Below are 57671 nucleotides of genomic sequence, written 5' to 3' on the forward strand. Positions count from 1 at the left end.
TCGTCGACGTGTTCGAGCCAGCGACCACGGAACGTCCCGAAGTACCTGTTGTCGAGGAACCTGCCGTAGAACTGGCAGATCGTCTGATAGGCGTAGCCGTATTGGAAGCCGTAGGACGGGACGAACGGCCCGCCGTCGATCACGGCGCGCACCGCGTCGTAGCGGCTCGGCGCGCCGTGGGCGATCTCGTCGGCGAACCAGTCGTCGTCGTGGGCGAGTTGAGCCTTGAATCGGTCGGCGATCATCCGCCCGAGCCGATCGTCTCGAGATCCGATGGCGGCGCGCACGGTATCCAGTTCGACGACGTAGACGCTCAGGCAGTAACTCATACCGTTGACGGTATCGGCAGCCTCCGACAGATCGCGTTCACCGGGGCGTCACCGCGATGTCGAACGTCGCTCGGGCGGAGGATCTTTCGCCGCGAATCCGGTGCGGACCTCAGTTCCCGTGCTCGACGGGCGCGCCGCGCAGCTCACGCAGATGCGTGGTGATCAGTGTGTTCACCTCGGCGGTGCGCTCCAGTTGCACCAGGTGCCCCGCTCCGGCGACCTCGGTCACCGCACGCAGGTCGGGCACGTTTTCGCGCAGCGTCGTCAGCGGGTCGCGGCCGCTGAAGCCCTCCATATCGGGGTCTTTCGCGCCGTAGAGGAAGTAGGCGGGCACACCAACCCGCGCGTCCGCGTATTCGGCGGTGAGCTCCCAGTTGCGGTCGAGCGCGCGGTACCACTCGAGGCCGCCGGTGAAGCCGGTACGTTCGAAATCAGCAGCCAGCGTGTCGAATTCGTGGTCCGAGAGCCACGACCACGGCAGGGCGGGGGCTTCCGGCAGCACATCCAGATACCCGGTGCCTTCTGCCGGAAACTTCCAGGTATCGAGGTAGTGGTAGTCGGCGCTCAACGAGTAATACACCCGGGTAAGGAATTCCCTTGGGCAAGCGGCCAGTTCGGCATCGGCGACACCCGGTTTCTGAAAGTAGTCCAGGTGCAGGAAATGCCGGGCGGCGGCCTTGGCCCACAGCCGAGACGGTGCGGCGGGTGGGCGCGGCGCGAAGGGGTTGTTCAGCACGATCACGCCATGCACGCGCTCGGGCGCGCGTAAAGCCAACTCCCACACCAACTGGGCCCCGAAATCGATGCCGACGAACACCGCCTTCTCCGCGTCGAGGTCATCGAGCAGGGCGAGCAGGTCACCGATGACCGCGCGATTGGTGTAGGCATCGGCGCTCGCGCGTACTTCGGTGCGACCGTAGCCGCGCAGGTCGGGCGCGAGCGCGTGGAATCCTGCCTCGGCGACGGCGGGTAGCTGGCGATGCCACATGTACCCGGTGTGCGGGAAGCCGTGGCAGAAGATCACCGGCTCCCCCGCGCCCTGCTCGGCGACGTGCATCCGAACCTCGTCGGTGGTCACGAATCGGTGGGTCGACACGGGCGTCTCCTCAAAATCTAGAACGTGTTCTTATTTCAAGGTAATGTCCAGCGACCGTGAGTGGAATAGCCAAGGGATTATCCGGCCGGGTCGCCGTGGTCACCGGCGCCAGCCGCGGCATCGGCAAAGGCATCGCCGTCGAACTCGGCACGGCGGGGGCGACGGTGTACGTCACCGGGCGATCGAACACCGCGGGCCGACTGCCCGGCACCGTGCACGAGACCGCCGAGCAGATCGACGCGGCGGGCGGCACCGGCATTCCCTTCGCGTGCGACCACCGCGACGACGACGCCGTCGCGGGCCTGTTCGAGCGTGTCCGCACCGATCACGGCCGACTCGACGTACTGGTGAACAACGTCTACAACTCACCGGCCTCGGCGCGCTGGCTCGGCAAACCATTCTGGGAGGTGCCGCCGAGCGCGTGGGACGAGAGCTTCGATATCGGCGTCCGATCCCATTACGCGGCGGCCGTTTACGCCGCGCCCCTGCTGATCGAGTCCGGCGGATTGATCGTCAATATCTCCTCCCCCGGCGCGCAGCGCTACACGCACAACGCCGTGTACGGCGTCGCCAAAGCCGCGGTCGACCGGCTCACCGCCGACCTCGCGCACGACCTGACCGCGACCGAGGTGACCGTGGTGTCGATCTGGCCAGGCATCGTGAATACCGAACTACTGCAAATGGTTCCGGCGAACGCCGAGGGCAAGCGTCTGGTCACCCTGCCGGGCGAAGGCACCTTCGACCTCGATGAGGCCGAGACGCCGCGGTTCCCCGGCCGCGCCGTAGTCGCCCTCGCCACCGACGAGGCTCGCCGCGACCGCACCGGACGCGCGTGGCGCGTCGCCGATCTCGCCGAGCACTACGGTTTCACCGATGTGGACGGACGCCTGCCGCGCACCGAATGATCGTCCTCAGGCGAGCTCGAGAAACCGCCGAACAGCGGGCGGCGGATCGGCTCGCCAGAGGAGATACACGTGCGACTCCGGCGCATCGGGAACACCGCGATACACCACCCCCGGATGCGGTGCGCGGTCGCGTGCCAACTCGGGGACACCGCCGATCCCGACATCGGCGGCGATCAATTCGAGCCATTCGTCGAAGTTCGCGCAGAGCACGACGCGACGATTCGGGTCCCTCGGATGCCACGATCCGGCGTCGGTGGTGCCGGTCACGGGGTTCACCACCAAGGGATGGCTGCCGAGATCGGCCCAGCGCAGATCGGCGGCCTCGGCCAGCGGTGAACTCGCGGCCACCGCGATGACCCGCCGCTCGGTCGCGATTCTGCGGGCGCGCAGCTGCCGAGGAAGCCGACCTTCCCTGCGGTACACGGCGACATCGATGACCCGAGATTCCAACGCGGCCAACGGGTCATCGACCCGGTGCAACACCAGCCGCCCGCCCGTCTCCGCGTAGGCACGGCGCGCCGACGCGAACCACGCATCGGGAAGCAGCCAGGAAAAACCCACGTCCAGCGCGGCGCGCGCCCGCAGCTGCGCCACCGCGGCGTCGGCGTCGGCGACGATCCGCATGGCATGCTCGCGCAGCCGCACACCGTCCTCGGTGAGCGCGAAGCGCCGCGAAGTGCGGTCGACCAGGGCCACCTCGACAATGCGTTCCAGTTGTTGGATCGTTCGAGTCAGCGACGGCTGGGTCAGATGCAGCCGGGCGGCGGCGCGCGTGTAATTCGCCTCGTCGCACAGGACGACGTAGGCACGCAGGTGCCGTAGCTCGATGTCCATACGTCGAGCGTATACATACCGCGTAGGACGCATTTCACACGCCATCATCCGAACCGTAACGTCGAAAGACGTGACTCGAACGATCCCCACCATCGCACGGCGACCAACCTCGCGCTCCGAACTCGGCACCGCCCTCGCGGCGGCCTCCGGTCTCGCCGCCGCCATGGGCATCGGACGCTTCGTCTACACGCCGCTGCTGCCGGTGATGGTCGACGCGCACCGGTTCGACGCCGATGCCGGGGCACTCATCGCGACGGCCAATTACGTCGGATACCTGCTCGGCGCGTTGCTCCTGACCTGGCGTCCGGACCTGAACAACCGCACCGTCTTTCGCGTCTCCGCCGGAGCGCTGATCGTCAGCGAAGCCGTCATGATGCTGCCCGGCCCCGCCATACTGCCCGCTGCGGCGCGGCTGGTCGCGGGCGTGGCCAGCGCGGTGATCTTCGTCGGGTGCGCCGCCGTCGCCGCACGACCGGGCAGCCACAAATTCGGCTCGGGCATCGCGTTCGGCGGGGTCGGATTCGGGATCGCGGTCACCGGCTTGCTCGTGCTCGGGTTACGGCCCGTGCTCTCCTGGCAGTCGTTGTGGTTGGTCTCCGGTCTGTGCACGCTGATCCTGGTGATTCCCGCACTGAGTCTCGACATTCGGCCAGGCACACGCGGCGGCACGTCGACCAAACGCACCGGCTACGCGTGGCGGGCCCTGCTGGTCGCGTACTTTCTCGAAGGCGTCGGCTACATCGTCATCGGCACCTTCCTGGTCGCCGCGGTGAGCGAACAACACGGGCCGGTACTCGGCGCCTCGATGTGGGTGATCGTCGGTGCGGTCGCCGCGCCCGCCACCGTGCTGTGGGGAATCCTCACGCGTCGCTGGCGACCCGCCGTAGCACTCCCGATCGCCCTACTCGCGCAATGCGTTTCGGCGATCTTGCCGGTGGTGTCGGGGCATATCGTGCCCACCGCGCTTTCGGCGGCGCTTTTCGGCGCGACCTTCCTGGGAATCGTGATGCTCACCATGCGCATCGGCACCGAACTCACCGACTCGGGTGCCGCAGCGCCGCTCACCGCCGTCTACGGCGCCGGGCAGATTGTCGGGCCGTTGGTGGTGGCACCGGTCATCAGCGACAGTTACCCGGTCGCGTTCGTCATCGCCACGATCGTGCTCGCGGTGGCTACCGTGGCCGCGCTGGCGACGGCACGAAAGATCAGGAGAACTTGATCTCCAAGCCGATCCCGAGGATAGCGATCAACCAGACGACGCCGGTGAAGATGGTGACGCGGTCGAGGTTCTTCTCCACGACGGTCGAGCCGGACAGGCTGGACTGCACACCGCCACCGAAAAGGCTGGAAAGACCCCCACCCTTGGCGCGATGCAGCAGCACCAACAGCACCAGCAGCAGGCTGGTGACGATAAGGAGGATATCCAGGAACATCCGCATGGCCGACAGTGTATGCGCCAGGTGCCCTCGGCAACGAATCAGGTGCCGGTGCACCGCTCGTCAGCGCGGTGTGACCGCCACCAGGTGGGTGATCCGGTCGTCACCGTCACTGAAGCTCAGCACCGCCTGCTCGCGGATGCGGTCCTGGGCGGTGAGCCGGGAATGCTGGTGCATGTGCTCGGCCCAGGAGCGCACCACGAACGCCTCGACGTAGCGATCCAGCGCCCCGACATCGCGGTAGAGCCGCCATTCCATCGCGCCGGTGCGTTGCCTGGACCTGCCGACGAACACCATCGCGGCCAGGAACTCCTGCACCGATTCCTCAGGCACGTCGTAGGTGCGCAACACCAGCACCGGCCCCTCCGTGGGATCGGGCTCCACCACCAATTGCGGCTCCGGCCAGAACGCCGACGGCGACATATCGAGCTTCTCGGCATCGTGGCGAATCGGCAGCCAGATCGTGCTGATCGCGCAACACGCCAGCAGCACCGCCGCGGCCAGTAGCGCGGTCACTGCTCCCGCAGCACCTGCGACCACACCCCACACCAACGAGCCGATCGCCTGCCCACCCATGAACACCAGCAGATACACCGACAAACCCCGCGCGCGCACCCACGCGGGCAACAACAGCTGCATGGTCGAATTCATCGTCGACATCGCCAGCAACCAGGCCAGTCCGGCGAACACCAACAGGATCAGCACCACCGGGAGCACCCGCACCAGCGCGGTACCCGCCGACGCGACGCCGAACAACACCGCCGCCGTCGTGAGGCGCTGGGTCGGTGTGAGCAAGGTACGCATCCGCGACAAACCCGCCGCGCCGAGCACCGCACCCACCCCCAGTGCCGCGAGCATCAGACCGTATCCGGCCGACGAGAGCCCGAGCCGATCGCGCGCGATCACCGGCAACAACGCCCACACCGCGCTCGCCGGTCCGATGAACAGGATCGAACGCAACAGCACCCGCCGAATGCCCGGTGCCGCGCGGATGAAGCGGGTGCCCGCTTGTAACGCCGCCAGCGGTCGCTCGCTGGGCAGCGTGCGGTCGGCCGCGGGCCTGCGCCACACCACGAGCACCGCGACGATCCCGCCGAAGGACACGGCGTTCAACGCGAAAACCAACGTCGGACCCGACAGGGAGACGAGCACGCCCGCGATCGCGGGACCCACCGCGCGACCGATATTGACGTTCATGCTGCCCAGTGCCGCGGCCGACGGAATCTGTTCACGCGGAACGAGTTCCGGTTGGATCGCCTGCCATGCGGGCGCTGTCATCGCCTGACCGCACCCGAGCAGGAACAGCAACGTCAGCAAGACGCCCGGCGTGGTGTTACCGGTGGCCGTCGACACCGCGAGCACCGTCGCGAGCACCGCCATCGTCGACTGGGCGCCGAGCAGCAGCCTGCGTCGGTCCATCAGGTCCGCGAGCACACCGGAGGGAATCGACAGCAACATCACCGGCAAGGTGATCGCGGTCTGCACCAGCGACACCAGCGTCGGCGCGTTCGGCTCGTCGACCAGAATCCACTGGGCTCCGACCGTCTGCATCCACGTGCCCATGTTGGAGACGAGCTGCGCGATCCACAGCGCCCGATAGATCCTGATGCGCATCGGCGCCCACGTGGAGCTGGTGGTGGCAACGGAAGTCACTCACCGAAGCCTAGTCGGGCGTGTGTGACCGCCCGTTCACCGCGACCTCCGCCCGTGCCGTCTCGACGCCGGATCGTCGGCCCGCCAGCAACAACGCCGCGATCAGCAGCGCAGCGCCCGCGAGTCCACTCGGCGTGAGACGCTCGCCGAGCACGACCGCCGCGAGCGCGGTGCCCGTCAACGGTTCAAGCAACGCGAGAACCGCCGCCGTGCCGGGGCCCACCTGCGGGAGACCTCGGAAATACAACGTGTAGGCCACGGCCGTCGGTGCCAGACCCAAGGCGAGCAGCAATGCGACACTGCTCGGCCGCAATTCGAAGACGAGCCCGGTCGAAATCGACGCTGCCAGCGGTGCGAGCAGCAATGCCCCGCCGGTGAATCCGATACCGGTACTCGTCATGGTGTCCAGGCCCGCGACGGGGTTCGCGCTGATCACCGTGACCGTAGCGAACGCCGCGGCCGCGAGCAGAGCCAATGCCGCGCCCCCGAATGTCGCTGCGACACTCGCGTTCCCGGACGGCGTTCCGACCAGCATGGTGAGTCCGGTGAGCGCCAGCCCGATCGTCACCGCCCGATGCCGGTCGAGCGCATGTCTACCGGTGCAGTGTTCGAGCACGGCAACCATCACCGGCGAGGCCCCGATAGTGATCAGAGTCGCCACCCCCAGTGAAGACGCGGCGACAGCGGCGAAGTAACTCGCCTGGAAGATCGCCGCGAGCCCGGCGACCGCGCCGATCCGGCGCCACGCCGATCGGCCGCGCGGCCACGGCTGCCGTGCCGCCGCGCACACCGCGACGAGCAGCAGCCCACCGACCGCCAGACGGAAGGTAGCGACGGCGATCGGCGAGAGCCCGGTGGCTCGACTCAGCAAGGTCCCAAGCAAACCACCTGTGCCCCAAAGCATTCCGGCACCAACGAGGGAGAAAAGGCCACGACGGCCCATGCTGGACAAAGAAATGGACATGAAGAATTCGCGCTCCTGCGACGAGAGGAATGGGTCGCGGACGCGAGGTGCACGGTGATCGAGCACAGCCGAACGAATACCGAAAACCGCGCGCTCACCCCACGGCGGCGCGCGCTACTACACCTCGCTCAGGAGGCGGTCGGCGGAGAGACGATGGGGTTGCGGTGCACGAAGCGATCGTATCCCCGCCCTCCCGCACAAGCGATCCCAGCCTCCGGTCCCCAGCACACTGCCTGAGCCAACCACCAGGACACCCCGTGCCCAACCCCGGCAATTTCCACACTCAGACCCTGGTGATCTCGCAGACGCACACTCCCGCAGCCACGCGGCGAAACCTTTCGAGCAGCCGCGAACCCGAGAACCCAGCCGCCGAAAAACACAGCTAGTATCGCGCCCATGTCGGCTCACTTCTTGCGGTTCGGCCCGATCGTTCTGCTCGCGCTCTCGGCCATCGCCGGGTGCGGATCAGGGCACTCGTCTTCCCACCCCGACAAGGAAACTCCCGTCGGACGCACCTTCGTCTCGACCGAGGTCGACGGCGCGCCCATCCCCGGCGGCGGTCCGTTGACGCTGACCTTCACCGCCGACCGGGTGACCGCCGACGCGGGATGCAACAAGCATTCCGGCATGGTCACCCTCGACGACCACAAGCTTCGGGTGAGCGGACTGGCGAGCACATTGATGGCATGTCCTGGCGACCGCGAGGGCGCCGACGAGTGGCTCAGCGGCCTGCTCAACGCCGACCCCGGATGGCATCTCGATGACGCCCGACTCACCCTCACCGGCAACGACGGCCGCACCGTCGTCACCATGCTCGACAAGAAGGTCGCCCAGCCGGACAGGCCGCTGCGCGGCAGCCCGTGGACGGTCACCGGATTGATCACGCCGGACGCCCAAATCCGTTCCCGCACCATCGATGAGGCGCAACCGACGCTCACGATCGCCGAGGACGGCGCCGTCTCCGGGAAAGCGGGCTGTAATCGTCTCACCGGCAAGGCGGACATGTCGGACAACACCGTCACCTTCCACGTCGCGACCACCAAGATGATGTGTTCACCGGAGGTCATGGAAGTGGAACGTTCGGTGCTGCGAGCACTCGACGGCAAGACCACGGCCACCGTCGACGCGGAAGTCCTCACCCTGCGCAACGACAACGGCAACGGACTCACCCTGCGCGCCAGCTGAGTACCGAGCTGTGCTGTGCCTCGAATCCCCATCCCCGCACCCCCACTTCGGTTCCACGACCTGAGTTCCGCCCACAGCGTTCGCAGCTCTGCACGCCCGCCCACATGTAGCTCAGTGACGCCTTGACGCCTGCGGTCTGTCGATGGCGCAGACACGTTCGACAAGGGCCTCGTGAGCCGGACCTGCCGCCGTAGCGGGTGACGCCCAAGGCTTCGACGAGATCTCGGCGTCGAGGCCAGCACCGAAAAGCCTGTCCCGAAGATTCGGCGGCGCGGCCACACCTGTTTCGCTAATGCGGCTAGCCACGAACGCCGCGAGCCGGACACCGCAGTGCGATGTCCGGCTCGTTCCAGGAGAACCCGTTACGGCAGTGGGCCACCCGCGGCAATAGCCGAGAGGGTGGCGAACTCCTCGCCCTTGAGCGAGGCACCGCCGACCAACGCACCGTCGATATCCGACTGCGCGACCAGTTCACCGACATTCTTCGCGTTCACCGAGCCGCCGTAGAGCACCCGCACACCGGCGGCGACCTCCGGCGAGGCCAACTGCTCCAGCTCCTTACGGATCGCGCCACACACCTCCTGCGCATCCGCCGGAGTGGCGACCTTGCCGGTGCCGATGGCCCACACCGGCTCGTAGGCGATGACGACCTTCGAGATCTGTTCGGCCGTCAGCTTTTTCAGCGAACCACGCAACTGCTCGAGGTTGTACTCGACGTGCGTACCCGCCTCACGGACATTGAGCCCTTCGCCGATGCAGACGATCGGCGTGATCTCGTGCTTCAGCGCCTGCTTGGCCTTGGCGAGCACGGTGGCGTCGTCCTCGTTGTGGTACTGACGCCGCTCGGAGTGCCCGACCACCACGAAGCTACAGCCGAGTTTCGCGAGCATTCCGGCACTGATCTCGCCGGTGTACGCACCGGAATCATGCACCGAAACATCCTGCGCGCCATAGGTAACCAGCAGTTTGTCACCCTCCACGAGCGTCTGCACGCTGCGGATATCGGTGAACGGCGGGATCACCGACACGTCGACCTTGTCGAAGTACTTCTCCGGCAGGGCGAACGCGATCTTCTGCACCAGGGAGATGGCCTCGAGATGATTGAGGTTCAGCTTCCAGTTGCCCGCGATCAGCGGCTTTCGTGCCATCTACGCTACGCACCTTCCAAAACACTGATTCCGGGAAGTTCCTTGCCCTCCAGGTATTCCAGTGACGCGCCGCCACCGGTGGAGATGTGCGAGAAACCGTCGTCGGGCAGACCGAGCGCACGCACCGCCGCGGCCGAATCGCCGCCGCCGACCACGGTGAACGCGCCCTTACCGGTCGCCTTCGCGATCGCCTCGGCCACGCCACGGGTGCCCGCCGAGAACTTCTCGAACTCGAACACCCCCATCGGCCCGTTCCAGAAGATCGTCTCGGCCTCGGTGAGCAGCGCGGCGAACCGTTCGGTGGACGAAGGACCGATGTCGAGGCCGATCGTGCCGTCCGGAATCGCGTTCGCGTCCACCACCGTCGAGGTGGCGTCGGCGGCGAACTTGTCCGCGGCCACGATGTCCCTCGGCAGATGGATGACGTCGGCGTACCGATCGAGCAACTGCTTGCAGGTCTCGATCATCTCCTCCTGCAACAGCGAGGAGCCCACCGAGAACCCTTGCGCGGCAAGGAAGGTGAAGCACATGCCGCCGCCGATCACCAGGGTGTCGACCTTCGGCGCGAGTGCCTCGATCACCGCGAGCTTGTCGGAGACCTTCGACCCGCCGAGTACAACGGCGTAGGGCCGCTTGGTCTCTTCGGTCAACTTGGCCAGCACCTCGATCTCCGCCGCGACCAGCGTGCCCGCGTAATGCGGCAACACCTGCGCCACGTCGTAGACCGACGCCTGCTTGCGATGCACCACGCCGAATCCGTCGGAGACGAACGCGCCGTCGTCGCCGACCAGCTCGACCAACGCGGCGGCGAGCTTGGCCCGCTGCGCGTCGTCCTTGCTGGTCTCGCGCGGATCGAAACGGATGTTCTCCAGCAGCAGCACATCGCCGTCGGTCAGGCCCTCGGACCTGGCCAGGGCATCTTGACCGACCACGTCACCGGCGAGTTGGACATTGCGGCCCAACTGCTCGGCGAGCACGGTGGCCACGGGCGCCAGCGACAGCTTCTGGTCCGGCTCACCCTTCGGGCGTCCGAGGTGCGCGGCGACGACGACCTTGGCGCCCGCCTCGACGAGCGCCTTGATGGTCGGCACCGACGCGGTGATACGACCCGCGTCGGTGATCCGGCCATCGTCGTCGAGCGGAACGTTCAGGTCCGAGCGCACGAGCACGCCGCGGCCCTCGACGCCTTCCTCGAGCAGAGTGGCGAGATTCTTGACTGCCATGGCCTCAGAGCGACTTGCCGACGAGACCGACGAGGTCGGCGAGGCGGTTGGAGTAGCCCCACTCGTTGTCGTACCAGGCGACGACCTTGACCTGGTCGTCGATCACCTTGGTCAGCGGCGCGTCGAAGATCGAGGACGCGGGGTCGGTGACGATGTCGCTGGAGACGATCGGGTCGACGTTGTACTTCAGGATGCCCTTCAGCGGCCCCTCGGCGGCCTCGGAGTACGCGGCGTTGATCTCCTCGACCGACGCCGAGGTGCGCAGGGTCGCGGTGAGGTCGGTGACCGAGCCCGTGGGGATCGGCACGCGCAACGCGTAACCGTCGAGCTTGCCCTGGAGTTCGGGCAGCACGAGTCCGATCGCCTTCGCGGCGCCGGTGCCGGTCGGCACCACGTTCTGCGCGGCACCGCGGGCGCGACGCAGGTCCTTGTGCGGGCCGTCCTGCAGGTTCTGATCCGCGGTGTAGGCGTGGATCGTGGTCATCAGACCGCGCTCGATGCCGAAGCTGTCGTTGAGCACCTTCGCCAGCGGGCCGAGGCAGTTCGTGGTGCACGAGGCGTTGGAGATGATGTTCTGGCTGCCGTCGTACTTGTCGTCGTTGACGCCGAGCACCACGGTGAGGTCCTCGCCCTTGGCGGGCGCGGAGATGATGACCTTCTTGGCACCAGCGGCGAGGTGGCCCTTCGCCTTGGTCGCGTCGGTGAAGATACCGGTGGACTCGACCACCACGTCGACGCCGAGGTCGCCCCACGGCAGCGCGGCGGGACCTTCCTTGATCGCCAGCGCCTTGATCCGCTGGTCCCCGACCACGATGAAGTCGCCGTCGAGCGAGACATCCTGCGGCAGCCGACCCAGGATCGAGTCGTACTTGAGCAGGGTGGCGAGCGTCGCGTTGTCGGTCAGGTCGTTGACGGCGACGATCTCGATGTCGGTGGTGCCCAGCGCCTTCTGCGCCTCCACCGCCCGGAAGAAGTTACGTCCGATACGACCGAAGCCGTTGATGCCTACCCGGACAGTCACGTTATCGCTCCTCAACTTTCAAGCGGATCAGTTGTTTTCTCGGTTCACAGTAGTGCCCCCGATCACCGGCTCCACACATACCTACCCTTGGTGAGCTGGCCATCTGCCCGTGGGACCCGGGTTGTCGCGGTGCGTGTCGGCGAAAACGGGGTGCGTCCGCGACACACCGACAGACAACCATGATCGGACACCACCGCGATAACCGACCGGTACGTTCGTTTCATCGCGCGTGTCACGCTGCGGAAACACCGCAGCGGACGTCGACCACCCGGACGCCCTCCGACCACCCAAAGAGATAAATGCCCGTGTGCCAGACTTCGACACACGGGCAAACAACCCGGCGAATATCAGTACCGCCGGACTGATCTCGAGGATGACGAACCGCCCCGCAGGACGCTCGATGCTCGATGCTCGATGCTCGATGCTCGATACATGCGTACCGATTCAGGCGTCGTCGAGCAGCTCCGCGGTAACCGCGGACTCGGTATCCGGGATACCCAGTTCCTTCGCCCGCCGATCGGCCATCGACAACAAGCGTCGAATCCGCCCCGCCACAGCATCTTTCGTCATCGGCGGATCGGCCAATTGGCCCAACTCCTCCAGCGACGCCTGCCGATGCTGCACCCGGAGCTGGCCCGCCGCGGCGAGATGATCGGGCACCTCGTCGGCGAGAATCTCCAACGCACGCTCCACCCGCGCGGCCGCGGCAACCGCGGCACGCGCCGAGCGACGCAAATTCGCGTCATCGAAATTCGCCAACCGATTGGCTGTCGCGCGGACCTCGCGGCGCAAACGCCGCTCCTCCCACACCATTCGGGTGCCGTGCGCGCCCATCCTGGTCAGCAATGCGCCGATGGCCTCACCATCACGCACCACCACCCGGTCGGTCCCGCGCACCTCACGAGCCTTGGCCGCGATCCCGAGCCGCCGCGCCGCACCGACCAACGCCAGCGCGGCCTCCGGGCCAGGGCAACTCACCTCGAGCGCCGAAGAACGACCCGGTTCGGTCAGCGAGCCGTGCGCGAGAAACGCGCCACGCCATGCCGCCTCGGAATCGGCGACACTGCCGCCGACCACCTGCGCGGGCAACCCGCGCACCGGGCGACCACGGACGTCGAGCAGGCCGGTCTGCCTGGCCAACGCCTCGCCTTCCTTGGACACCCGCACCACGTAACGGGAGGTCTTGCGTAACCCGCCCGCACCGAGCACGTGCACATCGGAGCCGTAACCGTATAGCTCGAAGATCTCCCGACGTAACCTGCGCGCGATGGATCCCATGTCCACCTCGGCTTCGACGATCACCCTCCCTGCCACGATGTGCAGGCCACCGGCGAACCGCAGCAACGCGGAGAGTTCCGCCTTGCGGGAACTCACCTGCGACACCGTCAGTCGGCTCAGCTCATCCTTCACATCGGCTGTCATCGCCACGAGACGCGCTCCTTTCCACCCAACCCGGAACGCACATCCTGACCCATGTGCCGTCCCTCGACTCGAAGCCCTGCCATGTGTGACCGTGGTTGCCGGATCACTTGATCCAGTGCGGCGGCAAGTTTTCCGGGGTGATGCCGGTCCGTTCCCGCTTCGGCGACATCGCAGAAGGTTACTCGCGCGCGCAACTGTTCGGCAGCCCTGGCCACGTGTTCTCTTTCGCGACCTTCCGGCACAGACCCGGAATCGACCAGTACTTCGTCGACCACGAATTCCGGTGCGTGCTGGGACAATACATGGAGGTGCCGCTCGGCGGAGAACCCAGCCGTCTCGCCGGGCTCCGCGGCGAGATTCAGCACCAGGACTTTACGCGCCTCGGTGCGTAACAACGCATCGCGCAAATCCGGCACGAGCACGTGCGGAATCACACTGGTGAACCAGGAACCAGGGCCGAGCACCACCACATCCGCGCGCTCGACGGCCGCGAGTGCGTCCGGCGCGGCGGGCGGATCCGACGGGAGCAACCGCACCCTGCGCACCTTGCCAGGGGTAGTCGCGATCGCCACCTGTCCACGAATGCATCGGCTCACTCGCGGATCCGCCTCCAGCCCCGAGACATCCGCCTCGATGGCCAGCGCGGTCGGCGACATCGGCAGCACGCGCCCGGTGATGCCCAGCAGACGCCCCGCCTCTTCCAGTGCGGCGACCGGGTCACCGAGCACCTCGGTCAATCCGGCCAACACCAGATTGCCGACCGAATGCCCGGCCAACGCGCCGGTGCCGCCGAAACGGTGCTGGACGGTGCGCGTCCACACCCCGTCCTGGTCCTCGGCGAGCGCGGCGAGCGCCATCCGCAGATCGCCCGGCGGCAACATGCCCAGCTCCGCGCGTAGTCGGCCGGAGGAACCGCCGTCGTCGGCGACCGTCACGACCGCGCAGATCCGCCCGGTCAATCGGCGCACCGCGGTCAATGTCGCGTAGAGGCCGTGTCCGCCGCCGAGCGCGACCACATGGGGTTCGGGCGCGGCGTCGGTCATTCGCGCCCCAGATCTCGGTGCACAACCCGTACTACGTCGGCGTGGCCCTCGCCCGCCGCGTCGGCTTCGCGCATCAACTCACCCAGCGCCTCGGCGACCGCGACGCTGCGGTGTCTTCCTCCGGTGCAGCCCACTGCGACCGTCATGTATCGCTTCCCCTCTTGGCGGTAGCCACTCGTCGTCAGGTCGACGAGGTGGTGGCAGGTCCGCAGATAGTCGTCGGCGCCGGGGCGCGAGAGAACGTACTCGCTGACCACCGATTCCTGTCCGGTATGTTCGCGCAACTCCGGGATCCAATGTGGGTTCGGGAGAAAACGCACATCCAACACCATGTCCGCGTCGAGCGGTACTCCGTGCTTGAATCCGAACGATTGCACCGTCAGTTGCAAGGCGGCCGGCGCACCGCCGCCGTATGCCTCCTCCAGCCTGCGGTGCAGCTGGTGGATCGATAATTCGGTGGTATCGATCACCAGGTCGGCGGCAGCGCGCGCGGCCGAAAGGCGCACCCGTTCCGCGGCGATTCCCGCCGAGAGGGTGCCGTCCTCGCTCTCGCTCTGCAACGGATGCCGTCGGCGCGCGAAGCCGTAACGCCGGATCAGCACATCGTCGGAAGCCTCGAGAAAAAGCACCCTGGTCCGCAGGCCCTGCCCGCGCAGTTGCTCGGTGACCACCGAAAGGTCACCGGTGAAGAACCGACTGCGCACATCCATGACCAACGCGAGTCGCCGAATCGGCGGGTCGGCGGACGCACCGAGCTCGACCATTCTCGCGATCAGTTCGGGGGGCAGATTGTCGGCGACGTACCAGCCGAGATCTTCGAGCACCCGCGCGGCCGTTCCTCGACCCGCTCCCGACAAACCGGTCACCATGACCACTTCGACCGGTGCACTCGCTTCCGACCGCCCGCCCCGTTGCGCGTTCGACCGTATGCCACCCGCATTGTTGTTCGATTCGACGCTCGTCATGTCCGGAATCCGTCTCTCGGGTACCTCTCGAATCATCCCGCCACCGGTCCCGGCATCGGGCACCGACACATAACGTACGCGAAAGCGCAGCGTCCGTCGTACCGGCTTGCGATCACCCGTCCGGCCGCAACGCGGCCTGCACCGCCTTCGCCGTGGCCATGCCGATGCCCGGCACCTCGACTATCTCGTCCACGGTGGCCTGTTTCAGCTTGGCCACCGAGCCGAAGTGAGTGACCAGCGCCGTCCGGCGCGTCGCGCCGAGGCCGGGCACCGAATCCAACGCCGACGCCGTCATTCGACGCGAGCGCTTGCTGCGATGGAAGGTGATCGCGAAGCGGTGCGCCTCGTCGCGCACGCGTTGCAGCAGGAACAGCGCCTCGCTGTTGCGGGGCATGATCACCGGGTCGCTCTCGCCCGGCACCCACACCTCCTCCAAACGCTTGGCCAGCCCGATCACGGCCACATCCGTGATGCCGAGCTCATCGAGCACCTCGGCCGCGGCGGCGACCTGTGGGGCGCCACCGTCCACCACGTACAGATTGGGTGGGTACGCGAACTTACGCGGACGGCCGGTGGTCGGGTCGATTCCCGGTTTGACGGTGAGATCCAATGCGGCCGCGTCTATTTCGGCGGCGTCGAGGCCCACAGGGCCGGTGCCGGACTCCCCTGTGTCGAACTCCCCCGCGGTGGGTTCCCCGACGTTGAGCTCCCCGGTGCCGCCCACCGTGTTCGGCTCGGCCGCGGCGGCGAGATCCGCCTGCTCCATGTCCTCGCGGTCGCGCCGCAGTTTGAGGAACCGGCGTCTGGTCACCTCCGCGATGCTGCCGACGTCGTCGGAACGGCCGTCGCCCGCCGCCTCCTTGATCGCGTAATGCCGGTACTCGGACTTGCGCGCCAAGCCGTCCTCGAACACCACCAGCGACGCGACCACGTCGGTGCCCTGCACGTGGCTGATATCGACGCACTCGATCCGCAGCGGCGCGCTGTCGAGTTCCAGTGCGTCTTGAATGTCTTGCAATGCCTGGGATCTGGAGGTCAGGTCGCCGGCGCGCTTGAGCTTGTGCTGCTGCAACGCCTCGGTCGCGTTGCGCTGCACCGTCTCGGCGAGCGCCTTCTTGTCGCCGCGTTGCGGCACCCGCACCTGCACCGCCGACCCGCGCAGCTGCGAAAGCCACTGCTGGATCTGCTCGGCGTCGTCGGGAAGCTGTGGGACGAGTACCTCGCGGGGGACCACGGTCGCGGCCGACATCCCGTCGGTCTCGTCCGCACGCAGCACGGCACTGTGCTCGGCCACCGCCACCTGTTCGCCGTAGAACTGGGTGAGGAACTGCTCGACCAGCGCGGCCTGCGCGCTCTCGGCCTCCACCGTGTCGACGGCGTCACCGGACTTGTCGACCACCCATCCGCGCTGGCCACGCACCCTGCCGTCACGCACGTGGAAGATCTGCACCGCGACCTCGAGTTCGTCGGAGGCGAAGGCGATCACGTCGGCGTCGGTGCCCGTGCCGAGAACCACCGCCTGCTTCTCCAACGCCCTGCGCAGCGCCTGCACGTCGTCGCGCAGGCGGGCCGCGGTCTCGAAATCGAGATCCTCGGCGGCCGATTGCATGCGCCGTTCCAGCTCGCGCACCATGCGGTCGGTACGGCCCGCCAGGAAGTCGCAGAAGTCCTCGACGATGCGCCGGTGCTCGGCGGCGTCCACCCTGCCCACACACGGCGCGGAGCACTTGTCGATGTAGCCGAGCAAGCAGGGCCGCCCGATCTGGCTGTGCCGCTTGAAGACTCCGTTCGAGCAGGTGCGCGCGGGGAAAACCCGAAGCAGCAGGTCGAGGGTCTCCCTGATCGCCCACGCGTGCGCGTACGGCCCGAAGTAGCGCACGCCCTTGCGCCGCGCGCCGCGGTAGACGAACAGGCGCGGGTACTCCTCGTTCAATGTCACCGCGAGCACCGGGTAGGACTTGTCGTCGCGGTATCGAACGTTGAACCGAGGATCGAACTCCTTGATCCAGTTGTATTCCAGTTGGAGCGCTTCGACCTCGGTGGAGACGACCGTCCATTCCACGCTCGCCGCCGTGGTGACCATCTGTCGCGTCCTCGGATGCAGCGAGGCGACGTCGGCGAAGTAGGAGTTCAACCTGCTGCGCAGGCTCTTGGCCTTGCCGACATAGATGACCCGACGATGGGCGTCCCGGAATTTGTACACGCCGGGTTCGACGGGAATGGTGCCCGGTTTCGGGCGATAGGTCGCTGGGTCTGCCACCCATCAAGCCTATCGAGCAGGTCCGACAGCCTCATCGGGGTGATCGGGGCCCGCGAGCACACCCGCCGCGCGCAGCGCGTCGAGCAGACCGGTCGGACGCTGACCGGTCGGTAAGGGGTCGACGAGGGCGAAGCGGCAGCCGAGTGCGGTGGCGCCGCCGTCGGCCTCCGCGCTGTCTCCGACCATCAGTGTCGAGGCGGCATCGGCACCGAGTCGGTCGACGGCGACCCGAAAGATCTTCGGTTCCGGCTTGATCGCGCCCACCTCGAACGACAACACCTGCGCGGCCACGAACTCGTCCCAGCCCCGCGCCGCGAACGCGGGGCGGATATCGAACGGGATATTGCTCACCACACCCACCGGGATACCGCGCGCCGCAAGCTGTTTCAGCGCCGCACCGCAGTCGGGGTACGGCGTCCACTGCATCGGATCGAGCAGTCGCCCATACAGCCCTTCGGCCTGCTCGGTGGTCGGGACACCGGAGCCACGCAGCACCGCGAGCATGGCGATGCGATGCATCCTCGGATCGAGATCCCGGTTCTCCCAGGCGTACCGCTGTTCGGCGTCGAATTCGACGACCTGCTCGACCGGCGCGGTCATCCTGCGCATCAGCTCGACCTTCTCGTGCACCTGCCAGGCTTTGCCGTCGGTACCGGTGATTTCGTCGAACCACGACTGGTCCTCTTCCAGCCGAAACAACGTGCCGGAGAAGTCGAAGAGCACCGCCGAGATCGTCACAGCGCCAGCGTACCGACGACCGCCGTCGCACTCACCCGCCGACGCGGACGCCACCGGATCACGGCGGCGCAACAGGCATTTCGCGCACAATCGCACCGCGTGCGTGCCTGCGTGCTCCCGCTGCCGGGAGCAAAAACCGGCCGGATGTCGGTGATCGGCGATAGTCTCCCCTCATGAGGCGCACGCGGGGAACCGGGGTCGGGATCGCGACGGCACTGGTGCTCATCACCGGGTTGGTCACGGCATGCTCGTCCGAAGAGCAAGGTGCACAAGGCAGCTGCACGACCACACCGAACGGCACGCTGCTCACCGCGGCGCCCGTGTCCCGCGCGGCGGGGGCCACGCAGGACATCAGCACCAACCCGGAGATCGGCTCGGGATACCGCACCGACATGCGGCCGGTGCGCACGCACTCCTACGCCGTGTCGACGGCCAACCCCACCTCCACCGAGGCGGCGTGCGCGGTGCTGCGCGAAGGCGGCACCGCGGCGGACGCGCTCATCGCCGCACAGACGGTGCTCGGTCTGGTGGAACCACAGGCCTCCGGCCTCGGTGGCGGGTCGTTCCTGCTGTACTACGACGCGGCGAGCAAGTCGGTCGACGCCTACGACGGTCGTGAGGTAGCACCGGCGGCGGCCACGGAGAACTACCTGCGGTGGGTCAGCGATACCGACCGCACCGAACCGAAGCCCAGCGCACGCGCCAGCGGTCGCTCCATCGGAGTTCCCGGCGCGTTACGCATGCTGGAGATGGCGCACCGAGACCACGGCAAGACCGGTTGGAACGAATTGTTCACCCCCGCGATCGATCTCGCCGACCGCGGGTTCCCGATCAGCCCGCGCCTTGCCGGTCAGATCGCGGAGTCCGCGAAGGACCTCGCGGTGGATCCGGCGGCCAAGGAATACTTCCTCCTGCCCGACGGCGCGCCGAAGCCGGTGAACACGGTGCTCACCAACCCCGCGATGGTCAAGACGCTGCACGCCATCGCCTCCGACGGCGCCGACGCCCTCTACACCGGCGCGATCGCCGAGGATGTGGTCGACGCGGCCACCGATGCTTCCGGCGGCCGCACCCCGAGCGCGCTCACCACCGGGGATCTCGCCGCGTATCAGCCGAAGAAGCGCACCGCGCTGTGCACCGAGTACCGTGCGAGCGAAATCTGTGGCATGCCGGAGCCGTCGTCCGGCGGCATCACCGTGGCGGCCACACTCGGCATGCTCCGCGCCTTCCCGTTGGACACCATGCGCCCCGACGCCGTGAACGCCGACGGTGGCCGACCCGACGCACAGGCCGTGCACTTGATCGCCGAGGCCGAAAGGCTCGCCTACGCCGACCGCGACAAATACGTGGCCGATCCCGATTTCGTTCCGCTGCCCGGCAATTCGCCGCAAACACTGCTCGACGACGCGTACCTGAAGCAGCGGGCCGCGCTCATCGACCCGAACCACAGCATGGGCAGTGCACAGCCGGGCAACTTCGGCCCCGCGCCGGTCGGTGTCGGCCCGCAGACCCCCGAACACGGCACCAGTCAGATCTCGGTGGTCGACAGTTACGGCAACGCCGCGTCCATGACCACCACGGTGGAGTCGGCGTTCGGCTCGTTCCACATGGCCGACGGCTTCGTCCTGAACAACCAGCTCACCGATTTCGCCGCCGAACCGATCGGCACCGACGGCCAACCGGTGGCCAACCGGGTGCAGCCGGGCAAACGACCGCGCAGTTCGATGAGCCCGACGCTGGTCTTCGACCGCGCGGAAGACGGTACGCGCGGCGAGCTCACCGACGTCCTCGGCTCCCCCGGCGGGTCGGTGATCATCCAGTTCGTCGTGAAAACCCTGGTGAACCTGCTGGATTGGGGGTTGGACCCGCAGCAGGCGGTCTCCGCGGTGGCTTTCGGCGCCGCCAACACCCCGGAAACGGGCATCGGCGGCGAGCATCCCGCGATCGATGCCACCGACAACGGTGACCACGATCCCTTGGTGCGCCGACTACGCGAACTCGGCCACCAGGTCTCGGTGGCCCCGCAAACCAGCGGCCTGAGCGCACTCGTGCGCACCGACGACGGCTGGGTCGGCGGCGCCGATCCGCGCAGAGAGGGCGCGGTGCTCGGCGACACCGAATGAGGCGTGCGGCCCACTCGATCGCGGCGACGCCCAACCCGCGGCGACACCGGGATCGCCGACCGCGTGCGACCTTCGCGCCCGCCTGTCCTCAGCGCAGGCGAAAGGGGCCGCTCGCCCGGGTCTCGTCACGGGCCGGTGCGCTAGACGTGTCATTGCCGCGGAAGCGGGCCGACGGATCTCGTGCGTCAATGGGCTGCGGCCGAACGGGGCGGGAGCGGCGACCGAGCACGGACCGCTCAGCAGTAGTCGGCGGACCGCAAGGCGACACGATCGAATGCCAGCAGGCGTGCGTAAGCCGCAGGTCCAGACCACGAAGAAAGCCCGGCTGGTGCACGCTGCCGAGCAGGGTCGGTCTTGCTCAGTTGCTCGATTCGGTGTACCTAGCACCTAATTCGCGGAACTGCTCCATTGCGTGCGCCGTACGCTCCTTGTCGTTCGAACGCAGAGCCAGCAGGGGAACATATTCGTCGTCGAGCAGTTCCAGGCGCGCCCATGCCTTGCGGTCGGCGAACGAAACCCCTCGGATGTACTCCCAGGGAAAATCGCTGTCGCCCAAGACATTGCGTACCGATACGCCGCTGGGTCCCACCCGAAGCCGGGGCCGGGTGAGCATCAGCACCGCACCCGCGAGGAACGCGCCGAACAGAATCATCGCGACCTGATCGGCGACACGGAAGTGCACACCGGTCGAGCCGGTACGCAACCAGATACCACCCACGGTGAAGATCGCGAACAATACCGTCGCCACGATCCACGAGTTGCGCACCGCACGCTTGGGCCGCACCACCAGGTCCCATGCGGACCCCTCGGCGCCCGCCACCTCCGCCGAGTGGTCGGCACGTCGAAAGATCCGCTCGACAGGCATCGGTTACGCCGACCGCAGGGAACGCAGGGTGAGCGCGGCGTCGAGGGCGGCCGCGGCCGCCTGTTCGCCCTTGTTCTCCGCCGAACCGGGCAACCCGGCCCGATCGAGCGCCTGCTCCTCGTCGTTGGTGGTGAGCACCCCGTTGGTCACCGGGGTGCCGGCGTCCAGCGAAACCCTGGTAAGGCCAGCGGTCACCGCGTCGCAGACGTACTCGAAATGTGGTGTGCCGCCCCGGATAACCACCCCGAGCGCGACCACGGCATCGTGCGTTCGAGCCAGTTCCTGCGCCACCACCGGCAGCTCCATCGCACCCGCGCACCGCACAACGGTCACGTGTGCGACGCCGGATTCGGCAGCCACCTTCTCCGCATTGGCCACCAGCGTGTCGCAGATCCTGGTGTGCCAGCGTGAAGCGACGATGCCGAGCTTGATGTCCTTGGCATCCGCGAGCGCGAAACTCGGAACTCCCGTGCCGCTCATCGTTGTTCGCCCTTCCGCAGAGGTCCTGATGCCGCTTCGCGCACGGTCACCGCGCCGTCTCGCCGAGATCGAACTCGTCGAGCCCGACCAGGTCGTGGCCCATCCGGTCACGCTTGGTCCGCAGATACCGCAGGTTCTCGGCGTTCGCGCGCAACGGCATCGACACGCGTTCGGTGATCCGCAATCCGTAACCGTCGAGGCCGACACGCTTGGCCGGGTTATTGGTGAGCAGGCGCATGGAGCGCACGCCGAGGTCGACCAGGATCTGGGCGCCGGTGCCGTAGTCGCGGGAATCGGCGGGCAAGCCGAGCTGGAGGTTCGCGTCGACGGTGTCGTGTCCGGAATCCTGCAACTGGTAGGCCTGCAACTTGTGCAGCAGTCCGATGCCGCGCCCCTCGTGGCCACGCATGTACAGCACCACGCCGCGCCCTTCGGCCGCGACCATCTCCAGCGCGGCGTCCAACTGCGGGCCGCAATCGCAGCGCAGCGAGCCGAACACGTCGCCGGTCAGGCATTCCGAGTGCACCCGCACCAGGACGTCCTCGCCTTCGGCCAGGTCGCCGCGCACCAGCGCGACGTGCTCGACCTCGTCGTAGATGCTCTGGTAACCGACGGCGATGAACTCACCGTGCGCGGTGGGAATGCGGGCCTCGGCGACCCGAATCACGTGCTTCTCGTGCTTGCGCCGCCACGCGATCATGTCGGCGATCGAGATCATGGCCAGTTCGTGTTCGTCGGCGAAAACACGGAGCTCGTCGGTACGGGCCATGTGGCCCTCGTCCTTCTGGCTGACGATCTCGCAGATCACCCCGGCCGCTCGCAGCCCGGCCATCCTGGACAGGTCGACGGCAGCCTCGGTGTGCCCTGGTCGACGCAGCACACCGCCGTCCTTGGCCCGCAACGGCACGACATGGCCCGGCCGGGTGAAGTCATCGGTCTTGGCGCCGGCGTCGGCGAGCAAACGCATGGTGGTCGCGCGATCGGCACCGGAGATGCCGGTGGTCACGCCCTCGCGGGCATCCACCGAGACGGTGTAAGCCGTGCCGTGCTTGTCCTGATTCATCGCGTACATCGGCGGCAGGCCGAGCCGATCGCAGTCCTCGCCGGTGAGCGGCACACAGATGTAACCGGAGGTGTAGCGGATCATGAAGGCGACCAACTCGGGGGTGGCCTTCTCCGCGGCGAAGATGAGGTCGCCCTCGTTCTCGCGGTCCTCGTCGTCGACGACGACGACGGCCTTACCCGCGGCGATGTCGGCGACTGCGCGCTCGATGCTGTCGAACCTGGTCACGTCTGCTTTGCTCCATCTCGAAATAGGTGCCACTCAACACTACTGTGTCGCGAGCCAGCTGCCGTCGGCGCAGCGTGTCGGCGACATCGCCGACACGCGGCGAGCGGTGTGCTCGGCGCCATTCGGCCGCGGTCGGGCTCAACTTCGCTGTTGCAACCGCTCGACGTATTTGGCGATCACGTCGACCTCGAGGTTCACGGTCGTCCCGACGGTGGCCGAGGCGAGGTTGGTGAGGGTGAGCGTGGTGGGAATGAGGGAGACCTCGAACCAATCCTGGCCCGCCTCGTCACGGCCGAGATCCGACACGGTCAACGAGATCCCGTCGACGGTGATCGAGCCCTTGTGCACCACGTAGCGGGCGATCTCGTCGGGAAGTGAGATTCGCACCACTTCCCAGTTCTCCGAGGGCGTGCGGGCCAGCACGGCGCCGGTGCCGTCGACGTGTCCTTGCACGAGGTGTCCGCCGAGGCGGCTGTTCAGGGCGGCGGCGCGTTCGAGATTGACCCGCGCGCCGGACTCGAGGTCACCGAGGCTGGAATGCGCCAATGTCTCGCCCATCACATCGACGGTGAACGAGTCGCCGTCGACCACGTCGACCACGGTCAGGCAGACCCCGTTGACGGCGATCGAATCGCCGTGACCCGCATCGGAAGTCACCAGTTTGCCGCGGATGGTGAAGCGCGCGGCGTCGGTGAGTCGCTCGGTGGCGACGATCTCGCCCAATTCCTCGACGATGCCTGTGAACATCCGTTGGCTCCCTGTTCGCTTCGTTCCCGTGCTCGGCTCCCGGAGTGCGAAACCGCCGAGACACCGACCGATATTCCCGTCGACCGGTACCGAGTCAGCGTAACGACGCACGGTCGTAGCCTCCCGTTGCCCTCCTGCGGGACTCGGCGACACACTCCGGGCGCGCGGACGAATTCGCCGAGACCGCGTCGCCGACTCGCGGACGCTCGGACCGCCAGCCCGTCCCGAGAAAAAATACAGTGACGCTGTTTCCGACACCAGACAAAATTTCCGACACCAGACAAAATCACGACCGTCCAGTTCTCCCGCGAAAAGCTTTTACGCACCCGCAACATGAATTCACCGAGAACTTGCCGGTAACGAGCCGCCCTCGCCATATTCTCGAGTGACCGGCTCGATTTTCCTCTCCGCACCCGATCTCGTGCGGAACCACACCACACCCACTGCGCCGGCAACCTTGTCCACCAAGGGATTTCGATCCGAGAAGCACACCATTCGAAGGACGGGAAACGACCGTGGTCCACACTCTGTCGTCAGATCGACGCGCCGTACTCGCGCGCGAGGTAATGACATGACCGGTTTGCTCGGCCCGACCCTGGAAATTCGCTGCGCACAGTATGCGCACGATTGTCGTCTGCCCGCGTCGATCGACGCGAGTTCGCGCCACATCATGCTGCATATCGGCACGCTGTGCGGCGCGATCACCATGCCTGTCGAACTCGGGGAGCGGGTGCGTGACCGAGTCGGGTCCGCGCCGATCATCGAACACGCACGCGCACGCCGCTGGACCTTCCTCACCGGACACACCGGCTACGGCACCACGGGATCGTCCCCGCTGTCCCCCGCGGACTCCGCGGCGCTGTTTCGGCTGTACGTGACCACGGCGAGCACCGGAAGCCAGGTCGTGTTGCCCTCACCGGAGGATGAGCACACCGGGTACCGCACATGGGTACAGCCACCGGACACGGGCGCGGTCCGTCCGCCGCTGGCCGCCGTCATCGCGGCGACCCGAGCGGCAGGCGGCCCCGGCACGGGCGAATCTCGCACGCACTGAAGCCTTCTCGCTCCGACGTTCCCGAAGCAACGCCCGGTCGACTACCGCGACCGGGTCGTCGCGATCACTCCGCGCGGTAAGCGGCCGCCTGTCGGCGCAAAGCCTGCACCGTCGCCGCGGGGTCGTCGGTGTTGTACACGGCCGAGCCCGCCACGAAGCAGTCGATACCGGCCTCCGCCGCCGCCTCGATGGTGTCGGCGTTGATGCCGCCGTCGATCTCGACGAGCAGACGCAGTTCACCGGAGTCGACCAGCCTGCGCACCGTGCGCGCCTTGTCCAGCACGCTGGCGATGAACGACTGTCCACCGAAGCCCGGCTCGACGCTCATCACCAGCAGGGTGTCGAAATCGCGCAGGATCTCCAGATACGGCTCGATCGGCGTGTTCGGCTTCACCGAGAGTCCCGCTTTGGCACCCGCGGCGCGAATATCACGGGCCACCGCGACCGGGTCGTCGGTCGCTTCGGCATGGAAGGTGACGTTGTGCGCGCCCGCCTCGGCGTACGGCGGTGCCCAGCGACCGGGGTTCTCGATCATGAGGTGGCAGTCGAGCGGAACATCCGTCGCTTTCAGCAGGCTCTCCACCACCGGAAGACCCAGGGTCAGGTTCGGCACGAAGTGCGCGTCCATCACATCGACGTGCAACCAGTCCGCGCCCGCCACCGCTTTCGCCTCGTCGGCGAGGTGGGCGAAGTCCGCGGAGAGGATAGACGGGGCGATCATCGGGGCAACCGGGCGGGCGTAAGTCGGGTTGGACACAAGGCGGGAGTCTATCCATAGGTTGGAATGTGCCGGGGAAGAGTGGGTAGCCTGCACAGCGTGATCAATATTTCGGCGGAACAGGGGCTCTACAGCACCCCGGTGGAGATTCGGGTGGCGGCGGCGGTGTCGCAGCTGCCGATCGTGCGCGGGCTCGCCGAAACCTTGGTGCTGCTCAGCGATTTCACTCTCGACGAGGTGGCCGACATTCGGCTGGCAGTGGACGAGGTGTGCTCGAATCTCATCGCGGTCGCCGCACCGGACACCAGCTTGCACTGTCGCTTCACCGTCGGCGAGAACGAGTTGTTCGTTCGGGTCAGCGCGATCGCGGGCAAGGCGGGTCTGCCCGACGAGCGCAGTTTCGGCTGGCACGTGCTGCGCACCCTCACCGATGCGGTGGAGGCGAACCAGGATTCGTTCGATTCGACGGCTTCCGGATATCCGACGACGGTCGAGTTCCGTCGGTCCCGGGGGAAAGCGTAGTGACGGACGAAGATACCGTGTTCGACTCCCATCGAGACGACGCCGACAACGGCGGTACCGAGGAAACCAGCGCCACCTCCGGCCCTGACGGGCCGGATCAGACCACCGCGGGCACCGGCACGCCCACCGACGACGCACAAGCCGATGGCGCACGCGCCGAAACCGACCAGGGCGAATCCGCCGACGAGACCGACGAAGAGACAGAAACCCTGGCGGCGGCCAGCACTGTCTCCGGGTACGACGACGTGGGGTTACTGTTCGAGCAGTTGGCCGCCACCGAGGCCGGCAAGCCGCAGCACATCGCGTTGCGCGCCGAACTGATCAACCGGTGCATTCCGCTCGCCGATCACATCGCGCGCAAATTCAGTGGCCGCGGTGAACCTTTCGACGACCTGACCCAGGTCGCCAGGGTGGGGTTGGTGCACGCCGTCGACCGTTTCGATGTCGAACGCGGCTCCAACTTCCTGTCCTTCGCCGTGCCGACCATCATGGGTGAGGTCCGCAGGTACTTCCGCGATAATACGTGGGCGATGCGAGTCCCCCGCCGCGTCAAGGAAACTCACCTGCGCATCGGCGCGGCCATCGATTCGTTGTCACAGTCGTTGGGCCGCTCCCCCACCGCCAAGGAGATCGCCGCAGAGCTCGACGTCGACCCCGACGAGGTAACCCAGGCCGTCATCGCGGGCAATGCCTACCAACCGAGCTCGATCGACGCCGCCGCGCTCGGCCGCGATACCGATGCCTCCCTGCTGGACACACTCGGCGAGGAAGAGTCCCAATTCGACCGGGTGGAAGAGTATGTGGCGATCCGACCGCTCTTGGCCGGCCTGCCCGAGCGCGAACGCCGCATCCTCACCATGCGGTTCTTCGAATCCATGACCCAGACCCAGATCGCCCAGCAGATGGGTATCTCGCAGATGCACGTCTCCCGCATCCTCGCGAAAACCCTTGCGCGCCTGCGCGAACAGTCCAGCCGGGAATAGGCTGCCCCGCAGCGAATCGGCTCAACGGCGCGCCGGTTCCAGGTCTGTCTCACACCACGTGCGTCCCCGCGAAACTCGGCGGCCTAGCTGCCGGCGCGAGTTGCCGCACGCCCCATCGCGCGACGTTGCTGATCAACCGGTTCACGAAATAACTTGGTAAACAATCGGTTCCCCATCAACCACCGTCTTTCCTGACGAGGCGTGCACCCGATCGAACCGCGATAAGGTTCCACTCCCCGCACATCACCCCCCTATGAGGCGCTGACCCCACACCACACCACGCCCCACCACCCCGCGCCATACGCGGTGCTGATTCCTAGCCCCGCATATCACCCCGCACCACCGCTCATAACGCGAACACGACCGGACCCAACCTCACACCAAACACGGCAAACCCGCAGCCCAACGCCCCCGACAACATCTAACTCGGCTTACGCAGCGCAGCGACAAACATCGCATCCGTACCGTGCCGATGCGGCCACAGCTGCACCGACGGCCCCGCACCCAGATCGGCAACGCCGGGTAGCAGCTCGCGCGTGTCCAGCTGCTCGGCACCGGTACGCCGTACCGCGTCCGCGATGACGGCCGCCGTTTCGGGGAGGTGCGGTGAACACGTGGAGTAGACCACCACCCCGCCTGGACGTAGCAGATCCCATGCGGCGGCGAGCAATTGGCGTTGCAACGGCACCAGATCGCCGACGTCGGCGGGAGTGCGGCGCCAGCGCGCCTCGGGACGCCTGCGCAGCGCACCGAGCCCGGTGCACGGTGCGTCGACGAGGATGCGGTCATACCCCGGCTCGAGTCCGCTGCTGCGACCGTCGGCCACATGCACGTCGACGGGGAGGTCGGCGACCGCCTTGCGCACCAGCTCGGCGCGGTGTTCGGCGGGTTCGACAGCGTCGATCCGGAAGCCGTCGATGGCGGCCAACGCACCGAGCAGTGCGGCCTTTCCGCCCGGTCCCGCGCACAGGTCCAGCCAGCGGCCGGTGTCGGGTCCCGACAGTTCAGCTCGCGTCAGCGCGAGCGCGACCAGTTGGCTGCCCTCGTCCTGCACGGCAGCCATACCCTCGCGCACCGGCTCGAGCTTGCCGGGGTCGCCGCCGTCCAGGTACACGGCATACGGCGACCAGCGACCCTCTTCACCACCGGTTACCAGCGCCAGTTCCAGCGCGGTAATGTCGCCGGGGCGGGCGACGAGATGCACCGAGGGGCGTGCGTCGTCGGCCGCGAGTGCGTCGGAAAGTTCGTCCGCGTGCGCTCCCAAAGCATCGGCGAAGGCCTGTGCGATCCACACGGGGTGGGCGTACTCGAAGGCCAACCGTCCCACCGGGTCACGCGGCGCGAGCGCGGCCACCCACTCGTCGGCCGACTTCTCCCCCGCCCGCCGCAGCACAGCGTTGACGAAACCGGCTTTGCCCGTGCCGAATTCGGCGCGCGCCAAGGCTACCGAGGTGTTCACCGCCGCGTGCGCGCCAATTCTGGTGCGCAACAGCTGGTACACGCCGAGCCGCAGCACGTCCAGCAGCGGGCCGTCGATGTTTTCGATCTCCCGTCCCGCGCCATCGGCGATCACCGCGTCGAGCAAACCCCGCGAACGGCACGCGCCGTAGGCGAGTTCGGTGGCCAGTGCCGCGTCTCGACCGGACACTCGCCGTTCCCGAAGCAGTCCTGGCAGCTCGAGATTCGCGTAGGCGTCGCGTTCACGAACGGCACGCAGCACGTCGCGGGCGACTTCCCTCGGCGCATCGATGACAGTGTGCGCGGTCGCCGCGCGTTCCGATCGTCCGGAGGTGTTCTTCTCTTTTCCCCGCGCAGCGTCGGGACGCCGCTTGCCCTGCGACCCACCCCTGTTTCCGGTGCCCCGCTGCGCCGCATTGCCTTTCGGCGGGGAACCGTGATGATCCCGGCTCTTGGGTCCGCCACCGCGCGCCGCATTGCTGGGCGCCGCACTTTTGTCGGACCGATCGGGCCGAGTCCCGCCCGCGGCCGCACGATCGTCCGTACGTGTACGCGGCCGTTGCCGCCCCTCGGACCGCCGACCCTCGCCACGGTTCGCCTCGGGCCGCCGCGCTCCTGCTTGCGAGCCACCCTCCGAACGCACGGCAGGGTTCGTTTCACCACGGTTGCGAGACCCGCCCTGCTTCGAGTCGGCTTCCGACCGGCTCGCACGCGGGCGCTCTTTGCCCTCGCGTCCCTTCTTGGAGCTGCCAGATCCCTGATCCGCCGCGTTCATCGCCCGCCTGCCTGTCGAGGTTCGCGCAGTGTTCGACTCCGCTGCCGTCCTATGTCCTGCCGCGTCTTCACTCGAGCACCGCGTCGGCGCCCAACCTTGCGCCGCGTGCCCAGTCCAGCGCCGGCATCATGCGCTTACCCTGTGGCTGTACCTGATCGAGGCGCACGGCGGTGGTGGCGGTGCCGACGAACACGCCGGATTTGCGTACCTCGATGGCGCGCTCCGGCAAGGTCTCCTCGACCATTTCCACGGGCCCGATCTTCACCCTGGTGCCGTTCACCTCGGTCCATGCGCCCGGCGAGGGAGTTACCGCGCGTACTCGCCGATTGATAGCGAGCGCGGGCAGATCCCAGCGGATGTGTCCGGCCTCGACACCGACCTTGGGCGCGTAGGAAACACCGTCGGTGGATTGCGGAATCGCTTGCAACGTACCGTCTTCCACGCCGTCCATCGTCGCATCGAGCAGCCGCGCACCACTCTCGGCGAGACGCGCGAGCAATACGCCCGCGGTGTCGGTGACCGCGATCGGCTCGGTCACCGTGCCGAACACCGGGCCGGTATCGAGACCTTCCTCGATCTGGAAGGTGCACGCACCGGTGAGCTCGTCGCCCGCGTTGATCGCGGCCTGCACCGGCGCGGCGCCACGCCACGCGGGCAGCAGCGAGAAATGCAGGTTGATCCAGCCGAACTTCGGGATATCCAGCACCGCACGCGGCAACAGCGCGCCGTAGGCGACCACCGGGCAGCAGTCGGGCGCCAGGTCGGTGAGCTGTTCGATGAATTCCGGCTCAGCGGGCCGCCGCGGGGTGAACACCGGGATCCCGTGCTCGTCGGCCACCTTGCCGACCGGCGAGCGCGTCACCTTGCGTCCACGACCCGCGACCGCGTCCGGCCTGGTCACCACACCGACAACCTGGTGACGCTCGGACTCGACGAGTCGCCGCAGCGAGGCCACCGCGGGCTCGGGTGTCCCCGCGAAGATGACCCGCATCAGCGGTTGCGCCCGAACGGACCGGCTTGTCCCGCGCCGTCTACCGCGCGCGAAGCTCGCACCGTCACTCCGGCGACGAACCAGTCGGATTCGCGGATCGTGCGCATGGCGTCCTTTCGTGCGGCAGGGTCGAGTCGGTCGATGAACAGTACTCCGTCCAGGTGGTCGGTCTCGTGCTGCACGCAGCGCGCGAGCAACCCCTCGGCCGCGAATTCGACCGGCGCGCCACGCATGTCGACGCCGGTGGCGCGCACCCGCAACGCGCGACGCGTGTCGTATCGCAGGCCAGGAATCGACAGACAGCCCTCGGGCCCGACCTGCTCTTCGTCGCCGTCCACCTGCCATTCGGGATTGATCAGGTGCCCCTTCGCATCGCCGGTGTCGTAGACGAACACGCGCAGTCCGACACCGATCTGCGGCGCGGCCATCCCCACGCCGCCGTCGTCGTACATGGTGTCGGTCAGGTCGGACACCAGCTGCTGAAGCTCGCGATCGAATGCGGTGACCTCCGCCGCGCGGGCACGCAGAATGGGGTCGCCGAACAGGCGAACAGGCTGAATGGTCACGGCAGGCTCCCGAAGACGGACGTACACGGTCTTCGTATTCTAGAGAGCCGCCAGGATGTCCCCGACCAACCCGTCCTGACCTGGTAGAACTCGAGTGCGGTCCGGGCGGGGTGTCGCCACCTCCGCCCGGCCGCCCGGAACCGACCCCGCTGCGCACTCGGCGCCCATCGCCTCGGTCACCGCGCACTTGCCTAGGTCACCACGGCTCGGCAAGACCGACACCCGCGGGCGTCCCGCGATCGCGCACGGACCCGGATTCTGCGCGTACTCCGACTGGTTCCTCGCGCCGACCCGACTCGCGAAAGCGGCCGAATCGGTGGCGATCAGGAGTGCGCGCCGATGATCACTTCCGGGATTCCGGTTCCGAGATCGACTGTGTGACAGGCGGGTTCGGGGATCGTGGGGTCGAGTAGGTGGCGCAGCAGGCCCCGCACGTAGGGGTCGTAAACCATCTGGAAGTGCCCGGTGAGGTCCTCGGGGCAGCGATCCTGCACGGCGATATTGCGTGCGCCCTCGCCGCGCAAGGCGATGTTGCCGAAGGGTTGGATCATCTCGTCGACGCGGCTGCCCACCGTCACATAGCGCACGCCGGGCACGGTGTCGCCGCCCGCGTTCAGGTCCGTGATCACCGGTGAGCCCTGCGCTTGTTGCACCACCGCCACCGAGGTGACCGCGGCGAACGCCTGCAATGCCCCGGGGATGGACTCCGCGATCGGCACGAGTCCGTACATGTCTCCGCCGTAACTCGGCGACGCCAAGCCGACCCACAGGTCGACATTCCCGGCGCCGCCGAGTTTGTTGACGTAGTAGCGAGTCACCGTGGCGCCCTGCGAGAATCCGACCAGGTCGACCTTCTGCGCGCCGGTCCACGCCAGGACCTGGTCGACGAACTCGCCGACCTGATATGCACTGAGCACCACGTCCTCGGTGCCGAAGCGTTCCGCGCCGGGGCGGCCGCCGTAGTTCAGCGCGAAGACGCAGAATCCGTCGGCGGCGAGGTCTGGCGCGATCGCCGCCCAGTCGGCGTAGGCACTGGAGTCGGTGCCGTGCGCGAGGACCACCGGCCGTGGATGTCGCACACCGGGTACACAGCCGATGTCGTTGGCACCCAACGGGACCGCATCATCGTGCGACCGCAGATAGGTCGACGCGTCTTGCCGAGTCTGCTGCGCGGGCGCGGACGCGGCGGGCATCTCCGGCGGGCGGTAACCCACCGGAACAGCACCGGCCACGCCGGAACTCCACGCGGTGGCGGCGACCGCGCCGACAATCAACGCGGCCTGCCGCCACTGTGAAAAACACCAATTCCGAGCACCATTCCACTGGGCCATAACCCAATCATGCACCCGACCGTGCTGAAACGAGTTCCCGCACCTGGTGATTCACCGTCTACTTCTCGGGTGCGTCCTCGGAAAGGATGCGGTACAGCGACTTTCTGGTCTCGGTGAGCAGCTCGGCGGCACGTTTCGCCTGCTCGGCGGTGCCCGCCGAAGCGACCTGCGTGACCGCGCCCATCAATTGCCCCACCACACCGCGTAGGTCAATCGCCTGGGCGCCGACGTCCTCCTTGACCTCGGCCCACGGGTCGCCCAGTTCGTCACGGTGTTCGGTGACGTACTCGGTCCCCGCGGCGGTGAGCTCGGCGGTCTTGCGACCGGCGACCTTCTCGATCAGGATGAGGCCCTCGTCCTCCAGTTGCGCGAGCGCGGGGTAGATCGAGCCGGGGCTCGGCCGCCAAATGTCGTCGCTGCGTTCCTTGATCTTCTGGATCAGCTGATATCCGTGCATCGGCCCCTCGGTGAGCAGCAGCAGGACGGCGGCACGCACATCGCCGCGTCGCCCACGCCCGCCGCGTCCACGTCCGCGACCGAATTGCGGGCCGAAGCCAGGGCCGAACCCCGGCCCGAAGTCGTGCGGGCGACCGTGACCGTGCCGCCCACCTCGCCGAAATTCGCGCCGAGCGTTGAACTCCTCCTCGCCTGGCTTCTGCCAGCGACCGGGACGTCCGAATCCTCGATTCTCTTGGTATTCCATGTCAGCCTCCTCGGGCTCTCGGGTTCATGTCATGTTATCGACGATATATCGTCAATCTATCGAGCGCAAGGGTTTGCTTCCCCGCACCGCCGATCACGACAGCCCGCCATCGTCCGCACACAGCCTGCTGATCACGAAGAACACCTGCGGTTCATTCGGTCGAATACCCGAATCCGCTGCTCGCCCTGACGGTTTCGCACATCAACACCGAGCGCGAGTAATTCTTCGTCGAGCTCGGACCGGACGACGTGGCGGGCGATGAGCACGAAACCGCCACCGAGACGGCTCGCGTCAGCCGATGTCGACGGGGTCGATCTGTACTCGCAGCGGAGCATCCGAGCGGTGGGTGCTGCGAACCGCCTGGGCGGCGGTGAGGGCGCGAGCCAGGTGTGAGCCGTGGCGGCGGTGCACGCGCAGGAGCATGCGTTCCACCTCGGCGGGTGATTCCTCGGCGGAGAACGGTTTGCGGGCACCCACCGGCAACGGCACCGGGCCCAGGACGTCGACGTCGTCGGGAAGTGTTGCGGCGGAGATCAACTCGGCGATCGATTCGGCGGTACCGTCGACCGCCGCCATGCGCACCGAGGGCGGAAAACCCACCTCGGTGCGTGCGGCGAGCTCGGCTGCGGCGTGACCGACGGGATCCCATCGCACCAGGGCCTGCACCGTGGGGATCGAAGGATCGGCCATGACGATGACCTGCCCGTGCGCACGCACCAGGGCCGCCGCCGACATCCAACGGCGCAATGCGTCCTCGGCGGCACGCAGGTCGGCGCGACCGAGCAGCGCCCAGCCGTCGAGCAGCAGCGCCACCCCGTACCCACCGGGAACCACGGGTTCGGCACCGACGGTCGACACCACCACCTGCGCGCCCGGCGCCACACTGTCGAGAACATCGGAGCCACCGGAGCCACGGATCGGAACACCGGGAAAGGCACGACCGAGTTCTTCGGCCGTGCGCGCCGCGCCGATCACCGTAGCGCGCAACGCACGCGACCCGCAGGCCGAGCAACGAAACGCCGCCTCGGTGATGCCGCACCAACGACAACTCGGACTGCGTGCCTCACCAGAGGAAGACGACTGCGCCCCACGATCTTCCGGCAACGCCAGCGGACCGTGGCAACGCCGACAGCGCGCGGGCGTTCGACACTTCGCACACGCCAGCGACGGCATGTATCCGCGCCGAGGCACCTGCACGAGCACCGGCGCGCCTTCCTTCAACGCCGAACGGGCGGCGGCGAACGCCACGGCGGGAATGCGTACCGCCCGCGCCATCGGGTCACGCTCCAACGCGATATCGCTGTCACCGGGAGCGCTGATCCGCGCAGCGGCCTTGCGTAAGACGTCACGGTCGGCGACAAGGTCGTGTGCCCAACCGGAATCGACCACCGCTTGAATCTCGGCGGTCCGCGCGAAACCCGCCGCCACGAACGCCGCACCGCTCTCGTGCGCGCGCAACATTCCCACCTCACGCGCATGCGGATACGGCGACCTCGGCTCGGCATAGGTGTCGTCACCGTCGTCCCAGATCACAAGCAGACCGAGCCGATCGGCGGGCGCGAACACCGCGCTGCGCGTGCCGACCACCACCCGCGCCGTACCACGCAGCACGGCCAGCCAGCGCCGGTAACGCGCGGCGGGCCCGAGCCCCGCCGACAGCCCTACCGCCGAATCCCCCACCAGCCGTTGACATTCGAGCAGCACACGATCCAAGTCACGCTGATCGGGAACCACCAGCACCGCGCTGCGACCCCGCTCGACCACCGTCGCGGCCAGCTCCGCCAACCGACATGCCCACTGCTCACCCGGCAGCGCCTGCCACGCCGCCCGAGGCCCCCGCCCTTCCCGCAACGCGGTCAAGAACGCCCCGCCGTGCACATACCGCTCCCACGGCGCGGAGTCGACAGCGGAACGCTCCTCGGCCGCGTTCTCGTCACTCGGCCCCGCTCCCGTAGCCGCCCCGATCGTGGACGCCGCACTACGCCGATTCCCGGACTCGCGGCCGGCGGCCTCGAATTCGGCCGCTGCGCCCACGGCTTCCGTCGCATCGCCGAGCCCGGAAGCCCCCCTGCCTTCCGCTGCGGCATCACGGCTCGGCGGTTGTCCTCCTGTCGACCTCGTCGCGTTCGACGGCGCATCGCGACCGGCCGACTCGCCGTCGCGGGCGTGCGAATCGGCCGCGCCGGGATCACTTACCGTCCGTCTCGTGGCAACGTCCTCGGCCGTCGGCCCACCTGTTTCGAGTACGGCGATTTCATCATCCCGCAGCGCTACCCGAGCCGGATCTTCCCCAAGCGCGGTACCGCCGGTCTCCTCCTCCGAGACAGGCTCAGCCTTTCTCGGCACCGAACCAACTGTGGCAGTAGAACTCTCGGCCCGGTCCTGATCCGAGGTAGCGTTCACGGATTCTGTCGACACATGCGGGGCAGCACCGCTGCGACCTGAGTCGAGACGCAAGGTAGGCGACGTGGTCGACCTGCTGATAGTCGAATCGCTCACGGCCGCAGTACTATCCGGTGCACTCGACGGCGATACCGGCGTCTCGTCGGTGACCGCATGGTCCAGCTCGCCGGAATCCTGTTGTGCCGCAGACGGAGCCGCGGATTTCTTCGCACCACCCGTCTCCGTACGCGCGTGGCGGGGCGGGATGGCCAGGCGGAGCACATCAGCGCGGGTGCCCGCGTAGCGCGCGGCCACCAGGGTGGCCAGCTTCAGGATTTCAGGAGTGAGCACCCGCTCGGCGGACACCACACGGTGCAGGGCAACGAGTTTGCCGGTGTGTTCGGTGTGTGCGAGGCGGGCGAGTAGATATCCGTCGACGAGACGACCGGCGAACCGGACCCGCACCCGAACCCCCGGCTGGGCAATAGCATCCAGCTCGGGGGGTACCAGGTAATCGAAGTCGCGATCCAGGTGTGCGGGTGACAGCAGTGGGAGCACCCGCGCGATGGGGTGCTCCACTGCTGTGGGACCTTGCGGCCCACCCGAAGACGAACTGTCGTCCCCGCTCTCGGGGACGTTCGTCGCGGGTTCGTTCACTCCGACCAGGTCGGCACTACACGCCGACGGCGGCGCGCAGCTTGTCCGCGCGGTCGGTGCGCTCCCACGGCAGGTCGACGTCGGTGCGACCGAAGTGGCCGTAGGCGGCGGTCGGCGCGTAGATCGGGCGCAACAGATCCAGATCACGAATGATCGCGCCCGGCCGCAGGTCGAAGACCTCGGCGATGGCGGTCGAGATCTTGGCGGGATCCACCTTCTCGGTCCCGAAGGTCTCCACGAACAGGCCGACCGGCGCGGACTTGCCGATGGCGTAGGCCACCTGGACCTCGACCCGGTCGGCAAGTTCGGCCGCGACAACGTTCTTGGCGACCCAGCGCATCGCGTAGGCGGCCGAGCGGTCGACCTTCGACGGGTCCTTGCCGGAGAACGCGCCGCCGCCGTGGCGGGCCATGCCGCCGTAGGTGTCGACGATGATCTTGCGACCGGTCAGGCCCGCGTCACCCATCGGACCACCGAGCACGAACTTGCCGGTGGGGTTCACCAACAGTCGGATGTTCGAGGTGTCCAGGGAAGGAAGATCGAGGTCGGCGAGGACCGAGTCGACCACCTTCTCCTTGATGTCGGGTGCGAGCAGGTTGTCGAGATCGATATCGGCGGCGTGCTGGGTGGACAGCACCACCGTGTCGAGCCGGACCGCGCGGTCGCCGTCGTATTCGATGGTGACCTGGGTCTTGCCATCCGGACGCAGGTAGGGCAGCACGCCGGACTTGCGGACCTCGGTGAGCCTGCGCGACAGCCGATGCGCCAGCGCGATCGGCAACGGCATGAGCTCGGGGGTATCGGTGTTGGCGTAGCCGAACATCAGGCCCTGGTCGCCGGCACCCTGCTGCTCGATCTCGTCATCGGAGCCGCCGACGCGCGCTTCGTGCGAGGTGTCGACCCCCTGGGCGATGTCCGGCGACTGCGCGCCGATGGCGATGTTCACACCGCAGGAGTTTCCGTCGAATCCCTTTGCGGAGGAGTCGTATCCGATTTCCAGGACCTTCTCCCGCACGATCTTCGGGATGTCGGCGTATGCGGTGGTCGTGACCTCGCCCGCGACATGCACCTGACCGGTGGTGACGAGGGTCTCGACCGCGACCCGGCTGCGCGGGTCTTCCGCGATCAACGCGTCGAGGATGGAGTCGCTGATGGCATCACAGATCTTGTCGGGATGACCCTCGGTCACGGACTCACTGGTGAATAGCCGACTGCTCACAGTATTTCCCTCTCCCTCAACGGGTTACTCGTATCGGCTTGCGACAGTAGCCCCCTGCGACTGTAAAGCCGTGGCGCGGCTGCGCAACCCTTCTTCTCAGACTATTCCAAACCACTGACATCGGTGGCGGTGGCGAGCTGACGCGCGTGGCAGATGTCACCCTCGCGTCACCGGCCCTGTGCCTGCTGGCAATGTCGATTCCACATGTCCCGCAACGAATGTCACCGAACACGTGCCGAGGCCGACGCGATGATCGAACGTTCGACCCGGCTGACGGACCGCGAGGGCAATACCCGCCAACGGCCGACGAACTCAGCGAAGCAACGGCCCGAGCGCGTCGAGAACGCGACTGGCCAGCAGTGCTTTCGAACCGTGATCGAGTGCCTGCTCGGTACCGTCGGCGCCGAGTAACCACCCGTCGTTGGTGTCCACCTCGAACGCCTTGCCGTCGCCGACCGCATTCACGACCAACAGATCGCACCCCTTGCGCGCGAGCTTCGATCGCGCGTGGGTGAGCACGTCGCCCTGCTCGTCACCCGTCTCGGCGGCGAAACCGACGATCACGGTGTCGGAGAGCTGACCTTCGCGTCGCGACTGCACCAATCCGGCGAGGATGTCGTCGGTCTTGGTCAGTTCGATGGTGTCGGGCTCGTTCGCACCCTTCTTGATCTTGGCGGCAGCCACGTTGGTCGGCCGGAAATCGGCCACCGCCGCCGCCATGATCACCGCGTCCGCGCCCACCGAGTGCTTCTCCACAGCCGTCTTCAACTGTTCGGCGGTGGTGATGTGCACCAGGTCGACGGCGGCGGGAGCGGCTATCTCGATCGTGTTGCCCGCGATCAGGGTCACCGTCGCGCCGCGTTGCGCCGCGACACGGGCCAGGGCATATCCCTGCTTGCCCGAGCTGCGGTTACCGAGGAAACGCACCGGATCCAGCGGTTCCCTCGTGCCACCAGCGGTAATGACCACGCGCCGACCCTCGAGGTCGCGCGGGATCGCGTCCTGGCGCTCTTGGAGTAGCGAGGCGAGGCCGAAGATCTCTTCCGGCTCCGGTAGCCGACCGGGGCCGGTATCGGCGCCGGTGAGCCGTCCTGCCGCAGGCTCCATCACGATGGCACCCCGGCTGCGCAGCGTCGCGACATTCGCGACGGTCGCGGGGTGCTCCCACATCTCGGTGTGCATCGCGGGGGCGAACAGGATCGGACATCGGGCCGTCAACAACGTGGCGGTGAGTAGATCATCGGCGCGCCCGCTGGCGGCACGCGCCATGAGGTCGGCGGTGGCCGGGGCGATGACGATGAGGTCCGCCTCCTGGCCGAGCCGAACGTGCGGCACCTCGGGCACGTCCGTGAAAACCCCGCTGTGCACCGGGTTTCCGGACAATGCCTCGAAGGTGGCCGCGCCGACGAAGTTCAGTGCCGACTCGGTGGGGATCACCCTGACCTGATGACCGGTCTCGGTGAAACGCCGCACCAGTGAACAAGCCTTGTAGGCGGCGATCCCGCCACTGACACCGACAACGATCCGTGTGGTCACTGCGCCTCCGTTGGCCGAACCGGCGTTCTTACTCGCCTTCGGTGTGCTCGAGCAGGTCGGAGTGGATCTCGCGCATCGCGACCGAGAGCGGCTTCTCCTGCAGACCGGGCTCGACGAGCGGGCCGACGTATTCGAGGATGCCGTCACCGAGCTGGTTGTAGTAGTCGTTGATCTGCCGCGCACGCTTGGCGGCGTAGATGACCAGCGCGTACTTGGACGACGCACGTTCCAGCAGCTCATCGATCGGGGGGTTGGTCAGGCCGATCGGGGTGTCGTATGCCGGAACGACATTGATGTCCGTACTGCTCACTAGGGGTGCTCCTGCGCGTTTGAGGTCATTGGGGGTCACGAACTCGAATTTGTGCTAACGAACAACGATACCAACTGCTCACAGGCGCCGGTCACCTCGTCGTTCACGATAACGATGTCGAACTCGTCACAGGCCGCCAATTCGGTCCTCGCGGTCTCCAGCCTGCGTTCGATCACTTCCGGCGATTCGGTACCGCGCGAGGTCAACCGCGCGACCAACTCCTCCCAGCTGGGCGGAGCCAGAAAAACCAAGGTCGCCTCGGGGATCGCGCTACGCACGGAGCGCGCGCCGGCGAGGTCCACTTCCAGCAGAACCGGCAAGCCCGCCGCCAGTGCGTCGCGCACCGGACCGGCCGGTGTACCCGAGCGCTGTAACCCGCCGTGGATATCGGCCCATTCGAGCAATTCGTCCGCCGCGATCATGGCGTCGAAGTCCTCGCGGGATACGAATCGGTAGTCGAGTCCGTCGATCTCACCGGGTCGTGGGGACCTGGTGGTCGCCGAGACGCTGAAAACCAGGTGGGGCAATCGTTCGCGGACGCAGCGGACCACGGTGGATTTACCCACGGCCGAGGGGCCGACCAGTACAACCAGTCGACCCTTCCGCGTGTGTTCGACCACCCTCGTTATCAGGAGTCGAAGTCGAACCGGGCGAGCAGCGCTTTGCGCTGCCGATCACCCAGTCCGCGCAGCCGGCGGGTTGGCGCGATCTCCAGCTCGCTCATGATTTCCGCCGCCTTGACCTTGCCCACCTTCGGCAGGGCTTCCAACAGCGCCGACACCTTCATCTTGCCGAGAATCTCATCGGACTCTGCGTCGCTGAGAACCTGCTTCAGGTTGGTGCCGCCACGCTTCAGGCGCTCCTTGAGCTCCGCCCGAGCGCGGCGAGCGGCAGCCGCCTTCTCCAAAGCAGCGGCGCGCTGCTCGTCAGTCAGCTGGGGAAGGGCCACGGTTCCTCCGTCTCGTCGTTCATTGCATTAACTCCTGCCGGTAACCCGACAGTCCAAGCGACCGTACCCACGACGTCCGCCGATTGCGAACCCACCCCCCAGGTCAGCGCATGATTCCGACCGCCGACCGAGCCCGAACCACCGCATGCCACGGTGATACGCCATGCGATTTCGCGATGCCGTGATAACTGGCTCGCAAACCACAAAATGGCCCGTCAACTGCTGTTTTTCGAACTCCAGTGCCATTTGCCTGGAGGTTGCTACACGCCTTGTCGGGCACCTGGCAATCGGACACCCGCGCTACCAGGAACTTTCTCGAAATTATCCGCGTGTCGTGTTGCTTTTCCGCGTGTCGTCGCACCAGCACACCCGAAATCTCGCCTGTGCGGCATCGAGTGCCCCTGTGCCTCCATCAAGCATCCGCCCAGCGAAAACTGCGTGCAGCGGCAGGCTCAGGGCCCAACAATCGCCGGCTGCCGGGCACACACCGGCACACCCGAGTACGGACGCAGCAAACCACCCGAGCACAGCGGGCCGCCGCACACTCCGCGGGCGGTGACCTCCGGCTCGGGTGTCCGTGGCAATGCGTTCGTCAGCGCTGCAGGAACGCGAAGTCGTCGCCCAGCGCCTCCGCCTTGGCACGCAGTGCCGAGATATCGGGGCCCGCGCGCAGCACCTCACGCGAGGCCGCTGGCACCGCGGCCGACAACAGGTGCGTGGGCAGCAGGGCGCGCACGGAGTCCGCTCCGCCGCCTTGCGCACCCACGCCGGGCAGCAGAATCGGACCGTTGAGTTCGACCAGCTCCGGCGCGGCGCTCAGCGTCGAGCCGAGTACCACACCCACCGACCCGAACTCGGCGCCGCGATTGCGCGCGGCGACCTCGTCGACCATCGCCTGCGCGACCGTGCCGCCGTCAACGGCTGCCGCCGCCTGTACCTGCGGCCCTTCGGGATTCGAGGTGGCGGCGAGGACGAACACGCCGCGGCCGTGCTCACGTGCCGCCTCGAAAGCCGGTGCGAGCGAACCGAACCCGAGATAGGGCGATACCGTCACCGCGTCCGAGCCGAGCGGCCCATCGGTGAGCCATGCCCGCGCGTAGGCCGCCATCGTCGACCCGATATCACCGCGCTTGGCATCGGCGAGCACCAACGTGCCCGAGCCACGCAACACCTCGATCGTGCGCTCCAACACCGCGATTCCGCCCGACCCGTACGGCTCGAAGAACGCGACCTGCGGCTTGATCAACGCCACCCGCCCGTCGAAGGCTTCCACACAGATCTCGGCGAAACGCTCCAGACCGTCGACGTCCTCGGTCAACCCCCAGTCCCGCAACAACTGCGGGTGCGGGTCGATACCGACGCACAGCGGGCCCAATCGGGCCATAGCCGCACGCAAACGAACACCGAAGGTGCTCATCGCACCGTCTCCGTCTCACGCCTGCTGCGCCACGCGGCCGAGTGCAATTCTTGCAGCGACCGCACACCGATGCCGCCGTTGATGGCCGCCTCGATGCCCTGCACCGCCGCCGCGGCACCCTGGACGGTGGTGATGCACGGAATGTTGACACCCACCGCGGCACTGCGGATCTCGTAGCCGTCGACCCGAGGACCCGAGTTGCCGTACGGGGTGTTGAACACCATGTCCACCTCGCCGTCACGGATCTGGTCGACGATGGTCGGGCGCGGCGCACCGGAATCGTCGGTGCTCACCGCACCGTCCGGCGCGGAGTGCTTGCGCACCTCCTCGCAGGGAATACCGTTGCGACGCAACATCTCCGCGGTTCCTTCGGTGGCCAGGACCCGGAACCCGAGGTCGTGCAGGCGCTTCACCGGGAACACCATCGCGCGCTTGTCACGGTTGGCGATCGAGACGAACACCGTCCCCTCGGTCGGCAGCGAACCGTAGGCCGCGGCCTGGCTCTTGGCGAAGGCCGTACCGAAATCGGCGTCGATACCCATCACCTCGCCGGTGGACTTCATCTCCGGCGAAAGCAGCGAATCCACGCCGGTGCCATCGGTTTTCCGGAAGCGATGGAACGGAAGCACCGCCTCCTTGACCGCCACCGGCGCCTCCGGCGGCACGTGTCCGCCGTCGCCTTCGCTGGGCAGCAGGCCTTCCTTGCGCAGTTCGGCGATGGTCGCGCCCAACATGACTCGCGAGGCGGCCTTCGCCAACGCAACCGCGGTGGCCTTCGAGACGAACGGCACCGTCCTGCTGGCACGCGGATTGGCCTCCAGCACGTAGAGCACGTCGTCTTTCAGCGCGTACTGCACGTTCAGCAGGCCGCGCACACCGATTCCGTGTGCCAATGCCGCGGTCGAGCGACGGACCGCCTCGATGTCGCTGCGCCCCAGCGTGATCGGCGGCAGCGCGCAGGCGGAGTCACCGGAGTGGATGCCCGCCTCCTCGATGTGCTCCATCACGCCACCCAGGTAGACCTCGTCGCCGTCGCACAGCGCGTCGACGTCGATCTCGATGGCGTCCTCCAGGAACCGGTCCACGAGCACCGGATGCTCGGGGCTCAATTCGGTCGCACGCGAGATGTAGCCCTCGAGCGACTGCTCGTCGTAGACGATCTCCATGCCTCGGCCGCCGAGCACGTAGGACGGGCGCACCAGCACCGGGTATCCGATCCCCGCGGCGATCTTCTTGGCCTGCGCGAACGTGGTCGCGGTGCCGTATTTCGGCGCGGGTAGTCCCGCGGCGACGAGCACGTCGCCGAATTCGCCACGGTCCTCGGCGAGGTCGATGGCGGCGGCGCTGGTGCCGACCACCGGCACCCCCGCGTCGGTGAGTCGCTGTGCCAGACCGAGCGGGGTCTGGCCGCCCAACTGCACGATCACCCCGACGACCGTGCCCGATTCGCGCTCAGCGTGATACACCTCGAGCACGTCCTCGAAGGTGAGCGGTTCGAAGTAGAGCCGGTCGGCAGTGTCGTAATCGGTGGAGACCGTCTCCGGGTTGCAGTTGACCATGACCGTCTCGTATCCGGCCTGGGTCAGGGTCTGTGCCGCGTGCACACACGAATAGTCGAACTCGATGCCCTGGCCGATCCGGTTGGGACCGGAGCCGAGGATGATCACCTTGCCGCGTTCGCGCTGCGGCGCGACCTCGGATTCTGCGCCGGGGTCGAGTTCATAGGTCGAGTAGTGATACGGGGTCTTGGCCTCGAATTCCGCGGCGCAGGTGTCGACGGTCTTGTAGACCGGCCGCACACCGAGCCGGTGACGCAGCGAACGCACGCCGGTCTCGCCCGCCAACTCAGGACGCAACGCGGCGAGCTGACGGTCCGAGAGCCCGTAGTGCTTGGCACGCCGCAGCAGCGGCTCGTCCAGGACTGCGGCGTCGAGCACCTCGGTGCGCAACTCGACGAGTCCGGCTATCTCGGCGACGAACCACGGGTCGATTCCGGAAGCGGCACTGACGCTTTCGAGATCGGCGCCCAGTCGCAGCGCGCGCTCCACCTGGTAGATGCGACCCTCGGTGGGGGTGCGCAGGTCTTCCAGGATCGCCTCGACATCGGTCCAGGCGCCGTCGTCGGTCGTCCAGAAACCGGTGGACTTGGTCTCCAGCGAACGCAGCACCTTGCCGAGTGCCTCGGCGAAATTGCGACCGAGCGACATCGCCTCGCCGACCGACTTCATGGTCGTGGTCAGGGTCGCGTCCGCACCGGGGAACTTCTCGAACGCGAACCTCGGCGCCTTCACCACCACGTAGTCCAGCGTCGGCTCGAAGCACGCCGGGGTTTCCTTGGTGATGTCGTTGACGATTTCGTCGAGGGTGTAGCCGATGGCCAGTTTGGCGGCGATCTTGGCGATCGGGAACCCGGTCGCCTTGGAGGCCAGCGCCGAGGAGCGCGACACCCGAGGGTTCATCTCGATGACGACCAGTCGACCGTCGGACGGATCCACCGCGAACTGGATATTGCAGCCGCCGGTGTCGACGCCCACCTCACGCAGGATGTCGATGCCGAGGTCACGCATCTTCTGGTATTCGCGGTCGGTGAGCGTCATCGCGGGGGCGACGGTGACCGAATCACCGGTGTGCACGCCCATCGGATCGACGTTCTCGATCGAGCAGACGATCACGACGTTGTCGCGGCCGTCGCGCATGAGCTCGAGTTCGAATTCCTTCCACCCGAGGATCGATTCCTCGATCAGCACGTTCGCCGTCGGCGAGGCAGCGAGGCCACCACCGGCGATGCGGTCGAGGTCGGCGTCGTTGTAGGCCATGCCGGAGCCGAGGCCACCCATCGTGAACGACGGGCGTACCACGACGGGGAAACCGAGTTCGGCGACGGTGTCGTGCACCTCGTCCATCGTGTAACACACACGCGAGCGGGCACTTTCGCCGCCGACGCTGGCCACGATGTCCTTGAACTTCTGCCGGTCCTCGCCGCGCTGGATGGCTTCGAAGTCGGCGCCGATGAGCTCGACGCCGTACTTCTCCAGCACCCCGCCCTCGTGCAAGGCGACGGCGGTGTTGAGCGCGGTCTGGCCGCCGAGCGTGGCGAGCACGGCGTCGATCGGGTTGCCTTGCTCCGCTTCGCGGGCCAGCACCTTCTCGACGAACTCCGCCGAAATCGGTTCCACGTAGGTGGAATCGGCGAATTCCGGGTCGGTCATGATCGTCGCGGGGTTGGAGTTCACCAGCGAGACGCGCAAGCCCTCGGCGCGCAATACCCGGCACGCCTGGGTGCCGGAGTAGTCGAATTCGCAGGCCTGGCCGATGACGATCGGCCCGGAGCCGATCACCAGGATGTGGTGCAGATCGTTACGACGTGGCATCGGTGTGAGCTTCCTTCCGCTGCGCGGCGGGGCCGCCTGCCATCAGGTCGGCGAAACGGTCGAAGAGGTAGGCGGCGTCGTGCGGACCCGCGGCGGCCTCGGGGTGGTACTGCACCGAGAACGCGCGGCCGTCCAGCAGGCGCACGCCCTCGACGGTGCCGTCGTTGGCGCAGACGTGGCTGACCTCGGCGGGACCGAACGGCGTGTCGAAGCGCTCGCCGCGCTCCCCCTCCAGCGCGAAGCCGTGGTTCTGCGCGGTGATCGAGATACGACCGGTCTCGTGCTCGATGACCGGAATATTGATGCCGCGGTGGCCGAAGGCCATCTTGTAGGTCTTACGACCGAGCGCACGACCGAGGATCTGATTACCGAAGCAGATGCCGAACAGCGGAATACCCTGGCCGAGAATCGATTTCGTGAGCTCCACCGCACCGTCTTGCGTCGCGGGGTCGCCAGGGCCGTTGGAGAGGAACACCCCGTCCGGCTTCAGCTCGGTGATCTGGTCGAACCCGGTGTTCGACCCGACGACGTGCACCCGGATACCGCGCTGCGCGAACATGCGCGGCGTATTGGTCTTGATCCCGAGGTCGACGGCGACCACCGTGTAGCGATGTTCGCCGATCGGCTCGATGGTGTACATCGAGTCCGTACTCACCTCGTCGGCCAGGTCGGCACCGAGCATGGCTTGCTGGTCGTTGACCCTGCGCAGCAACTCGGCGTCGGCGGCAAGGGCATCGCCGGAAAAGATGCCCGCCTTCATCGAGCCGCGAGTGCGCAAGTGGCGCACCAACGCCCGGGTGTCCACACCCGCGATGCCGACGACGTCCTGCCGGTCGAGCTCCTCGGGCAGGGTCGTGCTCGCGCGCCAGTTGGACGCGCGCCGGGCGGGGTCGCGCACCACATAACCCGCGACCCAGATCTTCTCGGATTCGTCGTCTTCGGTGTTCCAGCCGGTGTTGCCGATCTGCGGGGCCGTGGCCACGACGATCTGCCGGTGGTAACTGGGGTCGGTCAGGGTCTCCTGATACCCGGTCATCGCGGTGCAGAAGACGGCCTCGCCGAGTGTTGCGCCGACGGCGCCGTATGCGCTACCTCGAAAGACACGACCGTCTTCGAGAACAAGTGCCGCCGGCTGGTTCGAATATTGTGAGCTACCTGTCATCCCTCGTCGTCTCCCGTCTGCTCGGACGCGTCTTTCGACCCGTCCGAATCCGTGACCCATGCCGAGTACACGGTCTTGTCGTCGCCGCGGAACCCGGTGTCGACCTCGGTTCCGTTCGGCAGTGTCCATCGAACGACCAGCACCCCACCCGCGGTCATCACCTTGCCCGCATGCCCGCGTTCGGTGCGGATCACCGTCACCGAGGAGCGCGGAATCCACAGCGGCGTCGCACCGGCACGGTCGAGCAGGATTCCCTCGGCGTAGCCGGTCAGTGTCGTGGTGGCGCGAAAACCGAGGTCGCCCACCACGATCCGGTCCTGCCAGCTCGGCGCGAAGGTGCTGCCGAGATAGACGCCGGTGGTGGACGGTAGCTGCTCGACTCCCAGTTCGGCGGGAACCGTCGGCAATTCACCCACCCGGTCGGCTTGACGTCGCTCGCGCGCACGCCAGCTGCGATACATCAGCCACAGGCATGCCAGGAACAGCGCGAGCAGCCCGACCACCCAGAGTGTTCTCTCCACTCAACGACCTCCTCGATCTTGTGCTGCCACGCTCGCGGAGTTACCCGCACGTGCGACAACACTGCCCGCGCGTGCGGTGATCCGGCCCCGCAAGATCGTCGCGGTCACCGCGCCGGGCATGGCCATCGCCTCGAACGGGGAATTGCGCGAAATACTGGCCAGCTCCGACGATCGCACCGTCCAACTCGCCTCGGGGTCGACCAGGGTGAGGGTGGCGGGTTCGCCGACCGCGATCGGCCTGCCGTGCTCGTCTAGTCCGACGATCTCGGCGGGACGCTCGCTCAGCACCTTGGCCACCCCGCGCCAATCCAGCAGCCCGGGCTCGACCATGGTGCGCACGATGATCGACAGCGCCGTCTGCAGGCCGAGCATGCCGGGGCGGGCGACCGCGAATTCGCAGCACTTGTCCTGCTCGGCGTGCGGGGCGTGGTCGGTGGCGACACAGTCGATGATGCCCTCGGCCAACGCGCGTCGCAGCGCTTCGGCGTCGGAGCTCTCGCGCAACGGCGGATTGACCTTGTTCACCGCGTCGTAGGTCGCCAGCCGCGAATCATCCAGCAGCAAGTGGTGCGGTGTGACCTCGGCGGTGATCGAGATTCCCTGGGACTTCGCCCATTTCACCAACTCGACAGTGCCGGCCGTGGAGGCGTGGCAGATGTGCACGCGCGCACCCGCGTCGCGGGCCAACAGTGCGTCCCTGGCCACAATGGATTCCTCGGCGGCGCGCGGCCAGCCGGTGAGGCCGAGCCGCGCGGCGTTCGGACCCTCGTGGGCCACCGCGCCCCGAGTGAGCCTCGGTTCCTCCGCGTGCTGGGCGATCAGGACGCCCAACGTGTTCGCGTACTCCAAGGCGCGACGCATGAGCAGCGGGTCGTCGACGCAGTGTCCGTCGTCGGAGAACATTCGTACCGCACCGACACCGGATGCCATGGTGCCCATCTCGGCGAGTTGCTTACCGGCCAGTCCGACACTGACCGCGCCCACCGGATACACATCGACCAGGCCGACCTCTTGCCCGCGTCGCCACACATGGTCGGTGACGACCACCGAGTCGGCCACCGGATCGGTGTTCGCCATCGCGAACACGGCGGTGTAGCCGCCCAACGCCGCTGCGGCGGAACCGGATTCGATGGTTTCGGTGTCTTCACGACCGGGCTCACGCAGGTGGGTGTGCAGGTCGACGAAACCCGGCAGCAGAATCTGCCCGTTCGCCGGGAGCACCTCGGCCGCATCGGCCGCGAGACCCGTGCCGATCTCGATGATCACACCGTCGCGCGTCAGCACGTCCACCGGCTCGCCCTCGCCGTACGGCCGGGCGCCCTTGATCAGCAATTCACCCATGCCGCATCACCTTTCGCTGTAGTGCGGGTTCGATCGAGTTCACGCGAGCGCCTCCTGCGTGCCGACGAGCAGCCGAAACAGCACCGCCATGCGCATATGCACCCCGTTGGTCACCTGCTGCAGCACCGCCGCCTTCGGCGAATCCGCGACCGAGGACGCGATTTCCATGCCACGCAACATCGGGCCGGGATGCAGCACCACCGCGTGCTCGTCGAGCAAGCCCATCCTGCGTTCGGACAGGCCGTAGCCGATGGCGTACTCGCGGGCCGAAGGAAAATATCCGCCGTTCATTCGCTCGGCCTGCACCCGAAGCATCAATACCGCGTCGGCGCCGACCAATTCGGCGTCCAGCGCGTGTGCGACGCGCGCGGGCCATGCCTCGACACCCACCGGCAGCAGCGTGCGTGGGGCCACCAACACGACCTCGGCACCCAGGGTCGCCAGCAGGAAGACATTCGACCGCGCGACCCTGCTGTGCAGGATGTCGCCGACGACCACGACGCGCTTGCCTTCGATGTCGCCGAGCCGCTGACGCAGCGTCAGCGCGTCGAGCAACGCCTGGGTGGGGTGCTCGTGGGTGCCGTCACCGGCATTGATCACCGCGGGACCGTGGCCCGCGTACCCGGAGGCGGCCACCCCCTTGGCATCCAATTCCGCGAACCAGCGCGCGATCTGATGGGCGGCGCCGGAGGCGGGATGGCGCACGATCAACGCGTCCGCGCCCGCCGCGTGCAGTGTCAGCGCCGTGTCACGTAACGATTCACCCTTGGCTACCGAGGAGCTGCTGGCGCTCACATTGATCACGTCGGCGCTCATCCACTTGCCCGCCACTTCGAACGACACCCTGGTGCGGGTGGAGTTCTCGAAGAACGCGGTCATCACGGTGCGTCCGCGCAGCGTGGGGAGCTTGCGTACCTCGCGACCGAGCAGCGCCTGCTCGAATCGCTGCGCCTCGTCGAGCAATTCGGTCGCGGTCGCGCGATCCAGGTCGGCCACCGAGAGCAGGTGCCTCATTCGGCCACCTCTTGGTGCAAATACACGCCGTCGCGGCCGTCGTGCTCGGCCAGCAGCACCGAGATGTCCTCGCTGCGCGCGGTCGGCACGTTCTTGCCGACGTAATCGGCGCGAATCGGCAGCTCGCGGTGGCCACGATCGACCAGGACCGCCAGTTGCACGGCGCGCGGCCTACCGAGATCGCGCAGACCGTCCAGCGCCGAGCGCACGGTGCGGCCGGAGAACAGCACGTCGTCGACCAGTACGACCAGCGCGTCGTCGATGCCGCCGTCGGGCACCGAGGTGCGTTCCAGCGGGCGGTGTGGGCGACTGCGCAGGTCATCGCGATAGAGCGTGATGTCCAGCGAACCGAGAGCAGGCCGGATCCCACCGAATTCCTCGATCTTGTCGGTGAGCCGCGCGGCCAAGGTGGTACCGCGAGTGGGGATACCGATCAGCACGACCCGCGGTGCGGTCTCGTCGCCGGAATCCAACGCGGTCTTCTCGATGATCTGGTGCGCGATGCGCGCGATGGTGCGACCGACATCGGAGGGGGACAACAGCTCCCGCCCACCGGCCACCCATTCCGGGGCGTGCCGCTGTGATGTCTCCGAGTGCTCCGATTTCTCTGAGCCGGACTTGCCGTCCCGTTCTTCGGGCCCGGACGCGCCGTCCCGTTCTGTGGGCACAGCCACGCCGACCTCCTTCCCCGCCTCACCGGACGGTCCGTTAAAGGATGTCTTACGGGCAGCAGCCTAACAGCGCCCACGACACGGCCTCCACCAGGCATATCCGCACTGTGAGCGGCACCACGCGGCGACGAGGACGGCACCGAGCACCAACGTTGTCACCGCCACTTTCAGCGATCCCGGCTTCTCCTGGACACACGAGCCCGGCGCCGCTGGAACCGTCCCGGCGTGGCGGACTCCCCCGCCGCAGTGCCCCGCCGGGACGAGGCCGCATCGTGAACAACGAAGCGCCACAATCCATTGCGGAGTGGATGTGGTGGTCCGAAGACCACTTCCTCACCACTGCGGACTACTCCCGCCTGCCTGACCAGGCGTTGGCCGAGAACACGCTCAGCGCAACCGAACGGGCGTCGTCGCTCGGTTACTCCGCACCGCGAGCACGCTGCCGAAGTCCGAGGTGGCCGCGCGTCCGACAACCCCGCCGTGGCTACCAGAGCGTCGATGCTGCTAGAGCGTCGATGCTGCGAAATTCGGTCCGCCAGCCGTGCTGTGGAGTCACTCCCCCGAGTCCGGCGCCAATCCGTTCGGCACGCGAGCCGTCGTGGCTTGGCTTGGCTTGGCTGTCGATAATGCTCCGGCGGCTCCGTCCCAGGGACAACAACAACCGAAGCACACCCCGATGACCTCCGACCTCTCGCCGGTCGACTTGCTGATCTGCGACGGGCTGAGCGTCAACGCATCTGCACCGATCGACTCGGCCAGAATGGGCCGCGACAACTCTGAGGAGAACCCCATGACGATCCACCGAATGGACCACGTCGGCATTGTGGTCGAGGACCTCGCGGCTGCCGTCGCGTTCTTCCTCGAACTCGGCCTGGAACTGGAAGGCGAAGCGCAGGTCGGTGGGCCGTGGGCCGACGAATTGCTCGGGTTGGCAGGCGTTCGAGCCGACATCGCCGTCGTACGGACCCCCGACGGCAACGGCCGGGTCGAGCTCTCGACTTTCCGCTCGCCGACGACCACCAGCACCGCACCGAGGGCTGCGGTGAACACGCCGGGAATCCCCCGCCTGACGTTCGTCGCCGACGACATCGAGGACCTCGTCGGCCGCCTCCGACCCCACGGCGCCGAACTCGTTGGCACGGTCGCGCGATACGAGGACATCTACCGGTACTGCTACATCCGTGGACCCGAAGGCATTCTCATCGGACTGGTCGAGGAACTCCGCTGAACGACGCATCCGCCCCACCACACCGCGACGGCCAGGATCGCCGACTACTCGCCGCCTCGGCTGGTGAAGTCGAACGAGCCGCCGTCGATGCCCCAGGAGATGATCCGCTCGGGGTGAATGCGGATCACGGCCCGTTCCTGGGGCGGGAACGGCGGCTCCGCGTCGTCGAGCACCTCGGCCGTGCCGCGCACCTCGATGCCACGAATCACGTAGGGCTCCAAGGAAACCTGTTGGTCGACGACGAAGGACACCCGACTGCCCGCTTCGACGTTGCGGTACTTGCGGCTGGTACGCATCCGCATGCCGCCGATGTCGATCGTGCCGTCGGCGTTCACCCGATAGTTGGTCGGGTTGTTCTGCACCACGCCGTCGGGTGCCACGGTGGCCAGCCGACCGATTCCGGCTTCGGCGAGGAACTGCTGTTCATTGCTGGTGAAGGTCATGGCGCTTCTCCTGGGTGAATTCGATGTCGGATGGTCCCCGGCGATCAGCCGGGAGCATTGGTGGCGCCGCGCGCCCAGATTCAGAACAAGATCAGCGCGACGCACAGTCCGGTGATGGCAACGGTTTGCAGGGGCACCCGGTACTTCAGGATGCTGTCCCACTCGTCCTGTAGCGCACGGGCATTCGCCGGAATAACACCGCTCTGCGCGGCGGCGGTCTGCAGGGAATTGATCGGCTTGGCGATACGAACGTAGAAGGCGACCCAGGTGAGCAGCGCCGCCACCGTGATCCCCGCCGCGACAGCGGCACCGACCTGCCCCGTGACCAGCGCGAGCAGGGCCGTCAAAACGGCGGCGACCACACCGCCCGCACCGAACGCGGGCATACGCTTGTCGGCGTAGAAGTGCCCCCACCCGGCGTTGATGGTCATGGTCGCATCATCGAGCTTGCGGTTCACCGACCGGGTGACCAGTGCACAACACACATCGGTGCCGTAGACGACGGCGTTGGCGAGAACAGCGACAGCGGCAATGATCTGGCCGATGACAGTGAGCATTTCAGACTTCCCTCTCCCATGTTTCTATCGTTGCTAGAAACTAGAGCAAAGTTAACATTCAGTCGCTCGATTGTCTAGCGATGCTAGATTCACTATCGAAGGATCGAGCGCACTGAAACTCATCGCCAACACCACCGGACGTGACGGAAGCCGCCCGGCGAGCGCATGCCGCAACTGTTGCCGATCGCTGACGAGAAACTGGAGGCCGGGGGCGGATTCGTCGCTCGAATTGCCCGGATGCCGTGACAGCGCCTGCCCTTGACGTCGGCTCGCCAGAACAGAGAACGCGCGACACACATAAATCGACTAGTACATATGTTCGATTGCGGGTAGATTCGGACGCATGTCGACACCACTACAGGGTTCGCTGCTCGACGGGTTCGGGGATACCCAGTTCAGCCCGCTGGGGCATGCGCGCCGGACCGTGCTCGATCGCGGGGCCTGGGTTGACGTGCTGCCCGGCTGGTTGTCCGGCGCCGACGCCTTGTTCGACCGCCTGGTCGACGATGTTCCGTGGAAGGCGGAGCGACGGCCCATGTACGACCGAGTAGTGGAGGTGCCTCGACTCACCCGGTTCTACGCCGAACACGAGCCACTCCCCGACCCCGTCCTCGGCGACGCGCGCCGGGAGCTCAGCGACCATTACCGCACCGAACTCGGCGAATCCTTCCGCACCGCGGGGCTCTGCTATTACCGCGACGGCCGCGACAGCGTCGCCTGGCACGGCGACACCATCGGGCCCGGCGCGACACACGACACCATGGTGGCGATCGTGTCCATCGGCGCACCGCGCGCCCTGCTCCTGCGCCCCCGTGGCGGTGGGCCGAGCGTCCGATTCCAGGTCGGCCACGGTGACCTGCTCGTCATGGGCGGCTCCTGCCAACGCACCTGGGAACACGCGATTCCCAAGTCGCGCAAACCTACTGGGCCGCGCATCAGTATTCAGTACCGGCCGCGGGGCGTGCGGTAGACGTCGACTGCTCAGTGCCGCAACAGCTCTACCAATCCGATCGGCTCGAGTCCGGCCAAATAATTGACCGTGGCCAGCAAGCGGCGAGATCGACACAAACCGGCGACACTGCGACCCAACTAGCCCTTGGTTCGTGCTTCAAGGGCCCTACGGATCAAGCCACGCGCCGCTTCCCCGGTCACTGATTGACCGGCGAGCGTATCGAACGCTCGGCCATACAACGCTATTTCACGTGGTTGGGTAATCGTCAGCTCTGCGGCTGTGCCTTCGACCATCACCATACGGTTATCAAACAAAACGAAACTAGTCGACACAATCCGCACTTCTGAATCAAACGGAATGATCCCTATTGTCACCCGTGGCATTCCCGCAAGAGTTGACAACCGGTCGAGTTGACCGATCATCACGTCGTCATTTCCCACGGTTGAATACAACGCTTGCTCGGCAAGCAGAAAACTAAACTTGTGGTCGCGCTGGTACAGAACCCGTTGGCGTTCCATACGAGCGGACACCCCTGCTTCCAGGTCGTTAGCCATCCGGTAAAATTCAATCAGCCGCCGCAGGAACGCTGTCGCGTATTCTGCGGTTTGGAGTAGTCCAGGGATTATCTGTGTTTGGTACGCTCTGAGTAGCTTTGCTTCCGCTTCTAGCTTCACCGATTTCTGTTGCCGACGCTTGTATCCTCCACCGAGGACTTTCCGCCACTCGAGGTACGCGGCATCAATGTTGTGCCGTGTGGCTAACAAGTCTTCTAGCCGGTCTTGTGCCCCGGTGTGCTCGCAATAAGCTCGGATATCCGCATCGGATGGGCTGATCCTGGCATATTCTATTTTCGACACTTTGGTTTCGTGCCAGCCGGATAGCTGGGCAAGCCGTCGCCCGGTGAGACCCGCCGTACGGCGAAGCTCCCGAAGCTGAGCCCCGAGAGCTTCCCGCGCATCATGAATATCGGTCACTGTGCTGAGTACTCCGCGTACGGTGTCGCCAAAACCCAGAGACGTTCCCGCGCACGTTGGCAGTACTCGACTATTCCGGGATCTGTGGTTAAACCGATACCGACCGGGTTACCGTCCGCGTCCCACAGGTTGTACCCGACTTGTTCCCCGTCGAGTAACCACCAATCATCGGACGGTACGTCCCCCACTGAATCCCGAGGCACGTACCGGATGTCTTCCCCCGCGTTGATGTTGTGAACCGTCACCGACAACAACCATCGTTGGTAATCCGAGTGCGGCTCTGTCACGACTCGAACCCTGGATACGACTACGCCCCGGCCCGTGATTTCTCGCATCAGTGCCTGCCACGGCGTATTTGGATCCGGGGGAAATTCTCCGTTAAGGAATTTTTGCAGCCGCTCAGCTTCATTCAGTTCACGGTACGAATCTCGTGTTTCGAGGTGGAACGCTTCCCGCTGGCACTGCCTGAACAGGTTCTCCCAGTGATCAACGGTCCGATACTCCACCGTAGTAAGCCCTTTCCATCCTAGGTACCTCGATTACTGTCTCATCGGGTGCGAGGTCGAGCTGTTCGACCGTCGCCGTGTCAGCGACAGGATTACCCGTCAGCCGGAACGTTCCTCGCCCGGTGTCGGTCAAGGTTGCGCCGATAAACGTATCGGGCTCCGCGAACCCGGTAAGCAGGTGCGGTATTTCCACGGTTCCTGTGGTCGCTGTTACCCAACCCTGGACCAGGTAACTGTCATGGTCGGTGGCGTACAGCGACGGACACCCGTTGGCGTCGGAGCCACCCTTGCCGAGAAAGCGTAATCTCATCGTCCCACCCTTCGTCCGACCGTATGCAGCAGTTTGCAGTGCATGTATTGATGCTCCCTCAACGGCATGAAACACGCCATAGGCCTGTCAGATCTTTGCATACCTGTGCAAACTCATGGACCAGCCGTAAACCGGTTCGTAGCGTCCCTGAGCAAGCCCCCGGTGCTGGTGTCGAGTCCTGGCACCGGGGAGTGAACCAACAGCCGAAAGGGGTGTGTCGTGCACTACGAGGTTCGTGTTCATTGCTGCGGTCCGGCGTGGGTTGTGTTCGTACCCACGTTCGGTTGTTCGAGACTGGTCGATGACACGCAGTACATCGAGGCGACCGCGCGAGAGCTGATACAACGGCAGTCGACGCATGTTCCGGGGTTTGAGCTGTGGCTCACCTCAGGGCGAGTGATCGAGCGGCCGTCAGACGCTAGGACAACCGCCTAAGGCGGCTCGACAAGATCAGGTCTACAACCCGGACTCGTTGACGATCTTCATTTGGTCCGGTGCTCAGACGGCGCCCGCCCGTCAAATTCGGCGCGCGAACCCCGGCGCGTGCTCGGGGCGTATCCCTCGAGCGATGAGGTACGGCGGAATGCCGCGGACGTACGGGATTCGAGCGAACACCCGCACGGTCAGCGGAGCGCGGTCGGCGTTGGCGATATCCAGGCGGCCGGACAGCGCGGGGCCGATCACTCGGGCATGCACCAGTCGCTGGATGCCCTGGGTGACGGCGGTGGGAAAGGTGCGGCGGCGTTGCACGCGGGCTAGGTCGCGGAGCCGTACTCGGCCGGAAAGCAGCGGTGGGGCAAGGGTTCTCGCGGCGGCGACCGCGTCTTGGATCGCGAGGTTGATGCCCACTCCCGCGACCGGCGACATGGCGTGTGCGGCGTCGCCGAGACACAGGAAGCCCTCGCTGTACCAGCGGCGTAGGCGGTCCAGGCGCACATTCAACAACTGAACCTGGTCCCATTCGGTGAGTACGTCGACGCGATCGCGTAACCACGGCACCGCCTCCGCCAGCGGTCGAACGACCTCGGCCACCGGTCCCTGCCGGGCCACGGCGTCACTACCTTTGGCGATGATGCTCGCGCACTGCCAGTAATCGCCACGGTCCAGCAGCACGGCGACCCGACGTGCGGTGGCGACCGGAATGGCACCGGCGGGGTCGATCTCGGTGCGCGGCAGGCGAAACCACCACGCGTCCATCGGGGTCGACCATTCCCGAACCGGCAGGTTCGCCTCGGCGCGCAACACCGAGTTCCTGCCGTCGCAGGCGACGGTCAGCTCGGCGTGGATCTCGCCGCGCTCCCCCTCGGACGTGCGGTACACACACCCACGCACCGCGCCTTCGCCCAGGATCAGACCGACGGCTTCGGTGTTCATCCGCAGCCGAAAGTTCGGTTCCCGCTGCGCGGCTCGGGCCAGCAAATTCAGCAGGTCCCACTGCGGGACCATCGCGATGTACTTGTGTTTGCCAGGCAGATTGCGCAGCGAGACCAGGGTCTGCAACCCGTTGCGGACCGGCAGTTGCACCTGATTCAGTACGCGCGCGGGAAGTTTCGCGAATTCGTCACCGAGGCCGAGTTCGTCGAGGAGGTCCAGGGTGGTGGGATGCACGGTGTCGCCACGGAAATCGCGCAGGAAGTCGCCGTGCTTCTCGAGCACCGTGACCTGAACACCGGCGCGCGCCAGTAACAGTCCGAGCATGATTCCCGCCGGACCGCCACCCGCGATCACACACCCGGTGCGCTCCATCCAACGATCCTACTGCGGGGCCGACATCACGTGCCGCGTACCGACATACGCGTACCCGGACCCCGAACTCGTCAGCGTTCCGACAGCGCGGTCGCTACCGCTGGGGCGAGACGCACAGTCGTCTGCCGAGTCGCGAACACCGTGCCGCCGACGCTCACCGAAGTCCTCCGCCGACAAGCCAGAATTCCCAGCGCAAGTGCACGTGACCACCGCGGGGAACGTTCCACACCGAACGCGCGGGCCTCGACCACGCGCCCGCCAACTCGAGCACGCGGGTTGAATTCGGCGATCGCTGAGTTCTGGTCTCCTCGGATTTCGGTAATCCACCCGACGCCGGACTACTGCGCCAGGAGCTGATCCGCGCGAATCGCCCCGACCCGGCGTCCCGCCCAACCAGCCGGGTCTTCAACTCGACGGTCTCGACCACTCGCAGCTCGCGACCTGGCAGCCGACGCGCCGGATACCGCAGAGCGACAGACTGATTCAGGCGTCGTCGCGACGCAAAGCGAAGAAGTACGGCTGCGACATACCGCGCAGATCCATCAAGCCGAGCAGCGTGCGCTCGTCCGCTCGACGGAAATGATCGATGATCGGCAGGTGGTCGTAGACCATGGCGGCGCTGGTGGCACCACGGAACTCGATGTCGCGCAACCGCGCTGTCGGCTTGCGAGTGCGCAACGCGGGTCCGAACACCGGCAAGCCACGCCGAACCGCACGCAACGCGCCCAGCGGGATACGGTCGGCCAAACCCAACGGCACACGGCGCGGGTCGATCGGGAAAATCTTGCTGCCGGAAGCGAACAGCAACGGGTGCACGGTGTTCACATCGTCGAATTGCTTGCCGTACCAACCGGATGCCGACAGCGTGCCGCCCATCGGGTGCCCGGTGTCCACTTCATAGCCGCGCCAGCGTCCGGTGGTGATCTCCTCGGCGCGCACGGCGGGCAGGCCGTCGAACAGAGCCTCGGCCTCTTCGCGAGTGCGATAACCGGCGAATGGCGCGGCGTTGTCGTTCTCGACCATGTCCGGCTCCTTCTGGGGTGGCGACGGTGCGACCCGCACTCTATCTATCTCTCATCGACGGCGCATACTCGCGGGCCGACCAACGATGACGAGTAGCTCAGAACGGCGTCTCGGGTGCCAACCGCCGCACCTCGGGCACGAAACGGTCCAATTCGCCGGACTCGAACCGCGACATCCCGATGACATGCCAGAACTGTCCCGCCGTATTGCCTTCCGCCTTGTAGCGACCGTCGGGCGCCACCGAAGCCCACCCCTCCGGCAGCCCGAGCAGCTGCGTCCTGATGGCCGGTTCCTCGGCGGGATTCGGGTCGCGACCCGCACCGGGCACGCTCCACAGAATCGTGCTTCCGTCGTCGCTACCACTGGCCAGATGGCCATGCACCGGATCGAACGCCAACGACCACACCCTGCGCGTGTGCCCCTCCAAGGTGTGCAGGTGACGCCCGGAAGCCATGTCCCACAACCGAATCACCAGATCGTCGCCGCCCGTGGCGAGGATCCCGCTGTGCCGGTCGATCGCCGCGGCCCACAACCGTCCGCTGTGCTGGTCGAA

At 66.9% G+C, this 57671-nt stretch carries 53 protein-coding genes and 1 pseudogene (2 of these 54 only partly in view); 9 read left to right on the forward strand and 45 right to left on the reverse strand.

All coding sequences use genetic code 11. The features are described 5' to 3' along the window. Together ABEA50_RS13810 and ABEA50_RS13815 are read right to left on the reverse strand one after the other, a co-directional pair. Window positions 1–329: the 5' portion of a DUF7691 family protein gene (locus ABEA50_RS13810; RefSeq protein ID WP_345495729.1), read on the reverse strand. Its footprint begins 274 nt before the window's first position; 329 of the gene's 603 nt are visible here — the first part of the coding sequence; it begins with the start codon at window positions 327–329; its stop codon lies off the left edge, out of view. 109 nt (window positions 330–438) lie between these two features. Further along, window positions 439–1386: an alpha/beta fold hydrolase gene (locus tag ABEA50_RS13815; protein WP_345496556.1), complete on the reverse strand. Its 948-nt coding sequence runs from the start codon at window positions 1384–1386 to the stop codon at window positions 439–441. A gap of 95 nt (window positions 1387–1481) precedes the next feature. On the opposite strand from ABEA50_RS13815, the gene ABEA50_RS13820 reads away from it, so the two are divergent. Beyond that, window positions 1482–2330 (forward strand): SDR family NAD(P)-dependent oxidoreductase, encoded by an 849-nt coding sequence (locus tag ABEA50_RS13820; RefSeq protein WP_345495730.1) that lies wholly within the window; start codon window positions 1482–1484, stop codon window positions 2328–2330. Between the two features lie 6 nt (window positions 2331–2336). Here the strand turns inward: ABEA50_RS13820 and ABEA50_RS13825 are convergent, their stop codons facing one another. Then, a complete protein-coding gene (locus ABEA50_RS13825) occupies window positions 2337–3164 on the reverse strand; it encodes a LysR family transcriptional regulator (RefSeq protein WP_345495732.1) in 828 nt (275 codons plus the stop codon). 70 nt (window positions 3165–3234) lie between these two features. Between ABEA50_RS13825 and ABEA50_RS13830 the strand changes: the two genes are divergently transcribed. Beyond that, on the forward strand, window positions 3235–4383 hold the full coding sequence (locus ABEA50_RS13830) for a YbfB/YjiJ family MFS transporter (protein ID WP_345495733.1): 1149 nt from the start codon (window positions 3235–3237) through the stop codon (window positions 4381–4383). On the opposite strand, the gene secG is transcribed toward ABEA50_RS13830, so the two are convergent. Genes secG through ABEA50_RS13845 form a run of 3 tightly spaced genes read right to left on the reverse strand, consistent with a single transcriptional unit; the run spans window position 4370 to window position 7217 of the window. Then, on the reverse strand, window positions 4370–4603 hold the full coding sequence (gene secG / locus ABEA50_RS13835) for a preprotein translocase subunit SecG (RefSeq protein WP_345495734.1): 234 nt from the start codon (window positions 4601–4603) through the stop codon (window positions 4370–4372). The two genes, ABEA50_RS13830 and secG, sit on opposite strands and share 14 nt — an antisense overlap. A gap of 60 nt (window positions 4604–4663) precedes the next feature. Continuing rightward, window positions 4664–6253: an MFS transporter gene (locus ABEA50_RS13840; RefSeq protein WP_345495735.1), complete on the reverse strand. Its 1590-nt coding sequence runs from the start codon at window positions 6251–6253 to the stop codon at window positions 4664–4666. 10 nt (window positions 6254–6263) lie between these two features. Next, entirely contained in the window at window positions 6264–7217 is a 954-nt protein-coding gene (locus ABEA50_RS13845) for a DMT family transporter (protein WP_345495736.1), read from the reverse strand. A 396-nt stretch (window positions 7218–7613) separates the two neighbouring features. Here ABEA50_RS13845 and ABEA50_RS13850 point away from each other — a divergent pair, with 396 nt between their 5' ends. Then, window positions 7614–8402 carry an META domain-containing protein gene (locus ABEA50_RS13850; RefSeq protein ID WP_345495737.1) on the forward strand — a complete coding sequence of 263 codons (789 nt, stop codon included), beginning with the start codon at window positions 7614–7616 and terminating at the stop codon, window positions 8400–8402. Between the two features lie 362 nt (window positions 8403–8764). Here ABEA50_RS13850 and tpiA read toward each other — a convergent pair whose 3' ends face one another. The 8 genes from tpiA to ABEA50_RS13890 form a co-directional block, all read right to left on the reverse strand. After that, the gene (gene tpiA / locus ABEA50_RS13855; RefSeq protein WP_345495738.1) at window positions 8765–9550 is read right to left on the reverse strand and encodes a triose-phosphate isomerase; all 786 of its coding nucleotides are present in this window, start codon (window positions 9548–9550) and stop codon (window positions 8765–8767) included. Between the two features lie 5 nt (window positions 9551–9555). Continuing rightward, window positions 9556–10773 carry a phosphoglycerate kinase gene (locus ABEA50_RS13860; RefSeq protein WP_345495739.1) on the reverse strand — a complete coding sequence of 406 codons (1218 nt, stop codon included), beginning with the start codon at window positions 10771–10773 and terminating at the stop codon, window positions 9556–9558. A gap of 4 nt (window positions 10774–10777) precedes the next feature. Further along, window positions 10778–11794, reverse strand: a complete 1017-nt coding sequence (gap, locus tag ABEA50_RS13865) for a type I glyceraldehyde-3-phosphate dehydrogenase (RefSeq protein ID WP_345495740.1) — start codon at window positions 11792–11794, stop codon at window positions 10778–10780. Window positions 11795–12238: 444 nt separating this feature from the next. Further along, the gene (gene whiA, locus ABEA50_RS13870) at window positions 12239–13222 is read right to left on the reverse strand and encodes a DNA-binding protein WhiA (protein ID WP_345495741.1); all 984 of its coding nucleotides are present in this window, start codon (window positions 13220–13222) and stop codon (window positions 12239–12241) included. After that, a complete protein-coding gene (locus tag ABEA50_RS13875; RefSeq protein ID WP_345495742.1) occupies window positions 13213–14259 on the reverse strand; it encodes a gluconeogenesis factor YvcK family protein in 1047 nt (348 codons plus the stop codon). Before ABEA50_RS13875 ends, whiA begins: the two co-directional genes overlap by 10 nt. Beyond that, window positions 14256–15224: an RNase adapter RapZ gene (rapZ, locus tag ABEA50_RS13880; protein ID WP_425577606.1), complete on the reverse strand. Its 969-nt coding sequence runs from the start codon at window positions 15222–15224 to the stop codon at window positions 14256–14258. Before rapZ ends, ABEA50_RS13875 begins: the two co-directional genes overlap by 4 nt. Before the next feature lie 112 nt (window positions 15225–15336). Further along, window positions 15337–17484: an excinuclease ABC subunit UvrC gene (gene uvrC / locus ABEA50_RS13885; RefSeq protein WP_345495743.1), complete on the reverse strand. Its 2148-nt coding sequence runs from the start codon at window positions 17482–17484 to the stop codon at window positions 15337–15339. Window positions 17485–17493: 9 nt separating this feature from the next. After that, entirely contained in the window at window positions 17494–18222 is a 729-nt protein-coding gene (locus tag ABEA50_RS13890) for an HAD family hydrolase (RefSeq protein ID WP_345495744.1), read from the reverse strand. Between the two features lie 173 nt (window positions 18223–18395). On the opposite strand from ABEA50_RS13890, the gene ABEA50_RS13895 reads away from it, so the two are divergent. Then, on the forward strand, window positions 18396–20345 hold the full coding sequence (locus ABEA50_RS13895; RefSeq protein ID WP_345495745.1) for a gamma-glutamyltransferase family protein: 1950 nt from the start codon (window positions 18396–18398) through the stop codon (window positions 20343–20345). 358 nt (window positions 20346–20703) lie between these two features. On the opposite strand, the gene ABEA50_RS13900 is transcribed toward ABEA50_RS13895, so the two are convergent. The 4 genes from ABEA50_RS13900 to ABEA50_RS13915 all read right to left on the reverse strand — a co-directional run bounded on the left by ABEA50_RS13900 (window position 20704) and on the right by ABEA50_RS13915 (window position 23728). Further along, window positions 20704–21210, reverse strand: coding sequence for a PH domain-containing protein (locus ABEA50_RS13900; RefSeq protein ID WP_345495746.1), 507 nt, complete (start codon window positions 21208–21210; stop codon window positions 20704–20706). A gap of 3 nt (window positions 21211–21213) precedes the next feature. After that, window positions 21214–21690, reverse strand: a complete 477-nt coding sequence (ribH, locus tag ABEA50_RS13905) for a 6,7-dimethyl-8-ribityllumazine synthase (protein WP_345495747.1) — start codon at window positions 21688–21690, stop codon at window positions 21214–21216. 46 nt (window positions 21691–21736) lie between these two features. Beyond that, a complete protein-coding gene (locus tag ABEA50_RS13910) occupies window positions 21737–22981 on the reverse strand; it encodes a bifunctional 3,4-dihydroxy-2-butanone-4-phosphate synthase/GTP cyclohydrolase II (protein WP_345495748.1) in 1245 nt (414 codons plus the stop codon). A 138-nt stretch (window positions 22982–23119) separates the two neighbouring features. Beyond that, a complete protein-coding gene (locus tag ABEA50_RS13915; RefSeq protein ID WP_345495749.1) occupies window positions 23120–23728 on the reverse strand; it encodes a riboflavin synthase in 609 nt (202 codons plus the stop codon). Window positions 23729–24299: 571 nt separating this feature from the next. Between ABEA50_RS13915 and ABEA50_RS13920 the strand changes: the two genes are divergently transcribed. After that, the gene (locus ABEA50_RS13920) at window positions 24300–24782 is read left to right on the forward strand and encodes a hypothetical protein (protein ID WP_345495750.1); all 483 of its coding nucleotides are present in this window, start codon (window positions 24300–24302) and stop codon (window positions 24780–24782) included. A gap of 64 nt (window positions 24783–24846) precedes the next feature. Here the strand turns inward: ABEA50_RS13920 and rpe are convergent, their stop codons facing one another. Then, on the reverse strand, window positions 24847–25503 hold the full coding sequence (gene rpe / locus ABEA50_RS13925) for a ribulose-phosphate 3-epimerase (protein WP_345495752.1): 657 nt from the start codon (window positions 25501–25503) through the stop codon (window positions 24847–24849). A gap of 96 nt (window positions 25504–25599) precedes the next feature. On the opposite strand from rpe, the gene ABEA50_RS13930 reads away from it, so the two are divergent. Together ABEA50_RS13930 and ABEA50_RS13935 are read left to right on the forward strand one after the other, a co-directional pair. Continuing rightward, on the forward strand, window positions 25600–26022 hold the full coding sequence (locus tag ABEA50_RS13930; protein ID WP_345495753.1) for an ATP-binding protein: 423 nt from the start codon (window positions 25600–25602) through the stop codon (window positions 26020–26022). Between the two features lie 209 nt (window positions 26023–26231). Then, the gene (locus ABEA50_RS13935) at window positions 26232–27005 is read left to right on the forward strand and encodes a SigB/SigF/SigG family RNA polymerase sigma factor (RefSeq protein ID WP_425577648.1); all 774 of its coding nucleotides are present in this window, start codon (window positions 26232–26234) and stop codon (window positions 27003–27005) included. Window positions 27006–27426: 421 nt separating this feature from the next. Here ABEA50_RS13935 and ABEA50_RS13940 read toward each other — a convergent pair whose 3' ends face one another. The 18 genes from ABEA50_RS13940 to pyrR all read right to left on the reverse strand — a co-directional run bounded on the left by ABEA50_RS13940 (window position 27427) and on the right by pyrR (window position 49268). Further along, entirely contained in the window at window positions 27427–29106 is a 1680-nt protein-coding gene (locus tag ABEA50_RS13940) for an RsmB/NOP family class I SAM-dependent RNA methyltransferase (protein ID WP_345495755.1), read from the reverse strand. A gap of 199 nt (window positions 29107–29305) precedes the next feature. Further along, window positions 29306–30229, reverse strand: coding sequence for a methionyl-tRNA formyltransferase (fmt, locus tag ABEA50_RS13945; protein ID WP_345495756.1), 924 nt, complete (start codon window positions 30227–30229; stop codon window positions 29306–29308). After that, a complete protein-coding gene (gene def, locus ABEA50_RS13950) occupies window positions 30229–30795 on the reverse strand; it encodes a peptide deformylase (RefSeq protein ID WP_345495757.1) in 567 nt (188 codons plus the stop codon). The genes fmt and def overlap by 1 nt, the downstream gene beginning before the upstream one ends. A gap of 323 nt (window positions 30796–31118) precedes the next feature. Next, window positions 31119–32126, reverse strand: a complete 1008-nt coding sequence (locus ABEA50_RS13955; RefSeq protein WP_425577607.1) for an esterase/lipase family protein — start codon at window positions 32124–32126, stop codon at window positions 31119–31121. 58 nt (window positions 32127–32184) lie between these two features. Continuing rightward, window positions 32185–32829 carry a PadR family transcriptional regulator gene (locus ABEA50_RS13960; protein WP_345495758.1) on the reverse strand — a complete coding sequence of 215 codons (645 nt, stop codon included), beginning with the start codon at window positions 32827–32829 and terminating at the stop codon, window positions 32185–32187. 291 nt (window positions 32830–33120) lie between these two features. After that, complete coding sequence (locus tag ABEA50_RS13965; RefSeq protein ID WP_345495759.1) at window positions 33121–35790, reverse strand: primosomal protein N'; 2670 nt, start codon at window positions 35788–35790, stop codon at window positions 33121–33123. Window positions 35791–35884: 94 nt separating this feature from the next. Beyond that, complete coding sequence (gene metK / locus ABEA50_RS13970) at window positions 35885–37087, reverse strand: methionine adenosyltransferase (protein WP_345495761.1); 1203 nt, start codon at window positions 37085–37087, stop codon at window positions 35885–35887. A gap of 312 nt (window positions 37088–37399) precedes the next feature. Beyond that, entirely contained in the window at window positions 37400–38623 is a 1224-nt protein-coding gene (gene coaBC, locus ABEA50_RS13975) for a bifunctional phosphopantothenoylcysteine decarboxylase/phosphopantothenate--cysteine ligase CoaBC (RefSeq protein WP_345495762.1), read from the reverse strand. Between the two features lie 28 nt (window positions 38624–38651). Next, a complete protein-coding gene (gene rpoZ, locus ABEA50_RS13980) occupies window positions 38652–38933 on the reverse strand; it encodes a DNA-directed RNA polymerase subunit omega (protein WP_425577608.1) in 282 nt (93 codons plus the stop codon). Between the two features lie 35 nt (window positions 38934–38968). Next, the gene (gene gmk / locus ABEA50_RS13985) at window positions 38969–39553 is read right to left on the reverse strand and encodes a guanylate kinase (RefSeq protein ID WP_345495763.1); all 585 of its coding nucleotides are present in this window, start codon (window positions 39551–39553) and stop codon (window positions 38969–38971) included. A gap of 8 nt (window positions 39554–39561) precedes the next feature. Further along, window positions 39562–39882: an integration host factor, actinobacterial type gene (gene mihF / locus ABEA50_RS13990; RefSeq protein ID WP_345495764.1), complete on the reverse strand. Its 321-nt coding sequence runs from the start codon at window positions 39880–39882 to the stop codon at window positions 39562–39564. 592 nt (window positions 39883–40474) lie between these two features. Beyond that, the gene (gene pyrF, locus ABEA50_RS13995; RefSeq protein ID WP_345495765.1) at window positions 40475–41299 is read right to left on the reverse strand and encodes an orotidine-5'-phosphate decarboxylase; all 825 of its coding nucleotides are present in this window, start codon (window positions 41297–41299) and stop codon (window positions 40475–40477) included. After that, window positions 41296–44670, reverse strand: a complete 3375-nt coding sequence (carB, locus tag ABEA50_RS14000; RefSeq protein ID WP_345495766.1) for a carbamoyl-phosphate synthase large subunit — start codon at window positions 44668–44670, stop codon at window positions 41296–41298. The genes pyrF and carB overlap by 4 nt, the downstream gene beginning before the upstream one ends. Further along, window positions 44657–45832: a glutamine-hydrolyzing carbamoyl-phosphate synthase small subunit gene (gene carA, locus ABEA50_RS14005; RefSeq protein ID WP_345495767.1), complete on the reverse strand. Its 1176-nt coding sequence runs from the start codon at window positions 45830–45832 to the stop codon at window positions 44657–44659. Before carA ends, carB begins: the two co-directional genes overlap by 14 nt. After that, window positions 45829–46353, reverse strand: a complete 525-nt coding sequence (locus tag ABEA50_RS14010) for a PH-like domain-containing protein (RefSeq protein WP_345495768.1) — start codon at window positions 46351–46353, stop codon at window positions 45829–45831. The genes carA and ABEA50_RS14010 overlap by 4 nt, the downstream gene beginning before the upstream one ends. Then, complete coding sequence (locus ABEA50_RS14015; RefSeq protein ID WP_345495770.1) at window positions 46354–47694, reverse strand: dihydroorotase; 1341 nt, start codon at window positions 47692–47694, stop codon at window positions 46354–46356. It abuts the gene before it with no gap. 39 nt (window positions 47695–47733) lie between these two features. Continuing rightward, a complete protein-coding gene (locus ABEA50_RS14020) occupies window positions 47734–48708 on the reverse strand; it encodes an aspartate carbamoyltransferase catalytic subunit (RefSeq protein ID WP_345495771.1) in 975 nt (324 codons plus the stop codon). After that, on the reverse strand, window positions 48705–49268 hold the full coding sequence (gene pyrR, locus ABEA50_RS14025) for a bifunctional pyr operon transcriptional regulator/uracil phosphoribosyltransferase PyrR (RefSeq protein WP_345496560.1): 564 nt from the start codon (window positions 49266–49268) through the stop codon (window positions 48705–48707). Before pyrR ends, ABEA50_RS14020 begins: the two co-directional genes overlap by 4 nt. Before the next feature lie 901 nt (window positions 49269–50169). Between pyrR and ABEA50_RS14030 the strand changes: the two genes are divergently transcribed. Then, window positions 50170–50607: a VOC family protein gene (locus ABEA50_RS14030; protein ID WP_345495772.1), complete on the forward strand. Its 438-nt coding sequence runs from the start codon at window positions 50170–50172 to the stop codon at window positions 50605–50607. A 44-nt stretch (window positions 50608–50651) separates the two neighbouring features. Here the strand turns inward: ABEA50_RS14030 and ABEA50_RS14035 are convergent, their stop codons facing one another. The 3 genes and pseudogenes from ABEA50_RS14035 to ABEA50_RS14045 form a co-directional block, all read right to left on the reverse strand. Then, the gene (locus tag ABEA50_RS14035) at window positions 50652–51050 is read right to left on the reverse strand and encodes a PPOX class F420-dependent oxidoreductase (protein ID WP_345495774.1); all 399 of its coding nucleotides are present in this window, start codon (window positions 51048–51050) and stop codon (window positions 50652–50654) included. Window positions 51051–51130: 80 nt separating this feature from the next. Then, the gene (locus tag ABEA50_RS14040; RefSeq protein WP_345495775.1) at window positions 51131–51607 is read right to left on the reverse strand and encodes a DUF1772 domain-containing protein; all 477 of its coding nucleotides are present in this window, start codon (window positions 51605–51607) and stop codon (window positions 51131–51133) included. Window positions 51608–51700: 93 nt separating this feature from the next. Then, window positions 51701–51859, reverse strand: a pseudogene (locus ABEA50_RS14045) (NAD(P)/FAD-dependent oxidoreductase); the annotation flags it as partial. Between the two features lie 91 nt (window positions 51860–51950). Between ABEA50_RS14045 and ABEA50_RS14050 the strand changes: the two are divergent. Beyond that, on the forward strand, window positions 51951–52577 hold the full coding sequence (locus ABEA50_RS14050; RefSeq protein WP_345495776.1) for an alpha-ketoglutarate-dependent dioxygenase AlkB: 627 nt from the start codon (window positions 51951–51953) through the stop codon (window positions 52575–52577). A gap of 119 nt (window positions 52578–52696) precedes the next feature. Here ABEA50_RS14050 and ABEA50_RS14055 read toward each other — a convergent pair whose 3' ends face one another. The 5 genes from ABEA50_RS14055 to ABEA50_RS14075 form a co-directional block, all read right to left on the reverse strand. Beyond that, window positions 52697–53533, reverse strand: a complete 837-nt coding sequence (locus tag ABEA50_RS14055; protein WP_345495777.1) for a helix-turn-helix domain-containing protein — start codon at window positions 53531–53533, stop codon at window positions 52697–52699. Next, window positions 53530–54039, reverse strand: a complete 510-nt coding sequence (locus tag ABEA50_RS14060) for a DUF6879 family protein (protein WP_345495778.1) — start codon at window positions 54037–54039, stop codon at window positions 53530–53532. Before ABEA50_RS14060 ends, ABEA50_RS14055 begins: the two co-directional genes overlap by 4 nt. 826 nt (window positions 54040–54865) lie before the next feature. Continuing rightward, window positions 54866–56095: an FAD-dependent oxidoreductase gene (locus ABEA50_RS14065; RefSeq protein WP_345495779.1), complete on the reverse strand. Its 1230-nt coding sequence runs from the start codon at window positions 56093–56095 to the stop codon at window positions 54866–54868. A gap of 483 nt (window positions 56096–56578) precedes the next feature. Beyond that, window positions 56579–57118, reverse strand: coding sequence for a DUF4334 domain-containing protein (locus ABEA50_RS14070; RefSeq protein ID WP_345495780.1), 540 nt, complete (start codon window positions 57116–57118; stop codon window positions 56579–56581). A 97-nt stretch (window positions 57119–57215) separates the two neighbouring features. Further along, on the reverse strand, window positions 57216–57671 hold the 3' end of the coding sequence (locus tag ABEA50_RS14075) for a WD40 domain-containing protein (RefSeq protein ID WP_345496561.1). 5319 nt of this gene lie beyond the right edge of the window; only the last 456 of its 5775 coding nucleotides appear in the window; its start codon lies beyond the right edge, outside the window — the gene reads right to left on this strand; the stop codon is at window positions 57216–57218.

The organism is Nocardia callitridis (assembly GCF_039543305.1).
GTDB classification, from domain to species: Bacteria; Actinomycetota; Actinomycetes; order Mycobacteriales; family Mycobacteriaceae; genus Nocardia; species Nocardia callitridis.

Bases quoted from the DNA above. Each gene is read 5' to 3' on its own strand.
- ABEA50_RS13845 (WP_345495736.1), bottom strand. From the start codon at position 7,217: ATGTCCATTTCTTTGTCCAGCATGGGCCGTCGTGGCCTTTTCTCCCTC.
- ABEA50_RS13955 (WP_425577607.1), bottom strand. From the start codon at position 32,126: ATGGCCCAGTGGAATGGTGCTCGGAATTGGTGTTTTTCACAGTGGCGG.
- rapZ (WP_425577606.1), bottom strand. From the start codon at position 15,224: ATGACGAGCGTCGAATCGAACAACAATGCGGGTGGCATACGGTCGAAC.
- pyrF (WP_345495765.1), bottom strand. From the start codon at position 41,299: ATGAGCACCTTCGGTGTTCGTTTGCGTGCGGCTATGGCCCGATTGGGC.
- ABEA50_RS14040 (WP_345495775.1), bottom strand. From the start codon at position 51,607: ATGCTCACTGTCATCGGCCAGATCATTGCCGCTGTCGCTGTTCTCGCC.
- ribH (WP_345495747.1), bottom strand. From the start codon at position 21,690: ATGAGCGGCACGGGAGTTCCGAGTTTCGCGCTCGCGGATGCCAAGGAC.
- ABEA50_RS13900 (WP_345495746.1), bottom strand. From the start codon at position 21,210: ATGCCTGTCGAGCGGATCTTTCGACGTGCCGACCACTCGGCGGAGGTG.
- tpiA (WP_345495738.1), bottom strand. From the start codon at position 9,550: ATGGCACGAAAGCCGCTGATCGCGGGCAACTGGAAGCTGAACCTCAAT.
- ABEA50_RS14035 (WP_345495774.1), bottom strand. From the start codon at position 51,050: ATGACCTTCACCAGCAATGAACAGCAGTTCCTCGCCGAAGCCGGAATC.
- ABEA50_RS13825 (WP_345495732.1), bottom strand. From the start codon at position 3,164: ATGGACATCGAGCTACGGCACCTGCGTGCCTACGTCGTCCTGTGCGAC.
- ABEA50_RS14030 (WP_345495772.1), top strand. From the start codon at position 50,170: ATGACGATCCACCGAATGGACCACGTCGGCATTGTGGTCGAGGACCTC.
- rpe (WP_345495752.1), bottom strand. From the start codon at position 25,503: ATGATCGCCCCGTCTATCCTCTCCGCGGACTTCGCCCACCTCGCCGAC.
- carB (WP_345495766.1), bottom strand. From the start codon at position 44,670: ATGCCACGTCGTAACGATCTGCACCACATCCTGGTGATCGGCTCCGGG.
- ABEA50_RS13875 (WP_345495742.1), bottom strand. From the start codon at position 14,259: ATGACCGACGCCGCGCCCGAACCCCATGTGGTCGCGCTCGGCGGCGGA.
- ABEA50_RS14070 (WP_345495780.1), bottom strand. From the start codon at position 57,118: ATGGTCGAGAACGACAACGCCGCGCCATTCGCCGGTTATCGCACTCGC.
- ABEA50_RS13860 (WP_345495739.1), bottom strand. From the start codon at position 10,773: ATGGCAGTCAAGAATCTCGCCACTCTGCTCGAGGAAGGCGTCGAGGGC.
- ABEA50_RS13895 (WP_345495745.1), top strand. From the start codon at position 18,396: ATGAGGCGCACGCGGGGAACCGGGGTCGGGATCGCGACGGCACTGGTG.
- ABEA50_RS13960 (WP_345495758.1), bottom strand. From the start codon at position 32,829: ATGGAATACCAAGAGAATCGAGGATTCGGACGTCCCGGTCGCTGGCAG.
- ABEA50_RS14015 (WP_345495770.1), bottom strand. From the start codon at position 47,694: ATGGGTGAATTGCTGATCAAGGGCGCCCGGCCGTACGGCGAGGGCGAG.
- ABEA50_RS14020 (WP_345495771.1), bottom strand. From the start codon at position 48,708: ATGAGGCACCTGCTCTCGGTGGCCGACCTGGATCGCGCGACCGCGACC.
- ABEA50_RS13915 (WP_345495749.1), bottom strand. From the start codon at position 23,728: ATGTTCACAGGCATCGTCGAGGAATTGGGCGAGATCGTCGCCACCGAG.
- ABEA50_RS13815 (WP_345496556.1), bottom strand. From the start codon at position 1,386: ATGCACGTCGCCGAGCAGGGCGCGGGGGAGCCGGTGATCTTCTGCCAC.
- ABEA50_RS13850 (WP_345495737.1), top strand. From the start codon at position 7,614: ATGTCGGCTCACTTCTTGCGGTTCGGCCCGATCGTTCTGCTCGCGCTC.
- ABEA50_RS13920 (WP_345495750.1), top strand. From the start codon at position 24,300: ATGACCGGTTTGCTCGGCCCGACCCTGGAAATTCGCTGCGCACAGTAT.
- fmt (WP_345495756.1), bottom strand. From the start codon at position 30,229: ATGCGGGTCATCTTCGCGGGGACACCCGAGCCCGCGGTGGCCTCGCTG.
- carA (WP_345495767.1), bottom strand. From the start codon at position 45,832: ATGACAGGTAGCTCACAATATTCGAACCAGCCGGCGGCACTTGTTCTC.
- secG (WP_345495734.1), bottom strand. From the start codon at position 4,603: ATGCGGATGTTCCTGGATATCCTCCTTATCGTCACCAGCCTGCTGCTG.
- ABEA50_RS14050 (WP_345495776.1), top strand. From the start codon at position 51,951: ATGTCGACACCACTACAGGGTTCGCTGCTCGACGGGTTCGGGGATACC.
- ABEA50_RS14065 (WP_345495779.1), bottom strand. From the start codon at position 56,095: ATGGAGCGCACCGGGTGTGTGATCGCGGGTGGCGGTCCGGCGGGAATC.